At 43.1% G+C, this 57,671-nt stretch carries 46 protein-coding genes (1 of these 46 cut by a window edge); 17 read left to right on the top strand and 29 right to left on the bottom strand.

The window, feature by feature from the left end:
- A protein-coding gene (locus JFC10_RS05260) for a S1C family serine protease (protein ID WP_198331981.1) crosses the window boundary here: on the top strand, nucleotides 1-241 show its final stretch. It extends 1,088 nt beyond the left edge of the window; 241 of the gene's 1,329 nt are visible here — the last part of the coding sequence; its start codon lies off the left edge, out of view; its stop codon occupies nucleotides 239-241.
- Between the two features lie 105 nt (nucleotides 242-346).
- Here the strand turns inward: JFC10_RS05260 and yfaE are convergent, their stop codons facing one another.
- From yfaE to JFC10_RS05185, 15 genes are all read right to left on the bottom strand, one after another.
- Complete coding sequence (gene yfaE / locus JFC10_RS05255; protein ID WP_198331980.1) at nucleotides 347-613, bottom strand: class I ribonucleotide reductase maintenance protein YfaE; 267 nt, start codon at nucleotides 611-613, stop codon at nucleotides 347-349.
- A gap of 108 nt (nucleotides 614-721) precedes the next feature.
- Nucleotides 722-1,855: a class Ia ribonucleoside-diphosphate reductase subunit beta gene (gene nrdB / locus JFC10_RS05250; RefSeq protein ID WP_193011014.1), complete on the bottom strand. Its 1,134-nt coding sequence runs from the start codon at nucleotides 1,853-1,855 to the stop codon at nucleotides 722-724.
- A 97-nt stretch (nucleotides 1,856-1,952) separates the two neighbouring features.
- Nucleotides 1,953-2,324, bottom strand: coding sequence for a hypothetical protein (locus tag JFC10_RS05245; RefSeq protein ID WP_198331979.1), 372 nt, complete (start codon nucleotides 2,322-2,324; stop codon nucleotides 1,953-1,955).
- 37 nt (nucleotides 2,325-2,361) lie between these two features.
- Nucleotides 2,362-3,189, bottom strand: coding sequence for a DUF6602 domain-containing protein (locus JFC10_RS05240; RefSeq protein WP_198331978.1), 828 nt, complete (start codon nucleotides 3,187-3,189; stop codon nucleotides 2,362-2,364).
- Entirely contained in the window at nucleotides 3,182-3,646 is a 465-nt protein-coding gene (locus tag JFC10_RS05235) for a Mov34/MPN/PAD-1 family protein (RefSeq protein WP_227686003.1), read from the bottom strand. Before JFC10_RS05235 ends, JFC10_RS05240 begins: the two co-directional genes overlap by 8 nt.
- Entirely contained in the window at nucleotides 3,643-5,301 is a 1,659-nt protein-coding gene (locus tag JFC10_RS05230) for a ThiF family adenylyltransferase (RefSeq protein ID WP_198331977.1), read from the bottom strand. Before JFC10_RS05230 ends, JFC10_RS05235 begins: the two co-directional genes overlap by 4 nt.
- A gap of 2 nt (nucleotides 5,302-5,303) precedes the next feature.
- Nucleotides 5,304-6,245, bottom strand: a complete 942-nt coding sequence (locus JFC10_RS05225; protein WP_198331976.1) for a nucleotidyltransferase domain-containing protein — start codon at nucleotides 6,243-6,245, stop codon at nucleotides 5,304-5,306.
- A gap of 97 nt (nucleotides 6,246-6,342) precedes the next feature.
- Nucleotides 6,343-8,619 (bottom strand): class 1a ribonucleoside-diphosphate reductase subunit alpha, encoded by a 2,277-nt coding sequence (gene nrdA, locus JFC10_RS05220; protein WP_198331975.1) that lies wholly within the window; start codon nucleotides 8,617-8,619, stop codon nucleotides 6,343-6,345.
- Nucleotides 8,620-9,125: 506 nt separating this feature from the next.
- Complete coding sequence (locus JFC10_RS05215; RefSeq protein WP_320157979.1) at nucleotides 9,126-9,446, bottom strand: YbeD family protein; 321 nt, start codon at nucleotides 9,444-9,446, stop codon at nucleotides 9,126-9,128.
- Nucleotides 9,447-10,020: 574 nt separating this feature from the next.
- Nucleotides 10,021-10,947, bottom strand: coding sequence for a bestrophin family protein (locus JFC10_RS05210; protein WP_198331973.1), 927 nt, complete (start codon nucleotides 10,945-10,947; stop codon nucleotides 10,021-10,023).
- Nucleotides 10,948-11,128: 181 nt separating this feature from the next.
- Nucleotides 11,129-11,902 carry a type I methionyl aminopeptidase gene (map, locus tag JFC10_RS05205; RefSeq protein ID WP_198331972.1) on the bottom strand — a complete coding sequence of 258 codons (774 nt, stop codon included), beginning with the start codon at nucleotides 11,900-11,902 and terminating at the stop codon, nucleotides 11,129-11,131.
- On the bottom strand, nucleotides 11,895-12,101 hold the full coding sequence (locus JFC10_RS05200) for a ParD-like family protein (RefSeq protein WP_198331971.1): 207 nt from the start codon (nucleotides 12,099-12,101) through the stop codon (nucleotides 11,895-11,897). The genes map and JFC10_RS05200 overlap by 8 nt, the downstream gene beginning before the upstream one ends.
- A 178-nt stretch (nucleotides 12,102-12,279) precedes the next feature.
- Nucleotides 12,280-14,196, bottom strand: a complete 1,917-nt coding sequence (gene rpoD / locus JFC10_RS05195) for an RNA polymerase sigma factor RpoD (RefSeq protein ID WP_198331970.1) — start codon at nucleotides 14,194-14,196, stop codon at nucleotides 12,280-12,282.
- 531 nt (nucleotides 14,197-14,727) lie between these two features.
- Nucleotides 14,728-16,890 (bottom strand): DNA primase, encoded by a 2,163-nt coding sequence (locus JFC10_RS05190; RefSeq protein ID WP_198331969.1) that lies wholly within the window; start codon nucleotides 16,888-16,890, stop codon nucleotides 14,728-14,730.
- Between the two features lie 206 nt (nucleotides 16,891-17,096).
- A complete protein-coding gene (locus tag JFC10_RS05185; RefSeq protein ID WP_193011004.1) occupies nucleotides 17,097-18,296 on the bottom strand; it encodes an outer membrane protein assembly factor BamD in 1,200 nt (399 codons plus the stop codon).
- 785 nt (nucleotides 18,297-19,081) lie between these two features.
- On the opposite strand from JFC10_RS05185, the gene JFC10_RS05180 reads away from it, so the two are divergent.
- The 3 genes from JFC10_RS05180 to JFC10_RS05170 all read left to right on the top strand — a co-directional run bounded on the left by JFC10_RS05180 (nucleotide 19,082) and on the right by JFC10_RS05170 (nucleotide 22,102).
- Nucleotides 19,082-20,335, top strand: coding sequence for an RluA family pseudouridine synthase (locus JFC10_RS05180; RefSeq protein WP_198331968.1), 1,254 nt, complete (start codon nucleotides 19,082-19,084; stop codon nucleotides 20,333-20,335).
- Nucleotides 20,336-20,441: 106 nt separating this feature from the next.
- Nucleotides 20,442-21,407 (top strand): polyphenol oxidase family protein, encoded by a 966-nt coding sequence (locus tag JFC10_RS05175; RefSeq protein ID WP_198331967.1) that lies wholly within the window; start codon nucleotides 20,442-20,444, stop codon nucleotides 21,405-21,407.
- 86 nt (nucleotides 21,408-21,493) lie between these two features.
- Nucleotides 21,494-22,102 (top strand): flavodoxin family protein, encoded by a 609-nt coding sequence (locus tag JFC10_RS05170; protein ID WP_198331966.1) that lies wholly within the window; start codon nucleotides 21,494-21,496, stop codon nucleotides 22,100-22,102.
- Nucleotides 22,103-22,213: 111 nt separating this feature from the next.
- Here JFC10_RS05170 and JFC10_RS05165 read toward each other — a convergent pair whose 3' ends face one another.
- Nucleotides 22,214-22,399 (bottom strand): hypothetical protein, encoded by a 186-nt coding sequence (locus JFC10_RS05165; protein ID WP_198331965.1) that lies wholly within the window; start codon nucleotides 22,397-22,399, stop codon nucleotides 22,214-22,216.
- 640 nt (nucleotides 22,400-23,039) lie between these two features.
- Here JFC10_RS05165 and JFC10_RS05160 point away from each other — a divergent pair.
- From JFC10_RS05160 to JFC10_RS05150, 3 genes are all read left to right on the top strand, one after another.
- Complete coding sequence (locus JFC10_RS05160) at nucleotides 23,040-24,509, top strand: cytochrome c (RefSeq protein WP_198331964.1); 1,470 nt, start codon at nucleotides 23,040-23,042, stop codon at nucleotides 24,507-24,509.
- A gap of 216 nt (nucleotides 24,510-24,725) precedes the next feature.
- Nucleotides 24,726-26,327, top strand: a complete 1,602-nt coding sequence (locus tag JFC10_RS05155; RefSeq protein WP_198331963.1) for a flavin monoamine oxidase family protein — start codon at nucleotides 24,726-24,728, stop codon at nucleotides 26,325-26,327.
- A 134-nt stretch (nucleotides 26,328-26,461) separates the two neighbouring features.
- Nucleotides 26,462-27,094 carry a c-type cytochrome gene (locus JFC10_RS05150; protein WP_198331962.1) on the top strand — a complete coding sequence of 211 codons (633 nt, stop codon included), beginning with the start codon at nucleotides 26,462-26,464 and terminating at the stop codon, nucleotides 27,092-27,094.
- Between the two features lie 161 nt (nucleotides 27,095-27,255).
- On the opposite strand, the gene JFC10_RS05145 is transcribed toward JFC10_RS05150, so the two are convergent.
- The 4 genes from JFC10_RS05145 to tolQ all read right to left on the bottom strand — a co-directional run bounded on the left by JFC10_RS05145 (nucleotide 27,256) and on the right by tolQ (nucleotide 30,948).
- A complete protein-coding gene (locus tag JFC10_RS05145) occupies nucleotides 27,256-28,548 on the bottom strand; it encodes a PD40 domain-containing protein (RefSeq protein WP_198331961.1) in 1,293 nt (430 codons plus the stop codon).
- Between the two features lie 131 nt (nucleotides 28,549-28,679).
- Complete coding sequence (locus JFC10_RS05140) at nucleotides 28,680-29,669, bottom strand: cell envelope integrity protein TolA (protein WP_198331960.1); 990 nt, start codon at nucleotides 29,667-29,669, stop codon at nucleotides 28,680-28,682.
- A 75-nt stretch (nucleotides 29,670-29,744) separates the two neighbouring features.
- Nucleotides 29,745-30,203, bottom strand: coding sequence for a protein TolR (tolR, locus tag JFC10_RS05135; RefSeq protein WP_198331959.1), 459 nt, complete (start codon nucleotides 30,201-30,203; stop codon nucleotides 29,745-29,747).
- 4 nt (nucleotides 30,204-30,207) lie between these two features.
- Nucleotides 30,208-30,948, bottom strand: a complete 741-nt coding sequence (gene tolQ, locus JFC10_RS05130) for a protein TolQ (protein WP_198331958.1) — start codon at nucleotides 30,946-30,948, stop codon at nucleotides 30,208-30,210.
- Nucleotides 30,949-31,393: 445 nt separating this feature from the next.
- Here tolQ and JFC10_RS05125 point away from each other — a divergent pair, with 445 nt between their 5' ends.
- From JFC10_RS05125 to JFC10_RS05115, 3 genes are all read left to right on the top strand, one after another.
- Nucleotides 31,394-32,689 (top strand): NCS2 family permease, encoded by a 1,296-nt coding sequence (locus tag JFC10_RS05125; RefSeq protein WP_193012417.1) that lies wholly within the window; start codon nucleotides 31,394-31,396, stop codon nucleotides 32,687-32,689.
- Between the two features lie 709 nt (nucleotides 32,690-33,398).
- Complete coding sequence (putA, locus tag JFC10_RS05120) at nucleotides 33,399-36,653, top strand: bifunctional proline dehydrogenase/L-glutamate gamma-semialdehyde dehydrogenase PutA (RefSeq protein WP_198331957.1); 3,255 nt, start codon at nucleotides 33,399-33,401, stop codon at nucleotides 36,651-36,653.
- An 11-nt stretch (nucleotides 36,654-36,664) separates the two neighbouring features.
- Nucleotides 36,665-37,357, top strand: a complete 693-nt coding sequence (locus tag JFC10_RS05115; protein ID WP_198331956.1) for a 1-pyrroline-5-carboxylate dehydrogenase — start codon at nucleotides 36,665-36,667, stop codon at nucleotides 37,355-37,357.
- Nucleotides 37,358-37,531: 174 nt separating this feature from the next.
- Here JFC10_RS05115 and JFC10_RS05110 read toward each other — a convergent pair whose 3' ends face one another.
- Nucleotides 37,532-38,704: a cupin domain-containing protein gene (locus tag JFC10_RS05110; protein WP_198331955.1), complete on the bottom strand. Its 1,173-nt coding sequence runs from the start codon at nucleotides 38,702-38,704 to the stop codon at nucleotides 37,532-37,534.
- 165 nt (nucleotides 38,705-38,869) lie between these two features.
- Here JFC10_RS05110 and JFC10_RS05105 point away from each other — a divergent pair, with 165 nt between their 5' ends.
- On the top strand, nucleotides 38,870-39,055 hold the full coding sequence (locus JFC10_RS05105; protein WP_193012413.1) for an NF038104 family lipoprotein: 186 nt from the start codon (nucleotides 38,870-38,872) through the stop codon (nucleotides 39,053-39,055).
- 1 nt (nucleotide 39,056) lies between these two features.
- Here JFC10_RS05105 and JFC10_RS05100 read toward each other — a convergent pair whose 3' ends face one another.
- The 3 genes from JFC10_RS05100 to mnmA form a co-directional block, all read right to left on the bottom strand.
- Complete coding sequence (locus JFC10_RS05100) at nucleotides 39,057-39,695, bottom strand: DUF2238 domain-containing protein (protein ID WP_198331954.1); 639 nt, start codon at nucleotides 39,693-39,695, stop codon at nucleotides 39,057-39,059.
- A gap of 43 nt (nucleotides 39,696-39,738) precedes the next feature.
- Nucleotides 39,739-41,130, bottom strand: a complete 1,392-nt coding sequence (gene purB / locus JFC10_RS05095; RefSeq protein WP_198331953.1) for an adenylosuccinate lyase — start codon at nucleotides 41,128-41,130, stop codon at nucleotides 39,739-39,741.
- Nucleotides 41,131-41,343: 213 nt separating this feature from the next.
- Entirely contained in the window at nucleotides 41,344-42,570 is a 1,227-nt protein-coding gene (gene mnmA, locus JFC10_RS05090) for a tRNA 2-thiouridine(34) synthase MnmA (RefSeq protein ID WP_198332050.1), read from the bottom strand.
- A 264-nt stretch (nucleotides 42,571-42,834) separates the two neighbouring features.
- Here mnmA and ispF point away from each other — a divergent pair, with 264 nt between their 5' ends.
- The 6 genes from ispF (at nucleotide 42,835) to JFC10_RS05060 (ending at nucleotide 49,120) form a co-directional block, all read left to right on the top strand.
- On the top strand, nucleotides 42,835-43,335 hold the full coding sequence (gene ispF, locus JFC10_RS05085) for a 2-C-methyl-D-erythritol 2,4-cyclodiphosphate synthase (RefSeq protein WP_193012411.1): 501 nt from the start codon (nucleotides 42,835-42,837) through the stop codon (nucleotides 43,333-43,335).
- Nucleotides 43,336-43,524: 189 nt separating this feature from the next.
- Nucleotides 43,525-43,875 carry a Grx4 family monothiol glutaredoxin gene (grxD, locus tag JFC10_RS05080; RefSeq protein ID WP_193012410.1) on the top strand — a complete coding sequence of 117 codons (351 nt, stop codon included), beginning with the start codon at nucleotides 43,525-43,527 and terminating at the stop codon, nucleotides 43,873-43,875.
- A 227-nt stretch (nucleotides 43,876-44,102) separates the two neighbouring features.
- Nucleotides 44,103-44,633, top strand: a complete 531-nt coding sequence (locus JFC10_RS05075) for a hypothetical protein (protein ID WP_193012409.1) — start codon at nucleotides 44,103-44,105, stop codon at nucleotides 44,631-44,633.
- A gap of 255 nt (nucleotides 44,634-44,888) precedes the next feature.
- Nucleotides 44,889-46,784 carry a tRNA uridine-5-carboxymethylaminomethyl(34) synthesis enzyme MnmG gene (gene mnmG / locus JFC10_RS05070; RefSeq protein ID WP_198331952.1) on the top strand — a complete coding sequence of 632 codons (1,896 nt, stop codon included), beginning with the start codon at nucleotides 44,889-44,891 and terminating at the stop codon, nucleotides 46,782-46,784.
- Nucleotides 46,785-47,067: 283 nt separating this feature from the next.
- Nucleotides 47,068-48,027 carry an AEC family transporter gene (locus tag JFC10_RS05065; RefSeq protein ID WP_193012257.1) on the top strand — a complete coding sequence of 320 codons (960 nt, stop codon included), beginning with the start codon at nucleotides 47,068-47,070 and terminating at the stop codon, nucleotides 48,025-48,027.
- Nucleotides 48,028-48,088: 61 nt separating this feature from the next.
- Nucleotides 48,089-49,120, top strand: a complete 1,032-nt coding sequence (locus JFC10_RS05060; protein ID WP_198331951.1) for an ornithine cyclodeaminase family protein — start codon at nucleotides 48,089-48,091, stop codon at nucleotides 49,118-49,120.
- A gap of 142 nt (nucleotides 49,121-49,262) precedes the next feature.
- Here JFC10_RS05060 and JFC10_RS05055 read toward each other — a convergent pair whose 3' ends face one another.
- The 5 genes from JFC10_RS05055 to katG all read right to left on the bottom strand — a co-directional run bounded on the left by JFC10_RS05055 (nucleotide 49,263) and on the right by katG (nucleotide 56,942).
- Nucleotides 49,263-49,436, bottom strand: a complete 174-nt coding sequence (locus tag JFC10_RS05055; RefSeq protein ID WP_198331950.1) for a hypothetical protein — start codon at nucleotides 49,434-49,436, stop codon at nucleotides 49,263-49,265.
- Nucleotides 49,437-49,484: 48 nt separating this feature from the next.
- On the bottom strand, nucleotides 49,485-50,486 hold the full coding sequence (locus JFC10_RS05050) for an LLM class flavin-dependent oxidoreductase (protein ID WP_198331949.1): 1,002 nt from the start codon (nucleotides 50,484-50,486) through the stop codon (nucleotides 49,485-49,487).
- A 339-nt stretch (nucleotides 50,487-50,825) separates the two neighbouring features.
- Nucleotides 50,826-53,375, bottom strand: a complete 2,550-nt coding sequence (locus JFC10_RS05045; RefSeq protein ID WP_198331948.1) for a membrane-bound PQQ-dependent dehydrogenase, glucose/quinate/shikimate family — start codon at nucleotides 53,373-53,375, stop codon at nucleotides 50,826-50,828.
- 211 nt (nucleotides 53,376-53,586) lie between these two features.
- Nucleotides 53,587-54,516 (bottom strand): LysR substrate-binding domain-containing protein, encoded by a 930-nt coding sequence (locus JFC10_RS05040; protein WP_198331947.1) that lies wholly within the window; start codon nucleotides 54,514-54,516, stop codon nucleotides 53,587-53,589.
- A 248-nt stretch (nucleotides 54,517-54,764) separates the two neighbouring features.
- Nucleotides 54,765-56,942 (bottom strand): catalase/peroxidase HPI, encoded by a 2,178-nt coding sequence (katG, locus tag JFC10_RS05035; protein ID WP_198332049.1) that lies wholly within the window; start codon nucleotides 56,940-56,942, stop codon nucleotides 54,765-54,767.
- Nucleotides 56,943-57,671: the final 729 nt, after the last annotated feature.

The raw sequence follows: 57,671 nt of genomic DNA, 5'->3' as shown, positions 1-57,671 counted from the left end.
GCTTAATGCGCAAATATTACGCCGTGGCAAAAATGCCCAAGTCAAAATACTGCTAGAAGAACGTCCAGCGCAAGAGCCAATGGCGCGCCCTGTCGTGATTCACGATGAAACGCTTGGCAGTATGGAAGATCCAAGCCTACAAGGTGAAAGACAAGAAGTGCCGATGATGTCAGAAGCCGAGCGTGACCGTATGCGTGAAGAGCTGTTGCAGTTGTTTGAAAGAGATGGCGCACCTTTATAGCGCTAAGCTTAATCAAAATGGTTTTAACGGTTTATAGATAGTAAAAAAGCGCGTTATCTTAAAGATAACGCGCTTTTTGTTTCTTTAGCTCTACTCTTGCTAGTATTACTCTATAGTAGGCTCGTGATTGATGTAGATGACCCCTCGCACACGGCAACAGCAGGGTAGGATCTCGTCGTCCTCAATCATAGCGAGCGGGTCAAACGGATAGTCGACCGTATGTGAGCTGGCAATGCGCTTGACTCGGCAGCTACCACAGTAGCCCTCGCGGCATTGATAGTTCACATCATGCCCTGTGCGTAGCAGTCCATCCAGTAGACTCTCGTCATCATGTAGATAGAACTGCTTTTTACTGGTCATTACCCAAGTCATCGTTAATCCTATTGGGATATGGCTGTGCTATTGCTATCCCTGCTATTAGCCCACAAAACGATTACCGCTCAAAACATTTATAGCCCAAAATTTTATAAATCAAAGCCTTTACAGTTCAAAGTCATCAAAATCACTGTCTGAGAGATCAGAGTCAATCTGACCAACCAAATATGAGCTAATCTCGGTTTCTTGCGGCGCAACTTGCACGTTATCAGAGGACAACCACGTATTAATCCACGGAATCGGATTTGATTTTGATTTCGGGAATACTGCTGGCAAGCCGACTGCTTCCATACGCAAGTTGGTGATGTATTCGATATATTGGCAAAGGATGTCTTTGTTCAATCCAATCATCGAACCGTCTTTGAACAGATAGCCTGCCCATTCTTTTTCTTGTTCAGCAGCCTTGCGGAAGATTTCAACGCTTTCATCAAAACACTCTGCGGCAATTTCGACCATCTCTGGATCGTCACGACCATTACGCATGAGGTTAAGCATGTGCTGAGTACCAGTCAAATGCAGGGCTTCATCACGAGCGATTAGCTTGATAATTTTGGCATTACCTTCCATTAGTTTGCGCTCAGCAAACGCAAACGAGCAAGCAAATGATACGTAAAAACGAATGGCCTCTAGGACATTGACCGCCATGATGCATAGGTACATCTGCTTTTTCAATGATCTCAAATCAACGGTCACTTGCTCGCCATTGATGTTGTGCGTACCTGGACCGTACAAGCTATATAGTTGTGAGTTGCGATACAGCTCATCATAGTACTGGGCGATATCAGAGGCACGGCCTAAGATGTGCTCGTTTTGCATAATGTCATCAAAGATAATATTTGGGTCATTGACGATATTACGAATGATATGCGTATAGCTGCGCGAGTGGATAGTCTCAGAGAACGACCATGTCTCAATCCACGTCTCAAGCTCAGGGATAGACACCAGTGGCAGTAGTACCACGTTTGGACTACGACCTTGGATCGAGTCAAGTAGGGTCTGATACTTGAGGTTGCTCAAAAATATATGCTGCTCATGCGAGGACAGGTTACTAAAGTCGATACGGTCACGTGACACATCGACTTCTTCTGGACGCCAAAAGAACGATAGCTGCTTTTCAATCAATTGCTCAAAGATCGGGTGCTTTTGTTGGTCATAGCGCGCCACGTTGACTGGCTGACCAAAGAACATCGGCTCTTTTAGCGCATTGTTTGGCGTTTGAGAAAAAATCGAGTAAGTCATGGGACTGCCTTTATAATTGATACGGTTATTAATTTATATGGGTTTGACTGGTTTTGATTTGATGTTATTACACGTTTTCGGATTATAGCTTTTTAGCTTAGAGGTTCTCTAGTGATATCTGTGACGACTCTTGTCCATCGTTCATATAGGCTTTGAATATCTCGCTCAGCTCACTATCATCAAGCGCTTCTAATTCATCGAGTGCGCTTTTGCGTAGGGTACTCACATCAGACTCTTCTGCTGCTGTTTTCGTGTCTTTTTTAGCCGCTCTCGATGCTGGCTTTTTGGCTGCTTTTGCCACGGTTTTTTTGGTGACGGCTGCCTTTGGTGCTTCATCCACACCTAACTGCTGACGCACTGCTGCAATATCAACCTCGACTTGTACGATATGCGAGCCACCATCGTTTAGGTCTGAAAATACGTTTGGGATAAACAAACCACCGTCTTTGATGATTGCGGTATATTGCACATGACCTCCGTTTTTGGTGTTGGTTCTTTGATAGCGTTTAAAGCTCTTGATCTATTTCTTCACCTATTACATTGAGATAAGCTTGCAAATCAATAGCTGGAATAGTTCCTATCGCTTGCTGAAGATAGCGAGTTAATTGCATAAAGAAAGTAATTAATGAATTTTCAGCTTTGCTAAAATTCACATCATCAAATTGTCTAGACTCATAATAATCACTTATTCGCTTAGAGAAAACATCTTCTGTGATATCTTCTTCACCATTATAATCAACATAAAAACTGCCATAGTCCACAACACACCCTAAATCTATTCCCTTTAATCCATCTAATTTTTCAAGATGTTGCTTAATAGTATTGTTGTTCTTATGACTATAGGTATTTGTAGTGGCTAAAAATCCACCTAGTATTTTAGTCAATGGTCTAGGTGGAAACTTTTTCCCAGAGTTGATCATCGAAGTAGATGTTCGAGTTAATTGTCTAACGCTCTCTATTTTTTTACCTGCGTACTCTATGTAACTATCTGAACCAACATTACCTTTTATATCAGGCTTAACCTCAAAAATAGCATAAACACCTTCGGCAGGAACATAATGGAAACCATTTTGTGTAAAAATAAATGGAGTAAAGTAATTGTCATAAATAACTACATCGATTTGATGGCTTGTGTTTCCTAGGTGGTCAATGATAATTGCTTTATCTACGCTATAACGGTTAGGCAGGTAACTTCTCAACCATTCAATCCATGCATTCTCTAAAGAGTCACCTTTTGAACCAGGATGATGTATGAAAGCTCTATTAGTACTTAGTTGAGCAGACATTTGCTGTTGCATGCTTGCAAACAACTCTGGTAGTGCAATCTTATTCATATAGCTCTAACCTATTGTTATTAAGAACAAAGAAATTAAAATCCCTCAAACTATCGCTAGTAATACTCAGAATAAGCAAGATAGGATTGTCAATTTTCACATCTTTTTCATGAGCAATGCTAATCATTGCACTTAAATCTGTTGTGCTATACCATGCTTCACCATCTGGATGAGTATGCCACTCACCAATATAGTAGAGTCCTTTGTCTATAAATAATTTTTTAAACTCGGATTTCAGATAGTTAGACTCTCTAGTAAACTCAATTCGACTACTCTTAAAAATCTCTGCTGTGATTGCTTGTTCAATATATAAGGTTTTAAAATCATCAGAATATTTGCCAATTAAAAAGCCACCATACTCTTTAGGGTAGTGTCCACAGCTTGACTGATAAATACTTTTTAACAAGCTATCTTCGACTACTAATTTTAAATTCTTGTAGTGTTTGGTAATAGTCAAAACTTACTCACTTTCAAAGACTCATAATTATTATCTTGATTAATTACAAAGCTATTCAGCTGTTTGTTACTAACCATGATATTTATATGTTTTAGAGCAAAATGTGTAAGCGTGGAAACATCGTTATAAGAAGCCTTGAAAGTAGGACTCCAACAGCCTAAAGGATTATATAAATCTTCAACGTCATTTTCTAAAATATTATCAAACTGATATCTAACGAACTTATAAGTATTTGGTGATATACCACAGACAAGTGATTGTGCATGATTAGTAATAGATAAGTTGATAATAACAGCTGTGACATTAAGATTATCCAAAATATGCATCAAGTCATCGTCAGTGGAGCAATCAAATATGTAATCATAGTTCGATAATTCTTTTTCAAATTTATTAGAAAAAAGTTTAGCGTAAGGTTCAGATTTAAGGTGTTCAGTAATTAGGCTTCTAGTTGCTCCCACTTCTACAAACGGTGATATTCTATAAAGCAAGTCGCATAGCTCATCTACCTTATTAATATAAGGGTACATAAATTCATATTCTGAGCGACAAATGTTCTCAGGTTCCTTAATATCGTAATCGACCAGAAATATATTTTTACACCCACATCTTACTAATGTTTTAGCAACATTGCTGCCAACTGCACCAACGCCAATAATTAATATCTTCGAATTAGTCAATGCTTCATCAAATGCACCACGACCAAAAAAGTATGAATAAGACGAGTTATTCGTTATTGCCCAGTTTATTGCAGTATCTTCTAAAATATACTGTTTTTGTTCCTCGTCATTAGTCTTACTTTTAAAAAATAATTCATCTATTCTTACTAAAGCTACTTGCCAATGCACTTCATTATTTTGAGTGTGAAAACCTATAAAAATAGGCAGTGGTCTAGATGCATCGAAGCTACTGCTATTTAAAAAAATATACTTCCATAAATAGCTTAAAAAATCTTGACTAAATTTTCCATTAAACTGTGACCAGTTATTGAAAGAAAATCGTTGGTTAATCGCTGGCGCTTCTTCTAAAAAAATATATACACCTTGTTCGCTACTACTAGCTTTAAGATAGTGATGACTCCAGTCGCAATGTTTGACAGTAGGTTGAGCTGAGTCATTGAAGCTTTGAACCAAGTGATTGTTAATAGTGTACTTGCTATAGTTAGAATTAGACAATAGTTTGATAGAGACTGTACCAAACTCACCTTTGTTAAAATCTTCTTCTATATTAGTAAATTGATAAGAGTAAAAACTACCATCAAACTTACTATGATTGACTATTAAGTGCTCATAGTGACTATCTGTTTCTTCTTTAACTATATATTTATCAATCCAATTTTTAATTGCATCGAAGTCTTGTATTAGTTTCTGTTCAAAGTTAATACCATGTTGATTGTGAAAGCATACTGAGCCATTACTCATCACATGACTATATTTAATCAGATTAATATTTTTGAAAATTATTGTCTCAGAACCACTAAACTTGAATGGATATTGAGAATTGATAGTCACATCAAAAGTTATCTCCTCATTGAGACCTTCGAGATTAAAAACTATGCTAAAACTTACAAGATCTTTATCGAATTTAAGATCTTGTAAGTTTGAGATATAGCTTATGCTACTGATAGTATTTAGTAGTTCTTCTTCAGAAAATCTCATCTCTAACCAAAACGCTGTTTAGATGAAGGAGTAGAAACTGGAGTAGCTCCAGCAACACCATAGCTCAAACTATTATTAACAGCTTCTTCAGAAAATTCTTTATTTTTCTCAAAATAGTATTCAATTTGTTTTTCGTTGCCCTCAATTCTAGTGAGCATCAATTCAAAATCACTTTTTAATAATGTTTTTTGATATGAATCTAATGTACTCATTAAATCATTGTTGCTGTTACCCGGGTCAGGCAGTTTAAATGTAGAACTTTCAATATTATCTACAATATATTGGAGAACAGTCTTAAATTGTTCCCATAAATTACCTGTAGGTAAGGTACTGTCATAAGCTTTGATAACTAAAAGTTCAAAGAAAAATGACTTATATTTTTTAGATTTTTGAAATTTCCAGATCTTTAGCAATCTAATAATTTTTCGTTCATTGTCCTTACCACTTATATGATTAATCTGACTTTGAATATTAGTTTTTAAATACCCAGTCTCCGATGGATCTAAGGAGTTGATATGAAGATTTAGGTTTCTTGTTTCGGTATAGCCATCTACTCGTGTTTCTCGAGCAGGTACAATATCTATATCAATACCATCTTCTTCAAAGGCTAGTCCAATAGAAACACCTTGCTTTCGAACAGTAGTTCTATCATTAAATTTATCATTTAACTTGTCATAAATGTCACTGAACATATCTTCTAATGTATTGAAGCTTTTATATTTAAAAGGTACAACTGCATCTAAGTCAAACTTTGTATTAACAGCAGTATGTTTACTATAAGATCCTGAATCAAAAGGACTATAAATTCTGCTACCGTATTCGGCATTTAAGAAATCTTTAATTTCATTACGTCTATCTCTATATTTATCAAAAACATCTTTTATGTGCTTCATCTTATGTGTTTCAAGTACTTCTTGTAGGTGGTTACTTTTATAATCAGCCATTATCTTAGTCCTTTAAATAGTGTTTATAAATCCATCTGAATAAATTAATACTGGATAGCGGGATTTAACTAAAAAGCTAAGCCCGCCATCTATCAATCTAGATTTTACATGCCCCACCAGCACAATCATCTTCCATATCCGCTTGGGCATCGTTTGCACCATCACGAGTGTTATGGTAGTACAACGTCTTCACACCCATTTTATAAGCGTTTAGCAAGTCTTTTAGCAATATCTTCATCGGTACACGGCCGCCTGCATAACGAACTGGATCGTAGTTGGTATTGGCAGAGATACTTTGATCGACGAACTTCTGCATGATAGCGACCAGCTTTAGGTAACCGTCATTGTTTGGCATTTGCCATAGTAGCTCGTACTGATCTTTTAGCTTATCAATCTCAGGCACGACTTGCTTTAAGATGCCATCTTTTGACGCTTTGATAGAGACCAGACCACGTGGTGGCTCGATACCGTTGGTCGCGTTGGCGATCTGACTAGAGGTCTCAGACGGCATCAAGGCAGTTAGGGTAGAGTTGCGTAGACCGTGCTCAGTGATCTCGCCACGTAGCGTTTCCCAATCGAGATGTAGCGGCTCTTGGCAGATTTTGTCCAAGTCGGCTTTGTACGTATCAATCGGTAAGATACCTTGTGAGTACGTGGTCTCATTGAACGCAGGGCACGCGCCTTGCTCTTTTGCCAATTTGTTTGACGCTTTCAAGAGATAGAACTGCAACGCTTCAAACGTTTGATGGGTCAGACCAAGCGCGCTGTCGTCTGAATAGCGTACGCCATTCTTGGCTAAGTAATAAGCATAGTTAATCACGCCCACACCTAGTGTACGACGACGCATGCTGCCGTTTTGAGCCGCTTTGACTGGATAGTCTTGATAGTCGAGCAGGGCATCAAGCGCACGCACGATGAGCTCGGCTGGCTCTTCGATGTCGCTGACGTTTTCGACTTTACCCAAGTTGACCGCTGATAGCGTACAAAGGGCGATTTCACCTTCTTCGTCATTGATATTATCAAGTGGCTTGGTTGGTAGAGCGATTTCCATACATAGGTTTGACTGACGAATTGGCGCAACCGTTGGGTCAAATGGGCTATGGGTGTTGCAATGATCGACGTTTTGGATATAGATACGACCCGTACTGGCACGCTCTTGCATCATTAGGCTGAACAAGTCTGCTGCTGGGATTTGACGGCTACGAATAGCAGGATCATTTTCGTACTTGGTGTATAGCTCTTCGAATTTGTCTTGATCTTCAAAGAACGCATCATACAAGCCAGGCGTATCACCTGGTGAGAATAGCGAGATGTCTTGCCCTTTGATCAGGCGCGTGTACATCGTTTTGTTCAACTGTACGCCGTAATCCATATGACGGACACGGTTGTCTTCGACGCCGCGGTTATTTTTGAGTACCAGTAATGACTCAACTTCTAGATGCCATAGTGGGTAGAATAGGGTCGCAGCACCACCACGTACGCCGCCTTGTGAGCAGCATTTAACAGCAGTTTGGAACAATTTGTAGAATGGGATACATCCAGTATGCTGCGCTTCGCCGCCACGAATTGGGCTACCAAGGGCACGGATACGACCAGCGTTGATGCCGATACCAGCACGCTGTGATACATAGCGTACGATGGCGCTAGTTGTCGCGTTGATTGAGTCTAGGCTATCACCACATTCGATCAATACGCACGAGCTAAACTGGCGCGATGGCGTACGCACACCAGACATGATTGGTGTCGGTAGTGAGATTTTGAATTGTGAGGTGGCATCATAGAAGCGCTTCACATAGTTCATACGCTCTGACTTTTCGTAACGGCTAAACAAGCACATACCGACCAGCATGTACAAGAACTGCGGGCTTTCGTAGACAGTCTTGCTCACGCGATCTTGTACGAGGTATTTACCTGCCATTTGCTCAACAGCAGCATAAGCCAAGTTCATATCGCGCCAGTGATCGAGATACTCTTCTAACTCGTCAAATTCAGCACGGCTATAGTCCGCTAGGATATGCTCATCATATTTGCCAGCGTCTGTCAGTTTTTTGACATGATCATATAGGTGCGGCGGGGTGAATTTATTATAAGCAATCTTACGTAGATGGAAGATAGCCAAACGCGCAGCTAAATACTGATAGTCAGGGGTTGTTTCAGAAATCAGATCGGCAGCAGATTTGATGATAGTCTCATGAATGTCACGAGTTTTGATGCCTTCATAAAATTGGATGTGCGACTTTAGCTCAACTTGTGATACCGACACATTATCCAAATTGTGAGCTGCCCACTCGATTACCTTATGAATTTTGTCCAAATCAATAAGTTCTAATCGTCCGTCACGTTTGGTCACTTTGATTTTGTCGATATGTGTCATGCTGGCCTCTATTTTTGGTTGCTTATATTATTCGTGAAGCGGTAAAACCCGCTCAACGTTTTTTATCACACTATTTATCAAATCACGTTGAATGATGGCATTAGCTGCTCTTTTTTCAGGCAAAAAGCTACCACTACTCATAGTGACGATTAAATTCACTGAGTACTACATATAGCGTGTTTGTTAGTAGGTAGGCACAATATAGCGGGAAAATTTTGAAAATGCTATATTGATTTTAGGGTCAAACTATGTTGCTGTGAGGTTGTGCTGTGTCCAAATTTTGGCAAAGGACGATGGGGTAAGGGTTAGACGCGATTGACTCAAATAATAAATTTTTTGTAAAAATCTCACGAGCATTTGCTTTTTATTCGCGAGTAAATGACCCGCCAATAAGGGTGCAGGTGACAATAATAATAAGGGCGCAGATTGTACAGCAAACCATAAAAAATCGCCACCCGTTTGAGTGACGATTTGGATTAAAAAGGGGCTAAATTTTTCTGCGTCTTTTATAAAACAATGCGCACCGTTTTTGCATTGTCCAATGATGCATAAAGCTCATTCACTTGCTCAGCAGTGGTTAGATATAGATTGACGCGTGCTGAGTGAAAACGACCTGTTTTAGACGGCTTGACTTCTATAGATGCCAAATCAAAATCAGGGAACAGGCTACCCAAAATTAGCTTCACTTCATTCAGCAAACTCTCACGCTCGCCTTCATGACCGATGATGCTCAGTGGATAGTTCATCGGGAACTCCCAAAGCTCTGGGTTTTGAATGTCCGTCTTTTTGCCTACCAATGCGCCTTTATTGGGCGTCAAATCAGTCACTTTGACCGACCTTTCATTTGCTGATGCTTGGTCTTGGTTGCTATTTTGATTATCAGTATTTTGATTATTAGCGTCTTGATTAGTGTCTTTTGAATCATCACTCATGATGTGTGCCTCACTTTTGTAGGTAAATAGGTAAATAGGTAAATAGGTAAATAGGTAATAGTGGGTATAAAAAGTCAGTCAGTAAAATATTTGCCTTAACAACGCCAAAAATCCGAGACATGCTCAGTATGGTCATCAATTGTATTTTAATTGGTCGATCTATTAGGGCATAGAATATATATTGTTTATAGTGGTATATGGGTGATTATTCAAGTTATCTCTGTATTTAGGACATGTCCTCAATTCAATTAATGAACCTTTAAATGGGCTGACGATGGCTAAATTTTGTCAACCATCGTCAAATAGCTGGGTAATATCCTGATATTAACGGCGCTATTTTCCTTGTTTACCGGCAATTTATCTCATTTCTATCTCTATTTTGAAAATGAAGACACGCCCTAGTCGGTTCCATCGCTCTACTGCATTTCTATGACATCTCTATTTCATATCTAAAAGCTACGTGAAACCATTACGGTAAATAGCCATTGATAGGAGTGATATCAGGCGGAATATCTGCCTCTCCTAGTGCTTCTCGCAGATTGATTTCGATAGTACGCGACAATGCAGTCAGGGGTAGTTTGTTGGCTGCTAAGCCAAAAGGCTCTTCTAGCTCTTCACTGAGGGCATCCAAACCAAAAAAGGTATAAGCGATCACGGCACAAATCAGTGGGGTCACCCAACCGAGCGAGGCCACCAAGCCAAAAGGCAACATGATGCAGTACAGATAGGTCGTGCGATGGACCAACAGCATATAAGCAAACGGCAGCGGTGTATTATGAATGCGCTCACAGGCCGCCAGTACAATGGTCATAGACGTCAGGCGCTCGTCCATGTTCTGTATGACTTGCTCTGACACCAGTCCTTGACGCCGAATGTCACCGAGCTGCTTACCCATGAGGCGCATGATATAGTCAGGTAGGTTACGTGCTTGGCGCATACTGTCATGGTGTACTGATGCGACAAAAGGCTCGACATCCTGCCAAGGTGACGATCCGCGCAGGCGATGGCGTACAGCATGCGCAAAAGCAATGTTCAGGTAAACCATCGCTCGTTGAGTCTCGTGCCCAGTCTCGGCATCAGCATCTATAAAAGAAAGCACCTGACGGGTTAGGCTGCGCGAATCATATACCAGCTGACCCCAAAGTCCTCGAGCTTCCCACCAACGTTGATAACTGGCATTGTTGCGAAATCCGAGAAATAGCGACAACGCGATTCCTAGCAAGGTAAAAGGAGCCATACCATAATAAGGAAAAGAGTCAGGAAGCCAGTGTTGAATAATGGTTATAAGCGTGCTAAGAAGAGTGATCAGCAAAATTTGCGGATAGATTTTTGGAATGATGGAGCCGCGCAGGGTAAAAAATATCTTGAGGGCGTTTGGGTTTTGCCGGACAATCATGTCAGTTTCCTAGCAATGGCATGTGTAAAAAAGCGATGGCAGAGGTATCAATCAGCGTATACTCAGATCATCGCGACCTATGATATCAGTAGTTACCAATATGGCAATAATAAGATTATACTTAAATACTTGAATCACTCTTGTATTGCACAGCAGCATCAAGGGAAATTGTAAGCTCGCTTTAAAGCATTTCTTCTTCACGCAGTGTCAGCACTTCATAACCATCGGCAGTCACTGCGATGGTATGTTCCCATTGGGCAGAAAGCTTTTTGTCTGCAGTCACCACCGTCCAGCCGTCTTTTTTTATTTTTACTTTGGCTTTGCCTTGATTAATCATTGGTTCAATAGTAAAGGTCATGCCTTGTTCTAAAACTAAGCCCGCACCTGCGCGCCCATAATGTAAAACTTCAGGCTGTTCGTGCATTTCGCGACCGATACCATGCCCGCAGTATTCTCTAACGACAGAGTAACCGTACTGTTCGGCATGGCTTTGAATGGCATGCCCGACATCACCAAGCGTTGTGCCGGGCTTAACCACACGGATACCTGCCCACATGGCCTCATAAGTGTTATCTACGAGGCGTTTTGTTAAGGGCATAACATCGCCAATCATATACATTTTGCTAGAGTCGGCAATAAAGCCGCCTTTTTCTAAAGTAATGTCTACATTGATGATGTCGCCTGATTTTAGGACTTGATTGCTTGAGGGTACACCATGACAAACCACTTGATTGACAGACGTGTTGAGCACGTATTGGTAGCCGTATTGACCTTTGCTGGCAGGTCTTGACTGTAAAACATCCACAATATAGCGCTCGGCCAAATCATTGACAGTCATTGTGGAGATGCCAGCGACCATGTGCGTATCTAGGTAAGCAAAAACCGATGCCAATAAGCGTCCAGACTCACGCATGATGGTCAATTCTTCAGTAGTTTTTAGCGAGATTTTAGCCATCGATGAGTTTTCCCATATTAACATCTGCTCGTTTCAACTGCTCGCTGATGATATCGGTATAAGACCTGTGAGGATTGGCCTCGGCTAACATACCTATCTTTATCCAATACTCTGCCTGTGCGTTAATCGAACGTACCATTACCGCACTGGCTTTACGAAGCTCTTCGTGTAATGTGTCATCAATTTTAACAATACCCATTGCTTTGCCTAGTATATGAAATGTATGCGAATCATGTATATTGCATAGTGCCATTGCAAGCTTGTTCTTGTATTCCTTGATGCAGATATGTAGTTATAGCATTCGAGCCATCAAATCGATGACACAAAAAAGCCGAGATAAACTCGGCTTTTTTATTGGTGCTTAGTTTGCTTTATTATTAGTCATTTTCAAGGAAAGAGCGCAAGTGCTCAGAGCGTGACGGATGACGCAATTTACGCAGTGCTTTTGCCTCAATCTGACGAATACGTTCACGTGTTACGTCAAACTGCTTACCCACTTCTTCCAAGGTATGGTCGGTTGGCATGTCGATACCAAAGCGCATTTTTAGCACGCGTGCTTCACGCTCAGTCAGATTACCCAAGACATCACGAGTCGCTTCACGCAAACCTGCCGCTGTTGCATCATCAACAGGGCTTGAGATAGTACCATCTTCGATGAAATCGCCTAGATGCGAGTCTTCATCATCACCGATTGGTGTCTCCATAGAGATAGGTTCTTTGGCGATCTTCAGTACTTTACGGACTTTAACTTCGTCCATCTCTAAGCGTTCGCCTAATTCCTCAGGCGTTGGCTCGCGTCCCATTTCTTGTAGCAACTGACGAGAAACACGGTTGATTTTGTTAATGGTCTCGATCATGTGCACAGGAATACGGATGGTACGCGCTTGGTCAGCGATAGAGCGAGTAATTGCTTGACGAATCCACCATGTAGCATAAGTCGAGAACTTATAACCACGGCGGTATTCAAATTTATCAACCGCTTTCATCAGACCGATATTACCTTCTTGGATCAGATCCAAGAATTGTAGACCGCGGTTGGTATATTTCTTCGCGATAGAAATAACCAGACGTAGGTTAGCTTCGACCATTTCTTTTTTGGCGCGGCGAGCTTTTGCTTCACCGACTGCCATACGACGCGCTACGTCTTTCATATCGTGGATTTTCATATCGAGCTGTTGCTCGTAGTCACGAATGCGACGTTGCAATAAGATAACATCATCAGTGACTTTTTCTAGCGTACCAGCAAATGCAGGTTTGCCTTTTATGCGCTCAATCAGCCAATCGACGTTGGTTTCATTGCTAGGGAAGGTTTTACGGAACTCTTCGCGCGGCATACGACCACGACGAATGACTAAACGCATGATTTGACGTTCTTGCTTACGCACATCATCATAGACATCATGCATGATAGCCATCACTTGGTCTGACAATCGATTGTTCAACTTTAGCATCATAAAGCGTTCAGCAAGTAGGGCATAAGCGGCATCTGCTTCTGTGCTACCACGGCCATAATCTAGCAAGGCTTGTTTGGCTTTGATAAATAAGTGTTCGATTTCTTCTAGACGTAGACGTACTTCTTCAGGATCGATGCCGCTGGTTTCTTCTTCAGCTTCCTCTTCGACGTCGTCTTCATCCTCGTCATCATCATCAAGCGCCGCTGCTTTGGCTTTGGCTTTGATTACAGGTGGATTTTCTTTTTCTTCTTTGATGCGTTCACGTTCTTCTTTTGCCGCCTCTTTTGCTTCTTGGGCTGCGATTTTGTCTTCTTCGGTCTCAGGATCTAAAAAGCCAGTAATGACGTCAGAAAGCTTCTTCTCGCCATCTTGTACTTTTTGATATTCATCAAGGACGAACTGTACAGTGCCCGGCCAATAAGACATCGCATGCTGTACGTCACGAATACCTTCTTCGATACGCTTGGCAATAGCAATCTCACCTTCACGGGTCAAGAGATCAACCGTACCCATTTCACGCATATACATACGCACAGGGTCAGTGGTGCGACCCGGCTCAGTCTCAACAGAGGCTAATACCGCCGCTGCCTCATCCGCTGCCATGTCATCATCACTTGAATCGTCGTTCATCAAGATGTCATCGGCATCAGGGGCAGATTCAAAGATTTTGATACCAACGTCGGTCAGCATTTGCACAATATCTTCGATCTGATCGCTTTCGGTAATAGAGTCGGGCAGTTGGTCATTCACCTCAGCATAGGTGAGATACCCTTGCTCTTTACCCATTTGGATTAAGGTGGCCAGTTGAGATGTGGACTTAGAAACTGACTTATCGTTCATAAATACTCGCTTACTTGCATCGGACATTTTTATATTGTGACGCGCTATCGCTCGCTCAGTGCGTTGATATAATCAATCGATTCATCAAAATATGGCGTAAAGGTTGTCAGTAATATCAAAAATGAGTTGATATGAATAAAGGCTCAAAATACTACAATTACAATGCTAAAAAACTGCTAAAAATTAGTAACGCTAAAAAATCTTCAAAATAACATTCTCTAAAAAATAATATATAAAAATAACAGTACCTAAAAACGGATACTTAAAAATAATATCTAAAATTTGTGTTTAACGATGCCCGCTTATCATCATTTAGAAAGCAGTGCTGTCAATATACAGCGACATAGTTTAACACAGACCACCGTAATCAAGCACGAGGTAGTGATATCTACGACCGTTTTTTACTGATTATTTTCTATCAGCCAAATGATTAAATGGCAATACATGCTACTGGGTATAATCATTAGTAGTGGGGGCAGCCGCTATACTTTTAAAGGGTTCGAATTTTTTTAGCAAAAATAATGGCAAACGTTAAGATTGGACGGTAACCATTTGTGCTGACTGCTCAGCTTGCTGCGCGCGTAACCAATCATTTAATAATTGCGACTGCTTACGGACAATCGCCAGCTTGATATGATCAGGATTTTTTATCAGCTCTTGCATCTTTTTTTGCAGATGTAATTTGAGCAACTGCATCACTAAGTTTTCGATCAATTCATCCAAGCTCAAAATATTTCTGGCGGTTAATGTTTTATAAAATCCGCCCCAGCTACGGCTAAGTGTCTCTTGGGTGATTGGTTTGACATTAGATAATATAAAGTGTGCGGCGGCGTTGGCATCTTTGGGTAAATGCTTCAGACAGCGTTTGATGGTACTGACAATATCCAGCAAGGCGGTATCTTGCAAATCTTCCCAAGCAAGCGGACGCAAGATGTCAGGCGCGGCTCTTTGTTTGATGTGTGCTGGCAGCTGTAAATCATTAATACCTGCCTGTTGCCAAATGGCTTCGATAGAGTCTTCAATTAAGGCTCGTGGCTGAAACAAAAAACAAAGCTGCAATTGCTGACTGATGGTCATATCACCATCAAAATCTAGCAGCGCATCTTTTGCTTCGATATTTTGGCTACGCTTACCGCCCAGTTTTTGATAGACATCATTGTTAAGCAAATAGCGAAAGCTACTACCTTTGGGTAATGCAGTGGTCAAGGCGCGTACTTGCGACATCAGCTTGGCTTTACCTTCTGCCAAAGTTAAATCGTAGCGCTCGCTTAAATAGGCAAAAATATACTGTGATAGCGGCATGGCATTAGCGATTTGTTCACGCATGGCATCGCCGCCCTGACTCTTAATAAAAGTATCAGGGTCATGATTGTTGGGCAGGGTCAAAAACCGCAACTCTTTGTCATCGGCAAGTACCGGTAGGGCAACTTCAAGCGTACGCCATGCCGCTTTTTGTCCCGCGCTATCGCCATCAAAGCTCAACGTCAGGGTAGGATTCAATGTTAAAAGTCGCGAGATTTGGCTTTCATTGATCGCCGTACCCATGGAAGCAATAGCGCCATAGATACCCGCTTGGTAAAGGGCAATCACATCCATATAGCCTTCGACCACCAGCCAGCTGTCGGCACGTTGTTGGCGTGATTCGTAATAGCCATACAGCACATGCTGTTTATGAAACACTGGTGAGTCAGATGAGTTGATGTATTTAGGTTTGACTTCATCATCGAGCGCCCGCCCACCAAAACCAATGGTGCGTCCTTGATTGTCTCGAATCGGAAAAATAACCCGATCACGGAGTAAATCATAATCGCGTCCTGACTCTGATTGGCGCACCAAACCAAGCGCCTTTAATCCTTCAATATCTTGTGGAAACTGATGCTCAAGATGCTGCCAACCAAAGGGTGCATAGCCTAAGCCAAAGGTCTCAAAGATGTCTTCTGTGATACCACGCGATAAAAAATAGTGCTTGGCATGCGGATGAATGGTGAGATTGTGCTGATAAAACTGCTGGATTTGCTCTAACAGCTCATATAGGTTACCGTCTTTATCTGAAACGCTATGATCATCGTACAATGCAGCAGCGTCAGTATTGGCACCTGTCAACCATGCTGGCGGATAGCTATTATCATCTTGGTAGTCTGCGCCATAAGAATCTGCTGGATAAGGCGCAGAGTCGTAGGCATCTAACGGTGGATAATCATCGTAGCTGTTGCTACTGTCGTGATAGACGGGCTGCTCGATATCACCGTACTGGCTTTGTTGCTGAATAGTCGAAGCTGCGTTAATAGAAGTCGCGTCCACCGTTTGAGCGGAGATTTTAGCGTTGACAGCCGGACTAGGTATTGACGGTGGTGCAATCGGTTTGGGTGCACGGCGCTGGTAGCTGACGTTTTGTTGCTCTTCTTTTGGGACTTCGATGCCCGTCTGCTTTGATAGCTCATTAACCGCTTCAATGAAAGTTAAGTTTTCATAATCGCGTAAAAAGCTAATGGCATTACCGCCGACACTACAGCCAAAGCAGTGATAGATGTTTTTTTGTGGATTGACATAAAAAGAGGGCGACTTTTCGCCATGAAACGGACAGCAGCCTTTAAACTCACTACCAGCACGTTTAAGCGTTGTATGACGCCCAATGATACTGATTAAGTCAGCTTGGCTATTTAATTGGTCGAGAATATGATTTGGGATACTCATGCAAAAAACAGTTTACCATAGGTGCATTATCTTAAGCATAGACAATATTGGGCACAAACAATATTAGGCATAGATAATGGAACAGAAACAGAAAAAATAAGGCCAACTCTATCGTTGACCTTATTTTTCATGATGTGCGTTGATTTACTAAGAAGAAGAGACGTTCTCTGAATTAAAAGAGAGACGCTGCCTCAAATCTAGCGTATTTATTCATCATTCATATCGACATCTGCTGGCATGATATCAACACCTTGATTAGGTAGCGTGGTACGGCGCGTTTGGTTGATATTTTGTGGATCAACGTTCGCTTCTCGAGCGGTAGAGCCAGTGCTCGATTGGCTAGTAACTCGCTCAGTCGATGCTTCAGGTAGACCCAAGCCCACATTGATTCCACTACCACGCGTAGGAGCGGTGTTGGCTACTGGTGCATTGGCGGTGGCAGTGTTTTCACTAGGCAGTCTTAATTGGTTTGCATTACGAATGATTTGGGTTTTGGTGGCGCCGTTGTAATCGCCTGTCGCAACTGAAGTATCTTTGTTAAAACGACTCAGCTGTCCAAAAGTCAATTTATTAATGAAAGAACGCTCACGTTTGGTGTTGAGCTTAACGCGTCCATCAGCGCTTAACATGTTTGGATAATTAATCTGCAATAGGGTTTTGTATTCGTTTGCCAAATCAGACATACCCAATTTGTCATAGCTATAAGCTAAGACCGCGATGGCTTCTGGGATCGATTCACTAAGTGGATAGTATTGAAACACCCATTTAGCACGGTTAACAGCAGCGACATAAGCTTCGCGCTCGATATACCAATTGGCCGCACTCATCTCACTTTCAGCAAACTGATTGTAGATGAAGGTCATGCGCTGAGCGGCATCTGGTGCGTAAGGGCTGTTAGGGTACTTGTTAATAAGCTCTTGAAAGTTAGCAAAGGCAATACGTAAATAGGCGGTATCACGCTCAGCTTGATTTAGCTTAAACAGTTTCAAACCTTCTGATGAGCCTTGCATATTGGCCACACCGCGCACATAGTAAGCGTAGCTGACTTGCGGATTAGAAGGATATAGGCTAATAAATTGCTCAGCGCTGGCGGCTGCCATTTCATACTTACCACTGGCATATTGTGCGTACATCATGTCGAGTAATGCTTGCTCAGCGTACTGTCCAGTAGGATAAAAAGTGCGCAGATTGGTCAAATCTTCGATGGCTTGTGTATAGCGGCCTTTATCAATCTGGGTAATGGCATCGTTATAATAGTTCTGCTCTGATTTTTCGGCAGTTTCTACCGCATCGACGTCTTTACCGCCAGTCAGGTTTTTGAAAGTCTGACAGCCCACTAAGTTTACGCTTAGCGCAAGTAGGGTTATTGAGGACAGTTTGATAAACGTATTGCCAACAGCTTGCATACTTCTTCTCCGACACAAGACGTATAATAGCAGCGACGCTATCATACTAGATATTAGGTTAATGATAAAAAACGATGCATAGGCATCAATAGTGGTCTGCCATCTACTATGTCAATCATCGGACATACCAGTTATCGTTATTAAAAAACGCTTGATGGCATAGGGTTTATATCAAACCAAATGCTTTTAATAAAAAATTCGATAAGCATACAGTGGCATAGCATACAGCAAAATATGGCTATACTTTATAGAATAACGTTTGCTTCGTCTATTTTTTCGCCATCTATATTGTACTTAACCCAATTGTACTTATCGAATTTGAGTCAGTATCGTACAGTTATTAGTCTACTGCAACACAGGTGCGATATGCTGCTGCTCGCAATGAGCTGTACACCAGCGCATGTCAGTTTGGCATTTTAACATGAGCTGCTGTCACGAGCGATATCGAATGTCGCTGACACCGACAAATATACAGTAAATTACAGCAATGTCATATTTTAGAGAGTTAAGCACAGCCATATGGTGCATAGCGTTATAATCAAAAAATGACAGATAACGCACAGCTTCTATAGGGCTTAGGCGTTTGGCATGATACACTAGCACGGTATTGCCTCCGCTTTTTTCGACGACAATCGCTTTTATGATAAGCGATTGATAGCGAATGGCCTTTTTTTATAGCGTTACGCTTAAAACTTTACATTTTATTAGAAATTTTCTCAAAAGCTGCCTTTCAGAACCATGTCAGGGGCTTTGCCATATATAAATCTGCTATGAATAATAATGCTATGACTACCCATTTACCACCGAATCAATCACAACAGACTGATTCATCAGCACAAGAGTCACCGATGCCAAATGACGTTTTAAATAATAGTGAATTACCTGACGATAATCAGCCAGTCCTTGATGAGCAAAGCCATGGCGATAATATTTTAGAAGACGCTGTGTCAGAAAAAGCTATGTTAAAAGATAGTGATGTGCTTGACGACGATATGATAGATAGCAGCGATGAAGATGGTGACGACATTGATGATAGCGACGATGATGAAGCGTCAGTCGCCGGTCAAGTAGTGCCAGTAGTTATAGATATGACGCATACTGTTATAGAAGATGAAGCTGGTTTACGTATTGATAAACTGGCTTCAAAAATATTTACCGATTTCTCACGTGTCCAATTACAAGGTTGGATTAGTGATGGTAGCTTGCTGTATAACGGTAGCGTACAAAAACCAAAAATTCGTGTCAAAGCGGGTGATGTTCTGCAGTTATCGACGACATTAGAGCAGCATGGTGAAGATCAGCCAGAGGATATAGACATCGATGTGGTCTATGAAGATGATGAAGTGTTGGTCATCAATAAACCTGTTGGTATGGTGGTGCATCCTGGTGCGGGTAACCAAACTGGCACCTTGGTCAATGCACTACTGTATCACTATCCACAGCAGCACCATTTGCCGCGTGCAGGTCTGGTACATAGAATTGATAAAGACACCTCTGGACTGTTGCTGATTGGTAAGACCAAGCCAGCACAAATGGCGCTTATGGAGCAGCTAAAAGACAAGTCTGTGTATCGTCATTATCAGTGTGTGGTGGCAGGCGATGCAGCAAGCTTACTGCGTCACCGCCGTATTGACGCGCCAATCGGTCGTCACCGTAATCAGCGTACGAAAATGACGGTAATGACGGCAGGTCGTGAAGCAGTCACCCACTTATTAAATGTGACTGCCCTCAATGGTAATTATTGCTTGTTGGATGTGGGTCTTGAAACGGGACGCACGCACCAAATTCGGGTGCATTTAAGTCACATTACTTATCCGATAGTGGGTGATCGCGTTTATGGTGGTCGTCGTCAACTGCGCTCAGGACTGACAGAAGCGCAACGTCAAGCGATTAATAATTTTCCGCGTCAAGCCTTGCACGCTTATACACTGGGTTTCGTGCATCCAACGACAGGCGAAGACATTGAAGTTACCACACCACTGCCTGAAGACATGCAGAAATTAATGGCTGTGCTAAGTGACGGCTATGATGATGAATAGACCGCTCTGTGTAAATAGGAGTGTGAATACGCTTGTAAAAAACAGAGAGCCCAAGTAAATAGCGATCCGTGACGTAGAAACTACCCATTAAGACGGTAAATCAGCCATGACTCATAACTTTCCTATGACATTGCTTGCACAGATTGATGATGTGGCTGTTTTTCAAACAGCCGCCTTTGCGAGCGATGATGTTGACTCACCAGACCAACCCACAGAACAGATGGTACGACAGCAACGTCAAGCGAATTACGGTGAGCTAAATTTAGGTTTGCATGTCAATGACGATGCTGCAAAAGTGCTGAGCAATCGCATGCGCTTATTATCTGCCATCAATGAGCAGCTTGTACCCTTATCGTCGAAAGACCCTAAACATGTACCCATCAAACGCTTGCACTGGGTTAACCAAGTTCATGGCAAGCAAATTCATGATATTGATGGCACAGCGCTATGTATGACGCCAATGTCTGCTGACGCGATGGTCAGTCGGCAACAAGGCCTTGGGCTGGCGATAATGACGGCTGACTGTGTGCCGATAGTCTTATATCAGCCAGCTAGTGGTCAAATGGCAGCGATTCATGCTGGTTGGCAAGGTCTGGCTTGCGGGGTTATTCAAGCGACTGTTCAACGCTTTACGGAATCGGGACAAGTCAAAGCTTGGATTGGCGTTTGTATCAGTCAAGACAGCTATGAAGTTGGCGCTCAAGTCCGCAACCAATTACTAAAAGGTTGCACAGAAAATAAGTTATTGAATACAGCAAACATTGAACATTTTGATTCGTTATACGTCATAGATTCTGTGGCTGTTATTAAAGGCGATAGCAACACTCAGGATTTACATAATACGGTTGATAAACCGTCAAGCTGTGCTACAGTTGATTCGGGTAAGGTCAAGCTGAACTTACCAAAGTTGGCAGCGGATCAGCTAAACACTTTGGATGTTATAGTAGATGACACCTTATCTAGCAGCTGTAGTTATGCTGATGACTACTATTACTCTTATCGGCGTCAAACGCATCTGCAGCAGCCTGCTACAGGGCGGATGGCGTTGGTCATTGTACGTGGAACTGCGTAGGATTACGCTATTTGCTGTTGCGTGCGATTAACTGTTGAACTTATATTGTTTTTATCTAACCATTTATAGCCATTATTAGAGTTTGTATGAATACACCTGCCAAATCGTCTTTAACTACTGATAGCATACCGACTGTATCTATTGCCGTTATTTATCATAGCAATTACGGTCATACCAAGCGCGTCGCTGAAGCGATCGTCAAAGGGGCACGCCAGCAATTGCCAGAAGCACAGGCCAAAACCGTTGATGTCCACAAGGTTGACTGGGATTATTTAGATCAAGCTGATTTGCTGGTTTTCGGTAGTGCCGTATATATGGGTAGTGTCACTGCTGAATTTAAGACGTTTATGGATGAAACCTCAAAGCGCTGGTATCATCGTAAATGGGAAGGCAAGTGGGCAGCGGCTTTTGCCAACTCTGGTGGGCTGAGCGGTGATAAGCTGGCGGTATTGCAGCAGATTTCTTTATATGCGATGCAGCACGGTATGAACTGGATTGGATTACCGCTGATGCCGACAGGCCATGAAGCTCATGATTTAAACCGTCTATCTAGCTTTTTGGGCTTGATGACCCAGTCACTTGATGGTCCACCTGAGGAAACACCAGGAGCCGGAGATATTGATACGGCTATTTGGTTCGGCGATCATTTGGCCAAGACAATTATCAAGCATCAGCCAGCATCAGCACGCCGCTGAAATGAGTAGCTATTGAGTCATTAAAAGTTATTTATTAAATATTAAAGGCAGATATCAAACCGATATCTGCCTTTTTTTTATTTATTTTATGAGTGTGATGGTGTGATGGCACTAATTTTGATTTTTTGTACTGGTAGTATTTTGATTTTGTACAGTGGTGGTAGGCGCATTTTTGACCAGTATGCTATTGATAGGGGTGGCATTAACAGGAATAGGGCTGTCGACAAACTGAAACGATTGACAGCCTGTCAGTAATAGAGCTGATGTAAATATATAAGCGAGTATTGATAACTTCATAGTGGTGTCTCAGGCGGCGATCGGCAACGTGGAAATAGCGCCTATCATAAACAAAATATGATGCGGTGCAATAGCTTGTTTCATAGCATCATCACAATATGACGGGTAAAAAAAGCGAGTTCTGACTTAAGCCTATGTATCTATTATGTACCGCTAAAACCAGTGATGACAAAAAATGAAGCGCATTTGTGAAAGTTACTTACAATGACAGCTCTTTTATAAAAGGTATACGACCAAAAAATAGGGCTTTAATTGCTGATTTTAAAGATATTATTTAAATTGTCTATTATTATAATATAAAAAAATATACTACCTTATCAAAAAATGATAGCGATGAAGTGGTTCTTTAAGTTTTGTAAAAATTTGAGACCAATAAGTTACTCCATAAGTAATAGTAGCGAAATAGTCTTACATTAGTAGAGTGAGTAGACATTCTCTAGCAAGTATTTTTCTGGAGTTGTTTTTATCACCCTATTTTATTAAGCATTTACTGGATGATTTGCTACCTCATTTAATGGATTATCAGTTGAGTCTAACAATCAATCTGTCATAAAGACTTGCTCCATATCGAATGTCTCGTCTCAATAATTCGTCCTAATAATAATTACAACACCCTAGGTGCCAGCTATATGAGGATATTATGAAGCCACTTTCTGTGATGTTATCGATGCTCGTCATTGGTATGACCTCCAGCGCTGTGATGGCTGAAGGCGCAAGCGTCGTTAATACGAGCCTAGCCAATGCTAGTTTGCCTAATGCCAGTCTACCTAATATTAGTCCAGCCAATAGCGAGCTTGTCAACCGCGGTGCCTACATTGCCCGTGCTGCTGACTGTATGGCATGTCACGGCGAAGATTATACTGGCGGTACAGAGATCGAAACGCCGATGGGGGATATCTATTCAACCAACATTACCCCGTCTAAACGTTACGGTATCGGTAATTATACCGAAACGGATTTAAAGAACGCGTTGCAAAAAGGCCGTACGCCAAGCCATATGCTTTACCCTGCCATGCCATATCCTTCTTATGGTGGTATGAAAGAAGAAGATATCAGTGCGTTGTTTGCTTATCTGCAAACCGTACCTGCTGTCGATGAAGCCCCAAAATATAAAACTGACCTACCATTTCCCTTTAACATTCGCAGCTTAATGATTGGCTGGAATTTTCTCAATGTCCCGTCTACTGAAAACCGTGATGGTCTCACCGAGACGCAGCAACGTGGTGAATATATTGTCAATAACTTAGAGCACTGCGGTACTTGCCATACCCCGCGTAATAGCACCATGGGTTTTGATAAAAAAATGTATCTTTCAGGTGCTCAGCTTGGTCATTGGCATGCACCAAATATCACGCCTGACGAGTCGAGCGGTATCGGTAGTTGGAGTGAACAAGATATTGTCACTTATCTGCGTACTGGTGAGCTTGACCAGCGCGCCTATGCGGGTGGTCCTATGGGTGAGGCAGTTGCGCATAGTACGCGCTACCTAAAAAATGAAGATTTGACTGCCATTGCTTCTTATCTAAAAGCGGTACCTGCTATCCAAACAGATGATAAGGTCGCAGCCGTTGATGTCTCGCGTTTACCAACACCCATTAGCGAATCTATCACTCATGATTTACTGGCGCAAAAAGACTATTTAGCCCAAGCCAAAGAGCAGGTGAGTAATGGCAGCAATTCACCAGAATCGCTATATTTGGCAGCCTGTGGTAGTTGTCACGGCGTTGATGGTTATGGTCAGCCTGATGCGCGTTACGCCCCTATCGTTGGACTCAGCAGCATTCGCCGCGAAAAACCTGATGCGCTGGTCAATATGATCCTTCATGGGGTAGAGGGAGCGACTAATACGTCGCCCATCATGCCAGGGTTTTCAGACGAGCTAAATAGTGAGCAAATCGCTGGTATCACCAATTATGTACGTGTGAATTTTGGTGGTCTTACCAGTAGTGATGTGAGTGCTAGTGATGTTGATCGTATCGCAACGACGAGTGCTAACAAGCCCTTTTTAATCAAATATGCGGGCTTACTGGCAGTAATCGGCATCATCGTGGCTATTATTATCATTGTATTTATTATACGAGCAATCTTGCGGTCTAGGCGCCGTCGTTAATTTGAATGTTTATATTTAATAAGACAGTGCAGTAACGAACATTATAAATACATTTCACATGGTTATTATCAGACAAGGACGAAGGGCAGCAAGGTAGAGCGCTATAAATTGGCAAATATAGATAAAATTAAGCCAAGTAGATTAATGAAATTGAGTCGTTATTAATAAAAAAAGCACCTACCGTCTTGCACGAACGTCTACTTTAAGGACATTATTATGAAAGATATGCTTCAATCACCAACGCGGCGCCAACTGCTCTCGATGATTGGTAAAACAGCAGGCGCGACCGCGATGTATCAGGCGATGACGACATTAGGATTTGCGTCAGAGTCGAGTTTTAAAGAGACCATGGATCTTAAGGGTGCACCTCCGGGCGCTAGTATCGTCATTCTTGGTGCGGGTCTTGGCGGGCTGACCGCAGCTTATGAGTTACGTAAAGCGGGCTACGATGTCAAAGTGCTCGAATATCAAAATCGTGGCGGCGGTCGTAGCTGGACATTGAACAGCGGTGATAAATATACCGAGCTTGGCGGCGAAGAAGTCACCTGTGATTTTGAAGAGGGCAATTACTTTAATGGTGGACCGTGGCGTCTGCCAAGCCATCATTATGCCGTCTTCCATTATTGCAAACAGTTCGGTGTTGAAATGCAGCCCTTTATTCAAACCAATGATCGTGCTTATTTGCATCGAAGTACTCATTTCGACGGCGTACCGCAGCGTTTGGGCGATGTGAAAAACGATATCCAAGGTCATGTCGCGGAGCTGCTATCGAAATCAGTCAACGTCGGTGGTCTTGATCGCTCGATCAATACTGAGGATAAAGAAAAGCTATTAGAAGGTTTAAAAGGTTGGGGTGTGCTTGATAAAGATTATCGCTATCGCGCCAGTAATGAGACCAGTAAACATCGCGGTTTTAATGTGTTTCCGGGTGGTGGCTTGATGCCTGATGCGACACCATCAAAACCTTTGCCAATCAGTGAGATATTAGATTCGGGTATGTGGGCAGATATTTATGGCAACCATATGACTTATGCTCATCAACCGACGATGTTTCAGCCAGTAGGTGGTATGGGGAAAATCGGTGATGCGTTCACTCGTGAATGCCGTGATCTGATTGAGTTTAATGCTAAAGTCACTAAAATCCATCAAGATGACAGTGGCGTAACGGTCGATTATGTAGACAGCAACAGTCCAAATGGTGCCACCAAAACCATTCGTGCAGATTGGTGCGTGTGCAATATTCCGCTTACTGTACTGACGCAGCTTGATATCAATGTCTCAAAACCGATGAAGCAGGCGATGGCCGCTGTACCTTATGAAACTTCTTATAAAGTTGGTCTAGAGTTCAATCGCCGGTTTTGGGAAGAAGACGAGTGGATATTTGGTGGTCTGACTTATACCGATATGCCCATTGCGCAGATTGCCTATCCTTCACAAAATATGTTTAAAGATGGTACTGGCGTGCTACTTGGCGCTTATGGTTATGGTCCAACTTCTTATAAGTTTAATACCTTAACGCCGCAAGAACGTATTAATGTCGCGCTTGCTTATGGTAAATACATCCATCCTCAGTATCCAAAAGAATTCCGCGCAGGGACATCAGTTGTCTGGCACCGTATTCCATGGACGCTTGGCTGTTATGGTATTTGGAATGAGTCGACCCGTCGTCAGCATTACGACACCTTGTGCAGTATTGATAATCGTATTGTACTGGCGGGCGAGCATTGCTCACACATTCCGGCATGGCAAGAAGGTGCTATTTTATCTGGTATGGATGCCGCAAAGCGCCTACATAAAAAAGCAAAAATGCTTGCTTAATAACGCTTGGTTAATATGAATAACGATAAGATTCAGAGGCTATCATGGACAATGCAATCGTGAAGAAGGCAATCTTGAAGAAGGCAATCTTGAAGAAGGCAATCTTGAAGAAGGCAATCTTGAAGAAAAAAGTCATGAAAAACATGACACTCAAACTGCTGACGGTGATGCTGCTGAGTGGGATAAGTAGTACAGTACTGTTGGGCTGTAGTCAACAGTCAGATGATGAAGTGACGGTTTCCAGTGTACAAGATCAGGATTCCCTAACAACCAATGACTATCAAGCAAGCCGAAATACGGGTGCGTGGGGCGGCGTTTATATGAGCCGTGAAGAGCTTACAGCACCTGCTATCAATATTGTCGATGACAGCTCATTGCCCAATATGGAAGATGACCCAAGCATTACTGAGTGGGACGCAAAGTTTGAAGGCACAAATGCCTTTGTGACGACAGATGGCAAAAAGCTGTATCACGACTCTTGTGCGGCTTGCCACATGCATAAAGGCGAGGGTGCTTACGGGGCAGGCTATTATCCGCCACTGGCGAATAACAGTAAGATGCAATCAAAGTATTACATCATCGATATCTTGATTAATGGCTTTCGTGGTATGCCGTCATTCCATGGGATGATGAACGATGCGCAGATGGCTGCGGTTACTCAATATGTGGTCAGTGACCTAAATGGTTTTACCGATACCGTTACTGCTGAAGATGTGGCAAAACTGCGGCATCCAAATCCATCAGCGGGTGATCCGAGCGATGAATAACACTATTATTTAAATTTTTAGCTAATAGTTGTTTAAGCAAAATGGTTCGTACAAACATTGCTTAACCATTCCCCGCAAGGTAAAAAAGCGCCTAATAAATAATTAGGCGCTTTTTTAGAAGCAAGGCTTTATGAATTAAGAAAGATAATGATAAATATGGTTTATTTAGGACTAGATGACCAGACTGGTGAGCGAATAGTGCCTTGACCAGACTTACCAAATGACTCGCCACCATTCAATGATTTGATGGTTAATACGCCTTTGCCGCCTTGCTTTGAGGCGTAGACGACACGCTTACCATTAGGCGAAAAGCTCGGTGCTTCATCGATACCTGTATTGCCCAAATTAGCAGTGACCGCGCCGCCGCTATTCATGATCGCTGCTGAGCGACCACTTAAAAAGGCAATTTGTGAGCCATCGCTACTAAATTGCGGGCTAGTGGCATAACCGCTACTTGAGACCTTAGTAGTACGTCCTGAACCAAACTCATAACGATAAATCTGTGGTTTGTTAAACCCAGTTTTGTCTGATACAAAAACAAAGGATTTGCCATCAGGCGCATAACTTGGTTGCACTTCACTGCTTGGCCAATTGATCAGCCGTCTAGGTTGACCACCACTGGCACTCATCTCATAAATATCGGCACTGCCTTCAAAGCTGCTAGAAAATAATATCTTGCTGCCATCTGGTGAAAATGATGGACTGAGATTACTGCCAGGGAAGGGGGTTAACGGGGTTGCACCGCCACCGCTCACACTTTGTACATAAATAACGGGATAAGATTTATCGCGTTGTACGGAATAAGCGATGCGGTTGCCATCTGGCGACCATGTTGGAGAAAAGATAGAACCGGTTACTTCAGTAATGGTTTTGGCATTTTCGCCATCGGCATCCATCACTTTTAAACGTGAGACTTTTTCTTTACCAGCACCAATCTCTTCAATATAAGCAATACGCCCTGAAAAGTCACCTGGCGTACCAGTAATTAGCTCATATACTTTATCGGCGATGACGTGACCGGCATAGCGCATACTTTCTTTATTATTGTCCGCGGTTAAGCTTTGTTTGCCTTCGATTACTCTACCAGATTTAACGTCAATCACTTCGTAATCGGTTACTATTTTACCGCGATTGCTGCGGGTGCTGCCGACCACTAGATAAGGAATCCCCATGCTTTGCCATACCGGCAATGTGCCTGCCAGCTCGCTGCTACTGCGCGGCTGCTGTGGTAGATCCTTGCTAGTCACTTTTAGCTCTGTTTTGCTCAAATCATTTAGAATAATTGGCGATAACACTGAATCACCAGCAAACGGTACAAACGCGACTTGGTTTTGTTGAACAGGAATATCGTAATTCAATTCCAGAACGACAGGTGCAGCCAAAACACTAGGAGCAAGTATTAAGCTTGAAGTGCTAGCAAGTAAAGAGAGAAATAATTTTTTATGGGTACGCATGACCAAGTCAAACTCCTAAATTGGAATAGTAATTATTTTTTATAAGCGGCAAGTTAATTGTACGGTAAGATCGTAACAGGTATAAGTTGTCTAAGCTAAAGTTAGCAATAATATGGTTTTAGAGCAACTTATTAATTACTACCCTTAAACTGTATAGTAAAAGTAGGATATTTAGGATCATCAGCATCAATTGGAAAGCTACCTGTATCCCAAACAGCTTGTTCAGCTGCTTCATTGACTGTGCTATCAGGGCCTGAAGCTGAAACATTGGTTACAGTGCCGCTAGTATTGACAGTGATTGTTAGCGTAGTGTGCTGAGTTGAACCTTTAGCTGCTGTCGGCGGATTGTAGTTGCGTTTGATTAGGTTGATGATTTCACTGTTACTAGCACCGCGGCTACCGCTTGAGGTTGAACGACTGCTACCTTTTGCCGTACTTGAGGTTACTGTATCACTAGATAGGGTCGACTCGCCATCTTCTGATAAGCTAAGTTTTTTGTCTGAACCACCTGTATCAATTTTTAGGTTTCGATCGGTAGCAGTGGGGCGTGTAATCTTAGGCGGGTTATTTTGTTTATTACGGAAATCGCCTAGCTGTTTTTGTTCTTCTATTAGCTGTTCTTTTTTGTTTTGCTCCACCTGACTATGCTCTTCTGTCACCGACTCATCTAATTGTGCTGCCCACTCTGCCATTCGACGTTCGTAGTCTTGATTTTGCTCAAGTAAGCGTTGATGCTGCTCTTCACTCATCAGCATTGGTTGACTGGCAGGATCGTTAGAGCGCGTAAAGACAGGCACGCGCTGAGAGTTTGGCTGGCTGGTGCTATCGCTAAAACTTTCTGATGATGAGGTGCTCGATGCACTGCTTGCACCAGTTTCAGCTTGCATCGCGCTAGCTGCCGCTGCACGATTGGCAAGAATTTGACCTTGCATTGCAGCCAATTGCTCAGGTGAGACCATGACCGTCTCAATACTTTCCACAGTGTCGGTGTTAGTATGTTGATAAGTATAAACGAGTATCCCAATCACAAGCCCATGTGCCAGCACGCTAAGTAACGTAGGCAACGTTAGCCCATTGCCTTCAGGTTGGGTCGGTACATAAACGACAGGAGCTTTATGCATGGTAAAGATACTCAAGGACGAGGTTCATCAAATTATCTACTTTATTATAGCAAGCTGAGTGCTGAATAGGATTTATTATAATGATGGTGTGGGTAAGGGTGCGCCTGTTAATAATCCCACCTTTTGGATGCCTGCTTGTTGTAAGGTGGCCATGAGTGTCATGATAGCGCCATATTGATTGTTTTGATCGGCATTAATCATGACTTGTAAAGGCTGCGCCCCAGCATCGCTACTTTGATTTTGTAAATTGGATAGAGTGTCAATCAGCTCTGGTTCACTAATCGGCAGGTCGACATTGTTTTCATAACTGATAAAAATCTCGCCACTATCGGTCAAGGACACAATGACCGGTAGTTGGCTTTGGCTCATAGTATTGGTTTGCTCTTTTGGCAAGTCAACATCGACGCCCGTAATCAGCATGGGCGCTGTGACCATAAATATGACGAGCAGCACCAACATCACGTCGATATAAGGAACGACATTCATCTCCGCATTGAGCGCTTTTTTTTCACGGCGATAGGGACTTTGTTTCATGATTTCATAGTCCTTGTGCCTGAGTGGCAGTAGATGGCGTTTCTCTCGTAGCGATACTGTCTCTACCAACAGTGCTTTCTGCACTGGTCTCGCGCTGGAGCATGCCCGTCATTTCATCACAAAATAAAGCACGTGAATCATAAAGGCGGCTTGATTTGGCCGTAAAGTGGTTATACGCCAGTACGGCAGGAATCGCTGCAAACAAGCCCATAGCGGTTGCGATTAATGCTTCAGCAATCCCAGGTGCGACAGACGCTAGGGTCGCTTGTTCCGTTTGTGACAATCCTAAAAAGGCATTCATGATGCCCCAAACCGTACCGAACAATCCAATATAAGGCGCGACTGAGCCAATACTCGCTAGCGTGGGAAGCCCTGATTCTAATAGTTGCTGCTGACGCCCTAAACCGACTCGTAGCTTGCGCTCTACACCATCGATGATGTCATCTTTGGGTTGGCGCTTTTTATGCATTCTTAAGTATTCAGAAAATCCCACATAAAATATCTGCTCAAGTCCTTGGCGTTCAGGAGAACCTTGTACGCCTTGGTACAGCTTGGCTAGATCCTCACCTGACCAAAACCAAGTTTCGAACTGTTGATCGAAGTTTTTGGCCGTACCAAGCCGCGCGCTCATACGAAAGATAATTACCCAGCTGAGCAAAGACGCCAATAACAATAATGCCATCACAATCTGCACCAAGAGACTGGCTTGGGTAATAAGGTCGATAATATTTAATGATTCAGGCATGTATGGGACTCATGGGTAATTAATAATAGCTGGTATGGCGCGACACGCAGACCAGATAGGATCTTTAATAACTAAGATATGACAGTACAGTAATGTGGCATATTGCTATCAGCCGCCTAGTGTACTGTTAAATGTTAAAAAGGTCATTTGTTAAAATGTTAAATGCCAAATAATTAACAGCTGTCTATATGGTTCATAGTATAAGGTTAATTTGTATGCGTATGTCTGAAATATTGTCTGGCTATTATGACTCAATCAACTGAAAAGGTGGGTTTGTACCCGTAAGGCACTGGTAATGATTGAATTTGTACCGCAATTTCTCTAAAATGTTGCACCTTGTTACCGCTGTCTTTTGATGATGACGTCGCCATTTATTGGATGACGTCTTATTTATTTTAGGCATCAATAAATTTGTTCTTTCACTAGCAAGCTGGGCGCGACACTTATGAATGCAATTGAACGCTATTTTGGGATTAATGGTGAAAACACCACAGTCAAAACGGAAATCCTTGCCGGTATAACTACCTTTTTGACCATGGCTTACATCATCTTTGTAAACCCCAACGTATTGGCGGAAGCTGGTATGGACAAAGGGGCGGTATTTGTTGCCACTTGTTTAGCAGCGGCAATAGGCTGCTTTATTATGGGTATCTATGCCAGACTGCCGGTGGCACTTGCCCCAGGTATGGGTTTGAACGCCTTTTTTACTTATGGCGTCGTACTGGGTATGGGCTACGCTTGGCAAACTGCGCTAGGTGCTGTTTTCTTATCGGGTTGTTTGTTTATTATTTTGAGTTTGTTTAAGATTCGCGAATGGATTATCAATGCCATTCCAACCAGCCTTAAGCAAGGTATTGTGGCAGGTATTGGTGCTTTCTTAGCATTTATTGCGCTACAGAGCTCAGGTATTATTGTCGGTCGTGATTCGACATTGTTGATGCTTGGTGACATGACCTCATTTGCGCCTATGATGGCTGCTTTAGGTTTCTTTATTATTATTGGTTTGGTCTATAAAAAAGTCCCAGGCGCCGTGACGATTGGTATTTTAATTATCACCGTGATTAGCTTGTTGACGGGTAATACGCAGTTTACTGGTGTCATGTCTGCTCCTCCATCAATCGCACCAACGCTTCTGGAGCTTGATATTGCGGGTGCGTTCGACGTTGGTATGATCAGTGTTATTTTTGCTTTTTTATTCGTCGATTTATTTGATACGACAGGTAGCTTGGTTGGCATCGCCAATAAAGCGGGTTTAATCGATAAAGACGGCAATATTCCTAATATGGACAAAGCGCTATTGGCCGATTCTACCGCTACGGTCGCTGGTGCAATGTTGGGTACGTCATCGACCACCAGTTATATTGAGAGTGCTTCTGGAGTGGCATCAGGTGGCCGTACAGGTCTGATGGCAGTGACGGTTGGCGTATTGTTTGTACTGAGTATTTTCTTTGCACCATTGGCTGGTATGATTCCCGCTTACGCCACAGCTGGCGCGATTTTCTATGTGTCGGTACTGATGTTATTTACCCTAAAAGAAATCAACTGGGAAGATTTGACAGAAGCGGCTCCAGTAGCGGTCGTTCTGCTATTGACCCCGCTGACGTACTCTATCGCTGATGGTATTGCGCTTGGTTTTATCACCTTTACCGCGGTAAAACTGATGACGGGTAAGTTCTCTGAAATCACGATTCCAGTTTGGGTGTTGACGATTATTTTGCTGACCAAGTTGGTGGTGTTATAAGTGTTAATAGGATGCTGTGAGCGTCTGATATTACTTTGCCACTTTTGATTGCTGTTACTCTCAACTCCTCTTTATTCTCAAGCGATAAAGGGGAGTTTTTTTTGGTTTAAAAGTGCCCAAATTTTTCTTAATTTATTCAAGTGTTTGATTTAATAAAATAATTAATATGTAATAGTAAATAGGAAAGTATAACCAACGCGTCATGATGAATAAAGTGCTGTTAACTGATTGTTTTTTAGAAATATCTTAATTTGTGAAAATAAGCAATATCGTTAGTTTGAAATTTTTTTTCATGATATTATAGCCAAGCTAAGCGCATCACCTCAATCAACGCCGTAGAGGTTTTTCTTACAGTGAATTAGCACCACCCAAGATGGCAGGTTTTTTATTGCTAAAGCAGCGATATCTGATCATCACACTCCTTTCACTACAAACAAGAAGAAGGCACTAATGCCGCTTAGCTGTTCGTTGTTGCCTTTGTATTGTTAACGTAGCCCGTTTAACAGTCGAACGACCTACTTAACCGTTTCCAGCCCGTGCTGGATTTTCTCGTTTTGTGATGGCGCCGTTTGGTCTTTTGATTATTGCTGTAAGTATCCGTCGATAGCCATCATCTAAATGAATGATGGTGATAGGTAGTTATACAAGACGATCAGACTTCCTAAAGCACTATTTATGATGGTTTTTAAACGATAGTTATGGAGTTGTTATGAACCCAGTAGACCAGTTTACCCCGCAAGAGCCGATTTTGTTTAATCCTGTCGATTTGCTATCGCCAGACTACATTGCCCAGTCGTCAGAAACGCTGCACGCCCGTATTTCGCCGTTGTATAGCGTTGATGAAGAGCGCTGGTTGTCCACGTTATTGCCACTTGCTAAACCCAGCACAGAAGAACGTGACGCCGCTGCTGAGCAAACGCGCCAGCTGGTCGAACATGTACGTAATGATGGCAAAGCGGTCAAGATGGTTGACTCGTTATTGCTTGAGTATAGCCTTGATACCCAAGAAGGTATCTTGCTGATGAGCTTGGCAGAAGCCTTGATTCGAGTGCCAGACAATTATACTGCTGATGCATTGATTCATGACAAAATGAGTGTGGCTGATTGGAAAAAGCACATCAAAAATGACAACGGTTTTATGGTCAATGCCTCAACATGGGGCATGATGATGACAGGCCGTGTCGTCAGTATTGACAGTAGCACCACAGCGTCAGGCTTTTTGGATCGTATGACCAAAAAGATGGGTGAGCCTGTTATTCGTAGTGCCATGCAAAAAGCCATGCGTATCATGGGTCATCAGTTTGTATTGGGCGAGACCATCGAAGACGCCAATAAAAATAGCCAACCTTATCGTAATAAAGGCTATACCTATTCGTTTGATATGCTCGGCGAAGCGGCTATTGCTCATAAAGACGCTGAAAAATACTTCAATGACTACTTGCATGCGATCAGAGCCACTGCCAGTATCAAAGTCAAAGAAGGCATGCCTAAGCCGTCAGTGTCTATCAAACTGTCAGCATTGCATCCTCGCTATGAAGCCACACAAGAAGCTCAAGTCATGGGTCTATTGCGTCAACGTTGCTTGTTGCTTATTGAAGCGGCACGTGAAGTCAACGTTGATCTTAGTATCGATGCCGAAGAAGCCGACCGCCTTGAAATTTCTTTAAAACTATTTGAGTCTTTGTACCGTGATAACTTGACGGCTGGCTGGGATGGTTTAGGTATCGTCGTGCAAGGTTACTCTAAACGCGCTATCGCTGTATTAGCTTGGCTTGCTCGTTTGTCTACTGAAGTGGGAGACCGTATTCCAGTACGTCTGGTAAAAGGCGCCTATTGGGATACTGAGATCAAGCTTGCCCAGCAAAAAGGTCTGTCAGGCTATCCTGTTTGGACACGTAAAGAAGGCACAGATACCGCCTATCTTGCCTGTGCGCGTTTCTTATTATCAGATCATCTGCGCGGATTGATTTGGCCACAGTTTGCGACACACAATGCCCATACCCTAGCGTCAATTATGACCATGAGTAAGCATAGAGACTTTGAGTTTCAGCGTCTGCATGGCATGGGTGATGCTCTTTATGATCATATCTTACAAGCCTATCAAATTCCGGTACGTATCTATGCCCCAGTTGGCGCGCATAAAGATTTGCTGCCGTACTTGGTTCGCCGCTTGCTCGAAAATGGTGCCAACAGCTCGTTTGTCCATCAGCTATTAGACAAGTCTTATCCGATTGAGAAGCTGACAGTACATCCCTATGACAAGCTACTGTCTAATGCGACATTGCACAATCCAGAGATTCCGTTGCCGTTAGAGATTTATGGTGCGCGCCGTGCTAGTTTTGGACCTAATATCTTTGTAGAGTCACAATGGCTGCCCTTTAAATCTGCTATCGATAGCCATTTGGATAAAACTTGGTCGGCGACGTCCATCGTCAATGGCAAAGCAATTGATGAATATGAAGTAGATGGCGTAACGCATAAGCTTGAGACTCAAACCGTACGTGCACCTTGGAACCATGAAGTAAGTGCTGGCGAAGTGACCTATGCCAACGCTGAAGTGGCGCGCCAAGCAATTGATGTTGCTGTAGCAGGTCAAAGTGTCTGGCAAGCAGTATCAGCTGCTAAGCGTGCTGAAATATTGCGTAAGATAGCTGATCTCTATGAAGAAAACTACGCTGAGCTAATGGCGCTATGCCAAGTGGAAGCTGGTAAGACCATGCAAGATGGTATCGATGAGATCAAAGAAGCCGTTGATTTCTGCCGTTTTTATGCCGATGAAGCAGAGCGTCTAGACGATGTCATGCATGAATTCACCGATTTGGCTGGCAAGCAATCTCGTCAAGTTTATAAACCACGGGGCACCTTTGTCTGTATTAGCCCATGGAACTTTCCATTGGCTATCTATACTGGTCAAATCGTAGCGGCACTAGCAGCAGGCAATACGGTTGTGGCGAAACCTGCCGAACAAACCAGCTTGATTGCTCATTTTGGTGCCCAGCTAATGTATCAAGCAGGCGTACCAACAGAAGCCTTACAGTTAGTGATCGGTGCTGGCGATGTTGGTGGAGCACTAACAGCCGCTGATAATATCGCAGGTGTGATATTTACGGGGTCAACCCAAACCGCTCAACGTATTAACAAAAGCCTAAATGATCATGCGCAAGCCAGTGGTGAACTGCCCGTCTTCATCGCCGAAACAGGCGGTCAGAATGCTATGATTGTCGATTCAACAGCATTGCCAGAACAAGTGGTTAGAGATGCTGTACTATCTGCATTTGGTTCAGCAGGTCAGCGTTGCTCAGCTTGCCGAATATTGTGCGTGCAAGAAGAAATGGCTGATAATTTAATTGAGCTATTACAAGGTAATATGGCTGAGCTATCAGTAGGCAATCCATTATACGCTGCCACAGATGTGGGCCCAGTGATTGATGCGGATGCCAAGCACGGTCTGGAAGCGCATATTGAGCGTATGGATGCTGAGCCAACGGCGACTATCTTGGCACAGACACCAATGAGCTCAAGCTCAGTTGTCAGCCAAGAAAATTCTACCTTTGTATTGCCAACAGCGATCGAAGTGAAAAGTATCGACGTGATCGGTGGTGAGCATTTTGGCCCAATTTTGCATGTATTGCGCTATCAAGCACGTGATCTGAATAAGTTGATTGATGCCATCAACGCGACAGGCTTTGGCTTGACCTTGGGTATTCATAGCCGTATCGAAAATACTGCTGAGCACATCGAGCGCCGTGCTTTTGTAGGCAATACCTATATCAACCGTAACCAAATCGGTGCAGTCGTAAACGTACAACCATTCGGTGGTTGTGGTCTGTCTGGTACGGGTCCTAAAGCTGGTGGCCCGCATTATGTCGCACGTCTAATGCAGCTTAGCTCAGAGTCAAATAGCCGCAACCAGACAAATGCTAATACCACTACCCAAACCACCCCTCAAACAGAACTCGCATAAGGAGTAGCAACATGGCGACTGAATTCAAAAAAAATCATGCCCAGGTTTGTGAATCTTGGCGATTACTTGGCGCAGTGAATCGCGCAACATATCTGCAAGCGGCTATTCCGAAGTTGGCGCTGCTGACTGGTGATGCCAATAAAGCAAAGCGTTTGTTCAATCATCTATTGAGCGCCGCGCCTAGCTTGGATGAGGTGCATCGCATGACTGGTGCAACTGGTGAGTCTAACGATCTATATGTTACTGGTCGTGGTAAGACCATGGTTATTGGCGGTGAATCTGCTAGAGCCATGGCAGTATTAGGACAGCTCATAGCGGCACTATTGACAGGCAATGAAGTCATACTGCATTGCCCAAGCCAAGATGAGATGTGCAATGAAGCTGCCAAGATACTCTATGATGCAGGTATCAGCGATGATGTCTTGAGTGTTGCCAATGACTCGCAAACCGTCACGCTTTTATATATCGATCGTCTGGCGCAAGTGGCAGTCTCTGGTAGCGGAAGTGAAGTGCAGGCTATTAGTCAAGAGCTTGCCAATACCGATGGCATCTTAACTCAAGTGATTAGCGTTACCGATATGGAAGGCCTATCAGAGATGTTACCGCCTGATTATCTGCATCGTTTTGTCACTGAGCGCGTCAAAACAATCAATACCACAGCTATCGGTGGTAATGCTAGCTTGCTTGAGCTTGGTACAGAATAACCGTATTAATTACAAACCCGCTTAGCTCTTATATCCGTTTTGATAAGTGCTAAGCAGTGTTTGGTGTCGCTATTAATAGCAAATAAGATGTATAAGAAAAAACCGCTATCTGAGCAATTGTCAGATAGCGGTTTTTTTATTTGCGTTATTTGATTAATGTTTGATTAAGAGATGTTATTCAGCAATATCAATCCATACCCAACCGTTCTCTAGCCATTCGCTCAAATCATCTGTATCAACATCGGTGATATCTTGATTATTTAGGTGTTCGCCATTAGCCAGACGCACCAATACCGCTATTGCTGCCTCGTCAAGCCCGTCGATGCGCTGACCATTGGCATATAGTACGATGCCATCATTAGTCTGGCTATAGAGCAAACGATTGCTATAGTCCGCTTGTAATGTGGCACCTTCTGCTAGAGCTTGCATTAGCTCATCCGTATCCAGTGTATCCTCTGGCATCAGCGCATCATATTGGCGCTTGCTGACGACTTCAGAAACTGCTTGACGAATGATGTCATCACCACGCTCAGACTGTAGCATTTGTAATAGCTGATCTTTGATTGCATTGATGCTGCTCGTTTGCAAATTACCTGATGCTTGCAGCGCTTGTGGCAGCAGCATTGGGATAAATAAATCGCTGTCGTTGGTGGCGATATCAGCTAAGCTGTCGATGATTTGCATCAAGTTTGGACGACGACAGCCAAAAGAGAAAGTCAAACAGTCATCTTCTGCGACACCAAAGTGCGACAGCTTTGGCGGTACATAAAGGACGTCACCTGCCTCTAGTATCTCATCAAAGATAATCTCGCCCATATCATCAAACAATCGAATCGGCTCATCGGCGACAAACTCGGTATTTTTATCACAGAATTTGCCCAGTTGCCAACGTCTAGCCCCAAACCCTTGCGCTAAAAACACATCATAATCGTCATAGTGTTTGCCGACTGAACCACCTTTTGGCGCATAGGAAACCATGATGTCATCACGTTGCCATTGCGGAATAAAGTCAAAGGTTTGCCACAATTGACCAAGCTCAGGTGACCACTGTTCCATATTCTGCACCAGCACTGTCCACTGTTCTGGCAGGTTCTCAAAATCATTTTCGCTTAGTGGGCTCTTTTTGAGTTGCCACTGCGCTTGACCTTCTTTTTTATTTGCTGCTTGAGTGAGTAAACGCGCCGAGGCGTCTTCTTCTAAGGCTAGACCAAGCATGTCGTCGGGTTCAAACATGCCAATTAGCTGTGGCAAACCTTGTTTAATCAAGAGTGGCTTTTTTTGCCAGTATTCGCTTAAAAATTGCTCAGGAGTGATAGAGTCGGGTAAACAAAGAGGTGTAGAGGTCATGGGTAAATCCGTGTCTGTAAATAGGTGTGATATTAATGGAGTATGAGATTAAAAGTAAGGATTGCTTTATAGGACGGTTTTAATAGTTTATGATTATCACCTAACAGATGGCCATCACTTAAATGATGATTATCGTCAGCGCATTCAATTAATCGTAGGAAATTTATGAAAAAACTGCATTTTATCGTCATCATCGCTAGTGTGTTTTTACTACAAGCCTGTGTGCACAAGATAGTAACCGTACCAGCTAAAATTGCTTATAAAACGACCAAGGGTGTGGTCAAAGGCACCGTCGCTGTCGGTAAAGCAATCATACCGGGCGATAGTGATGATGACAAAAAAGAAGATTGATTTATAATTTGATCATAGATCGTTTACGGGTTTGAAAAAGAACCATCGCTGCTGCAATTAGCCCACCGAGTAATGCTAAAGCCATGTCTTTGTGGGCATCCCAAATATCACCTTGTTGACCATTATAAGCTTCAGCGGCTTCCGGTGACAACGTTGTCGCAATTCCCCATTCAATGAGCTCGTAAAGCAGACTTGATGACATATTCATCATGAGCGCAATGGCTATTAAAAGTTTGACTGATCGAATCTTAAAGATAAATTTTGCGCTTTCAACCATCGCATTGAATAGCAACAGTCCATAGCTAAAATGTACCAGCCTGTCATACATATTACGCTGCCAACCAAAAAATTCGCCCAGTTGTACGCCGAATAGCTGTTGTGTCCAATCATCGTAAGGTACATACGAATATAAATAGCGTGCGCCGATAATATGAATGAATAGAAATATGACAGCAAGCACATAAGAGCGCGAGCTGATATACCAATAGCGATAGGCAACGAGTATTAATGCTAAAAAAAGCAGTGTACCCAGTTGATGCAGCAGGTAACTTGACCAATCTAGAGGCGCAATGCTTGCCAGCACCATGACGATAAATACCGCCATAGTACTGACAATCACAGAGTTGACGTTTCGAGGCATTTGTACGCTTGTCTAATCATTAGTTATTATTAATAGCTAATGATTAAAGCTTAGCAATCCACTCTTTAATGGTACGTGCTTGCTCCGCCGCATTACCAGTGTAAGTAGCAGGCGTCAATGCGCGTAGACGTGCTTTATCAGCATCGCTAACAGCTGATAGCTCATCGCTTTCCACAAAAGTTAGCATGGCTTCACGAGTCATGGCATTACCACGGGTTAAGGCTTTTAGCTTCTCGTATGGGTTTTCAACACGGTAGCGACGCATGACGGTTTGAATTGGCTCTGCCAATACTTCTTGTGCATTGTCCAAATCGTCATTTAAGCGCTGCGCATTTAACTCAAGTTTGCTGACACCTTTTAGGCAAGCATCAAAAGCAATCATGCTTTGTGCCAGACCAACACCGATATTACGTAATACGGTAGAGTCTGACAAATCACGTTGCATACGTGAAATCGGTAGTTTTTCGCCCAAATGAGCCAGCATGGCATTGGCAACGCCCAAGTTACCTTCAGAGTTTTCAAAATCAATCGGGTTGACTTTATGAGGCATAGTAGAAGAGCCCACTTCACCATCTTTTAGGCGCTGTTTAAAATAGCCTAAGCTAATATATTGCCAAATGTCACGGTTAAAATCGATTAGGATGGTATTGAAACGTTTGACTGCATCAAATAGTTCAGCGATATAGTCATGCGGCTCAATCTGAGTCGTATAAGGGTTGAATGTTAGTGCTAAACGCTGGTCAATAAACTGCTCAGCATGAGTCTGCCAATCAACATCAGGATACGCTGAAAAATGGGCATTGTAGTTGCCAACCGCGCCATTGATTTTACCCAATAGCTCTACTTGATTTACTTGCTTAATTTGGCGAGCTAAGCGATAGGCGACGTTCGCCATTTCTTTACCAAGCGTCGTTGGGCTTGCCGTCTGACCATGGGTGCGTGATAGCATTGGCTGGTCAGCATGAGCAATTGCCAAATCAACGATGCTATCGGTCACTTGCTGCATTTTAGCAACCACAATCTCGCGGCTATCTTTTAGCATTAACGCATAAGACAAGTTATTGATGTCTTCACTAGTACAGGCAAAATGAATAAATTCTAGCGAGTCAATCAAAGCATCCTGACCGCGGAATTTGTCTTTGATAAAGTACTCAACGGCTTTCACATCGTGGTTGGTTGTCGCTTCAATATCTTTAATGGCTTGTGCGTCCGCTTCGCTGAAATCATCAACGATGCTATTTAAAAAGGCATTGGTGTCGGCATCAAATGCTGCTAATTCACCAATAGCACTGTTATCCGCCAATGATTGTAACCAGCGAATCTCGACGGTAACGCGGGCTTTAATTAGACCAAATTCAGATAAATAAGGACGCAAGCTATCAGCCTTTGATGCGTAACGACCATCAATTGGAGAGAGAGCGGTAAGTGGGGTCATGGTTATGCCTCAGTAGTTATGAAATAAAAAACTGCAAGAGTCTAGATAAAAAATTACCATATAAAAAACGACGTCGAAATCGTTGCGCGTAATATAGCAGAAATATGATATTAAAAAAGCGGTCTATTCAAATAAAGCGCTGTTGAAGCTCGTTAAAACTATGCTATTCACTGCATCAACATCTGTGTTTTAGATTGCAATTTTAGGAAGCACTTAAAATCTACATGGCGCATCAATAGAGGCGATGACGCCGCCGCCCAAACAAACCTCATCAATATAGAAGACTGCTGACTGACCTGGCGTTACTGCACGTTGCGGCGCATCAAATATCACTCTTACTTCCAATCCTTTATCATCAACAGCAAACACACGACAGGCTTGGTCTGGCTGACGATAGCGCGATTTTGCCATACAACGTAAGCCGTCTTCGCTAAATATATCGGCAGGGGGCAGACCGTCGATCCAATCGAGCTTATAAGCTTGCAACTCATTACTAAGCATCATGGGATGCTCGTGACCTTGTCCAACGATCAAACGGTTGTTGTCCAAGTCTTTTGCCAATACAAACCAAGGCTCTTCAGGACGGTCTTTGACACCACCAATACCAATACCGCCACGCTGACCTAACGTGTAATACATCAAGCCATCATGTTGACCGATGATATGACCATCGTCAGTGACGATATCGCCTTTTTGAGCGGGCAAGTACTGTTGCAAAAAGTCTTTAAAACGGCGCTCACCAATAAAGCAGATACCGGTTGAATCCTTTTTGTTGGCGGTAATCAAGTCATGTTCTTCAGCAATTTGACGTACAACAGGCTTTTCAAGCTCACCAACGGGGAACAGCGTCTTAGCGATTTTATCGCCGCCAACCGCATGTAAAAAGTAACTTTGGTCTTTATTGTTATCAAGCCCGCGTAATAGCTGCGCAACTTCAGCGCCGTTGTTATTTTTGTAATTTACGCTGCGGCGCGTATAGTGACCAGTGGCGATGTAATCTGCACCTAGCGTCAAAGCATAGTCTAAAAATGCTTTAAACTTGATTTCTTTGTTGCACAAGATATCAGGATTTGGCGTACGACCCGCTTTATATTCCGCTAAAAAATGCTCAAAAACGCGGTCCCAATATTCCATTGCGAAGTTAGCGGTGTGCAACTTGATACCGATTTTGTCACACACCGCTTGTGCGTCTGCTAGGTCATCCATAGCCGTACAGTATTCGGTGCCGTCATCTTCTTCCCAGTTTTTCATAAACAGACCTTCGACTTTAAAGCCTGCCTGCTGAAGTAAAACGGCTGATACAGAAGAATCGACCCCACCTGACATACCAACGATCACATGCTTAGTGCTAGGATTGTCAATATCCGCAAGGGTTAGAGGGCGATGAGCATTGAAAGACTCAGAAGTGGTGATGCTTGAGGTGTTTGGCATGGCTGACATAAAACGGCTCAACTATTTATACCTTTTCAAAAATTTAAAACGTCGATAAAAATCCGTGCACCGACTACGATTTATAGCCTCAGCAAGTTGATAGGGACAGTTTTTCTTTTGGATTGGGTATTATGATAAAATAAACGTCATATTATACCAGTTAATTGAAACTGGTGGCGACCGATGGTGTCTGGCTGCTAGTAAAATAGCTTTGAAAATACAGATAGTGGTTTTGAATTATTTTAATTACCTTTAACTTATCTTGGAATAATAATGATAAAAATTGGTCAAGGTATCGACGTTCACGCTTTTCATAATAATGGTCAGCAGCAGCAATATGTGATGCTAGCAGGGGTGCCGATTGAGCACACTCACAGTTTGCTCGCACACTCTGATGGAGATGTGGTGCTGCATGCACTTGCTGATGCACTGCTTGGTGCATTGGCGCTTGGAGATATCGGTCAGCATTTTCCTGATACGGATGCTGCCCATGCAGGCTTGGATTCTCGAGTCTTGCTACGTTATGTCTATAGTAAAGTGCAAGAGGCCGGTTACAGCCTAGGCAATGCCGATATCACTGTGATGTGTGAGCGTCCAAAGCTAGCACCGCACAATCAAGCGATGCGCGATAATATTGCTAGTGACTTACAAACGGCTATCAGTAATATCAGTGTAAAAGCCACCACCACTGAAAAATTGGGATTTACTGGTCGACAAGAGGGCATCATGGCCAATGCCGTGGTATTATTAGTGCCTAATGCTGTTCGTCCCTAATGCTGTTCGTCCCTAATGCTGTTCGTCCCTAATGATGGCGAACCTAGCAAGGTAGCGACTGGCTAAAACAGTATAAAATAATGCTTGTAATACAGGGGCAATCACCCCATGTATCAGCTATATATTCACATAATTATTTTGTAATACAAATAATCATTTTAATGAACCGCTTTATCAATAGGAGCTTTTATGAGTGAGCAAACCCCAAATACTGCTGCAAACGACGTTGAACAATTGATCCGTGATCAAATCCGCGATAATAAAGTTATTATTTACATGAAAGGTACGCCGCAATTTCCGCAGTGTGGGTTTTCAGCACGCTCTATTGAAGTGTTGACTCAGATTGGTCGTCCATTTGCCTTTGTGAATATTTTAGAAAATCCAGAAATCCGTGCAACGTTACCAAAAGTTGCTAACTGGCCAACGTTTCCACAATTATGGATCGATGGCGAGTTGATGGGTGGATCAGACATCATCTTGCAAATGTATCAATCAGGCGAGTTAAAGCCATTGGTTGAAGCAAACAGTCCTGCTGCTTAATACTTAAGAATGTTATTTGAATACTTTTGATATCCAAATAAATTTTGTAAGGTACAAGCACAGTAAACCCAAGTAGTCATTTAATGGCTGTTTGGGTTTTTTATTGTCTATATTATTGTCTATATTATTGTCTCTACGCGTCAGGGTATTTAGGCTTCATTGTTTTTGTAGGATTTACCCCCATATAGTGTCCAAGGTAATTATCATACATATAATAAGAGAAGCTTATGAATCATCAAGAAGTTGACCAGTCAGACGCGCAAAAAGAAGCTGCTGAGCAAGCAGCCATTGAAAAGCGCCGTGAGCGATTAAAAAACGAATCCACGCGTATTATTGAGATTGCAAGCAACGAAGCCAATTCAGCACTGAAGTGTATTCATCAGCTTAGTGTGGCAGGCGGTGCGACAGAAGCGACCTATATCGCTATTGAGCAGCGCATCGTCGCGGATCAAGATTCTGCGGGTGCTTACCATTTAGCATTATTGGCACAGAATACGCCAGATTTACCTATCGATGCGCGTCAACTTATTGAGTTGGTCGTTAATAAAGGCGACAACCAGCAGCGTCTGGCATTGCTTAAAAACTTGCTATTACCACCAGTGGACATGATTAAAGAGCAAATTTTGGCCAGTAATGATGGTGATGCCATTGGCTTGATGAATGCTTATTTACAGATTAATCCAGAAGGCTATGGCAGTCAGCATATGCTGAGCAGTGGTCAATCAGATCAAATTGTTCCGCTGAGCCCTGGTAACTAGATGCTAGTTATTAAGTTACTAGGTTTCTAGTGACTAAATTTAATGATGATGTTTAACATTTAATATGAATAGTTTTTACTCTGTCGTTTTTTAAGCATCAAAAAATTGTTATAATGATGGGTTAGCAATCCAATATCTAACGGCTTTTCTAAGTCGTTAACTTTTTAAATCCGACTGACGTTTATTTACCAATCACCATGCTATTTGATAATAGGTTTTGGCTAACGGTAGCGTTATGAGTCAAGTGAGGCGTATATGCAATACCCAAAAAATTACGACGTGGTAGTGATCGGTGGTGGTCATGCTGGCACAGAAGCTGCTTTGGCAGCCGCACGTATGGGTGCGCAGACCTTGCTGTTGACACATAATATTGAGACGCTCGGGCAGATGAGTTGTAATCCAGCGATTGGTGGCATCGGCAAGTCACACCTAGTACGTGAGATTGATGCGTTGGGTGGTGCGATGGCTCTAGCAACCGATAAAGCTGGTATTCAGTTTCGCGTATTGAATAGCCGTAAAGGTGCTGCAGTGCGTGCCACGCGTGCACAAGCAGATCGTATCCTTTATAAAGCAGCCATTCGTCATACGCTAGAAAATCAGCCAAACCTTGACTTATTTCAGCAAGCCGCTGATGATATCTTGGTGGAAAATGGTCGTGCAACGGCTGTTGTGACTTCTACAGGTATTGTTTTTAAGACTGAAACGGTTGTATTAACTTCAGGGACTTTTTTAGGTGGAGTTATTCATATCGGCCTAGAAAACTCAAATGGTGGACGTGCAGGGGATCAGCCTTCTATCAAGCTTGCTGACCGTTTGCGTGAGCTTAAGCTACCAGTGGGTCGTTTAAAAACAGGCACGCCAGCACGTATTGATGCGCGTACTGTCGACTTCAGTGTAATGACCGTACAGCCAGGTGATACTCCGCTACCAGTGATGAGCTATATGGGCGACGTCTCTATGCATCCTGAGCAGGTCAACTGCTATATCACTCATACCAATGCGCGTACCCACGATATTATCCGTGAAAACCTTGATCGCTCACCGATGTTCTCTGGAAAAATCGAAGGTGTAGGCCCACGTTATTGTCCGTCTATCGAAGATAAAATTCATCGTTTCGCGGATAAAGACAGCCATCAGATCTTTATCGAACCAGAAGGCTTGACCACGCATGAGTTATATCCGAATGGTATCTCAACCAGTTTGCCATTTGATGTGCAGTTAGACTTTATTCATAGTATGAAAGGCTTAGAAAACGCCCATATTACCCGTCCAGGTTATGCCATTGAGTATGATTACTTTGATCCGCAAAATCTAAAGCCAACGCTCGAAACCAAATCTATTGATCGTTTATACTTCGCTGGGCAAATCAATGGGACGACTGGCTATGAAGAAGCGGGTGTGCAGGGTCTACTAGCAGGTACTAATGCGGCACTTGTTACCACTAATAATAGTGAGTTTGAGACGTGGACACCGCGCCGTGATGAAGCGTATCTTGGTGTATTGGTTGATGATTTGATTACGCATGGTACGACCGAGCCATATCGTATGTTTACTAGCCGTGCAGAATATCGTTTATTACTACGCGAAGACAATGCGGATCAACGCTTGACTGAAACGGGTCGCAAGCTTGGTTTGGTTGACGATGTGCGCTGGCAAGCGTATCAAGAAAAAATGGAAGCCATCACTACGGAAACCTCACGTTTAAAAGATATGTGGGCAACCCCTGCCAATGCATTAGGCAAAAAAGTGACAGAGCAAACGGGCGAGGTGCTGTCGAAAGAGGCAACTGCTTTTGATTTACTGAAGCGTCCGCAGATCCACTTTGCGGATATTGCTGCTATCACTGACTCAACAGTTGATGCCCAAGTGGGTGAGCAGATAGAGATTTCTGTCAAATACGCGGGCTATATTGATCGTCAGCAAGAAGATATTGATCAGATGAAGCGTCTAGAAAATACGGCGCTGCCAATGGACTTTGATTATAGCGTGGTATCAGGCTTATCAAATGAGATTGTACAGAAATTGACGCAAGTACGTCCTGCGACACTTGCTCAAGCTGGACGAGTCAGTGGTGTGACGCCTGCGGCCATTCAATTATTAGCTATGACGGTGAAAAAACAGAAAAAAGCAAAGGCAGCCTTAGATTCATAATAGCAGCACAAAAAATATAAGTAGTATGCAAAAAGCCCGTAACGACATCTCGTTACGGGCTTTTTTATCATAAATAAAATAATGTAAATAAAACAATCATAAAAGAAAGCAGTTTATAACCTTGTTTTGCTTACTGCTTTGTCTCTATACTAGGTTCACAGATTGCCATAGTTAACGTATTTATAACTACACTGTGGCGACTATATTACCCTCCTTATTCATTATTAATTTATCTCGCTGATGTCCATATCATGATGGGCTTGTCACCGAACTGAGCCTATTTATGATTGATGCTATTGTCTTTGCTATTACCATTGTCTTGCCCAACCTTGCCTTAATGTGGCTGGGTTTTTTTATGCAGAGACGCGGTGAGGCGAGCCAGACTTTTATTGATCAGGCATCGAGCTTTGTCTTTAATTACTGTTTGCCATGTTTACTTTTCTTTAGCGTCGTCGACAGTGATGTTGATTACAGCAAACAAATCACGCTGATAGTGGCTGGTATTTTAGTGACATTCATCTTGTTTATAGGTGCAGAGATTTACGCCAAATATTTTGTGAGTAAGCCTGCTGATCAAGGGGTGTTTGTACAAGGGATATTTCGGAGTAACATGGCCATTATTGGACTGGCAACGGTTGCTAATGCCTACGGAGAACGGGGCTTAAGCATCGGCGCTGTCTATATGGGTGTGGTGACGATATTATTTAATATCTTAGCGGTTATTACCCTCAGCCGTGTGTCTAAAAGTGTGGATGATACATGGCTCAGTCGCAGTACTATGATTGTCAAAAAACTATTCACGAATCCATTGATCATCGCATTGGTAGCGGCATTTGCTTATAAAGCGTTACCGCTGCCGCCTATTACGGGTGTGATTCATACTACGGGTGACTTACTGGCCGCAGTGGCATTGCCATTAGCGCTGATTTGCGCTGGTGCGAGTATTGATTTAAAGTCGATGTTGCACCCTTCAGGCTTGTCCATGCAGGCCAGTATTGGTCGTATTATCGTTGCTCCATTGATCGCTATTGCGATTGGATTTGGTTTTGGGCTATCAGGTGTGCATATGGGTGTATTGTTTTTGATGGTAGCCTCACCAACAGCTGCCGCCAGCTACGTGATGGCAAAAGCCATGGGTGGCAATGATATATTAGCAGCCAATATCTTAGCTTTTACCACCGTTGTAGGCATGTTTGGAATGGCAATTGGTGCGGCAATACTACGCGGGTTAGGATTAATGTAATAGCCGTTTTAGCATGATAAAACACGCCCTAATAATAAACCCATGAATAGGAGTACTCAAATTGCAACTACTAAACCAAGCAGTCGTGACCGAACATCTCAGTATGCAAGCCGCCATTGGTGTGATAGAAGCACTGTTACATCAGCAGGCAGCACATCCCGATTGGATCAAAGCACCTGAACGTTTGGTCATTGAAACTTTTAGTGAAGATGACGCACGCAGTTCAGGTTCGCATTTATCAATGCCCGCAACGATTTATGATGGTAAAAACGAGTATACAGCCGTCAAGCTGGTCACCATTTGTCCTGACAATCCGAGCCGTAATCTACCAACTACAACGGCGATTATTACCGTATCAAATAATGATAATGGTGAGATATTGGCAATTATGGATGGGGTTTATATTACCCAAGTGCGTACGGCAGCATTGTCGGGTATTGCGACCAAATATATGGCAAGCCCTGATTGCCAAAGTGTGGCAGTTGTAGGTTGTGGCGGTATGGCTTATGAGCAATTACATGCGGTCTTGACAGTACGTCCTGAGATTAAAACAGTGTACTTATGGAATAGAAGTAGGGAAGGTGCTGAGACTTTTAAAGCGAAATTCACTCGTGATTATCCGCAATGGGACGTTACTCTAACTGTTTTCGAAGATATTAATGATGCTGTCCGTGATGCGGACGTTATCAACGTCGCAACCCGCGCGACTGAAGGTTTATTTGATCTCAGTCATATTAAATCTGATGTGCATATCAACGCAGTTGGCGCTTATCAGCCTTCGATGAAAGAGATAAGTAATGATGTTATCGCCAGCAGTCGTATGGTTATTGTCGATGATTGGGCTGGCAGTCGCCACGAAGCAGGTGATTTAATTCAAGCGCATAATAGCGCCGATTGTACGTGGACATGGGATGATCTCAGCGGTGACCTACAGGCGCTGGTCACAGGGGCGCTACAAGAAAAAGCCGCTAAGTCTGATTACGGTGTTACGTTATTTAAATCAGTTGGAGCTGCCAGCTTTGATGCAGCAGTCGCTCTATATGTCGCACAACAAGCCGAACAAAAAAATCTTGGCTCGTCAGTGGCATGGTAATAACATTTACAATGTTAATGCTTAAAAATGCTGGTGTTTTTATAAGCTAATAAACCAAAAAGCCCTCTTTCCGAATAAGGAAAGAGGGCTTTGATATTTTTAAAAAGTAAGTTAGTACACCCTAATCCTATGTTGATGACCATTATGAATTTGGGTTGTCTCTATTTTGCTTGTCTTCGCGTCGTTGCTTACGCTCTGAACTGGTACGGTATGTTAAATAACCACCGATAGCCATCACCGCAAGAAAAGCTAGAATGTACATAAATATTGACGAGCCAATAAGCAATGAGGCACCGATAATAGGAGTTGCGTCCATGTCAAACATCCAGCTAAGGTTCATCAATAATTATGCAAGTGTCTTATTTCATTGTAAAGTAAATAAGTTTAGCTCTGGTGTAAGTTCAAGTGAACGCAAGCGTGCTGCTTGATCATAGATATTAGCAGTCACAATCAGCTCGTCTGGCTGATATGTTGCCAAAAATGCAGCAAGCTTCGGTTTAACAGTTTCGACAGAACCGATGAATGACACCGACAATGCGCTATCTACCATCATTTTTTCTGTTTGACTCCAGATGCTGTCCATATCGTGAGTGGGCTTGGGCATTTGACCCGTTTCACCACGGCGCAAGCGTACAAAGCTCTGCTGTGCTGAGGTAAAGTGATAGTTTGCAGTCGCATCATCATCAGCGAGTAGTAAATTCGCCGCTAGCATCACATAAGGCTTATCTAAATAGGCAGAAGGTTTGAACTGTTCACGATAGGCATTGATTGCTTGCCCCATCATTTGCGGTGCAAAGTGTGAGGCAAACACATATGGAAGTCCTAAATGCGCGGCTAAAGTCGCGCCAAAAAGGGACGAGCCTAATATCCAAATAGGAATGCCTGATTTTGCGCCGGGGAATGCTTGTACAGGACTGCCATCTGTATCATTACCTAAAAAATACATCAGCTCTTGTACGTCTTGTGGAAAACGCTCAGCATCTTTCATCTGACGGCGCAATGCCTGAAAAGTAGCGCCATCAGTGCCAGGTGCGCGTCCTAAACCTAAGTCAACGCGGTCGCCATACAATGCTTGTAAGGTGCCGAATTGCTCAGCGATTATGAGAGGCGCATGATTCGGTAGCATCACACCACCAGCGCCGATACGTATGCGCTTGGTTTGACTACCGATATGCGATAGTAGTACGGAGGTTGCTGCACTGGCGATGCCCGGCATATTATGGTGCTCTGCCATCCAATAACGATTTAAGCCAGATTTTTCTGCCTGCTGCGCGGTTTCAACCGTTTGGGCAATGCCTTCAGCGATGGTTTTACCTTCAGGTACGGGTGCTAGATCTAAAAAAGATAAAGGGATTTTGTTGCTCATAAATTATCCAGTAATGTGTTAATTATTTTCTACTGATATGCTTATGGTCAGTGCCAGTTTCAAGTGGCTCTAGTCAGTATTAATGAATGATAACAAAGTAGGCTAACTCTGTATTTAAGTCCACTTAACAATTATCAATGTGTGTCTATAGATATAAAGGTGCGTTTATATTGGTTGTAATACATTATGAAGATACCACAACCCTTATTGCGGCATAACATTATGATACTAAAAAAGCAGGCAACCTGAGTTACCTGCTTTTTTTGATTGGCTATTAATGAAACGGTAATGAATCGGATCATTAATGCTTTGCCAACATGACGTTATTTGGCTGAGTGGCTATTTAGATTGGTCACTAAGCTTATAGGCCATGACGTAATCGCCAATTTTTGTGCCAACTGAACCATGTCCACCAGCAACCAGTACTACCATCTGCTCACCTTTAGAGTTCAAGTAAGTCATTGGCGTGGCTTGACCACCTGCTGGAATACGAACATTCCAGAGTACATCACCATTCTTAAGGTCATAAGCTCGGAAGTTGTTTTCCGTTGCTGCTGACAAGAAGGCGACGCCGCCTTTAGTGATGATAGGTCCACCGATACCAGGTACACCTAGCTCCAATTTAATTGGGATAGGAGACAAGTCCTGTACGGTACCATTTTTGCGTTGATAAGCAATCTCGCCTGTAGCCAGATCAGCACCTGCTATTGTACCCCATGGTGGCTGCTGACAAGGTACGCCGAGCGGTGATAAAAATGGTCCCATTTCTACCGCATAATCTGCACCTTCATTGGCATTCACACCTTGTTCACCTTTATTGGTTTCAACATCCCCAAGTGTGTCTTTAGGAATGAGTTTTGAGGTAAAGGCAAGGTACGTTGGCATACCAAACATCACGCCATTTTCCGGATCAACAGCAAGTCCGCCCCAGTTGAAGGTACCAAAGTTACCAGGATAGACCAAAGTACCATTGGTTGATGGCGGTGTATAGCGACCGTCGTAATTGAGTTGATTGAACTCAATACGGCACATCATTTGATCGATGAGGCTGGCGCCCCACATGTCTTTCTCAGTCAATTTTTCAGGCTCAAAGCTCAAACCAGAGTAAGGTTGAGTGGGTGCTGCATGTTCGCCTGCGATCAGGTAACCCTGCGGTGCATCGCGCTCTTTGATAGGCACAATAGGCTCACCTGTTGCACGGTTCAAGACATATACATCACCTTGTTTGGTCGGTACAACCAAAGCAGGTTGGACCCCATCAGCCGTATCTAAGTCAAGTAACGTTGGCTGAGCAGGCGTATCCATATCCCAAAGATCATGATGGACAAACTGCTGGACCCAACGTGCTTCACCAGTTTTAAGGTCTAGCGCGACCACAGAAGTTGCATATTTTTCTTCAGCGGCATTTCGATAGCTACCTAGCTGATCAGGCGTACGATTGCCCATCGGGAAGTATGCCAATCCAAGCTCTTCATCGGCAGTGGCAACTGACCATGAATTTGGCGAGCTGGTTTTATACGTTTGGGTTGGATCATTGACATCAAAAGGTGCTGTGTTGTCAGGATCACCTGAATCCCAGTTCCACATCAGCTCACCAGTATTGACGTCATAAGCGCGAATGACACCTGATGGCGAATTGACATCATAGTTGTCATTAACAGCACCAGCCACAATAATCACACCGCCAGCTACAACTGGTGGCGACGTCGAGTAGTAGTAACCTGCTTGATTAAATGGCATGTTGTGCATCAAATCTAACGCACCATCTTCACCAAAATCTTGACAGCGTTGCCCAGTATTTGGATCGAGTGCATATAGTTTGGCATCAGAAGTTGGGATAAATATCTTGGCATCGCATTGCTTAGATGCATTTTCAAAAGTGTTACCAGCAATTTTCTGAACCATTGCATTACTGGTCGTAGTCGCTTTATTGGCAACAGCTACATCATTAGCACTATTACTGCTTGCCTGAACATTCACTGCTGGAGGAGTACTATCCGTGCCTGCTTGACCAGCATAGTAAGACACACCTCGACAGGTTTGATGTTGACGTTGTAGGTTTTTTTCTACTTTTGGATCAAACTTCCATAGTGTCTCACCAGAGTCAGCATCTAGTGCCATTACCCAGTTATGAGGCGTACATAGGTACAGCGCATTGCCAATTTTTAGCGGCGTTGCTTGATAAGTGGTCTCGCCGACATCGTCAGGACCTTTAACATCACCTGTTTGGATTTGCCAAGCCAACTCTAAATCTTTGACATTATCAGTGTTGATTTGAGTCAAAGGAGAGTAGCGTTGCCCATAGTTAGTACCACCATACGCGCTCCACTCGCCTTCGGGTGTTTGCTGACCATTTGATAATGGGTCACCAAGATTGGCAGAAGTGTCGTCTTTATTAGAGGCAGTTAAATCAAGTTCACCTAACTTGTCAGTAGCATTGTTTGCTAAGCTCCCAAAAGAGAGCAATGCACCTACAACCACACTAGCGAGCAACCCCCAATAATAAAGAGGGCTTTTCTTAACTGCATGTGTGGTTGATGTAGGATTAGCAGAGCTCGTCGATACCTGAGCCTTATCCCCACGCATCTTATCAGAGACCCACGGCAATAGCATGAGCAAACCAAATATGAGCGGGAAGCCAACACGAGGCGCTAGCGCCCACCAATAAAAACCAGATTCCCAAAGTGCCCAAACAATGGTTGCTACTATAAAGATAGCGTAGAGTCCGTAAGCGCTCCAATGTTTTTTGAACAATAAAAATGCTGTCGTTAGCATGGCAATGCCAGCAAAAAGATAGTACGGACTACCGCCTAGAGAGAGCAAGTAAGCACCGCCGACAAGCAAAGGGACGGCAAAAACTGCCATAATGATCGCTACGAATTTTTCCATGAGCGGTATAACCTGTTTACATAAGATCAAATGGACATGCAGTGATCGACACCCAGTAACAGTCATTAATAATGAGATGTCTAGGCGTCCAGCAATACATGCATAAATAAAAAATAGAACGTTGAATAACGTTCTAGACTGTATTTTATCACTTATGCATAAGATCGGTAAAGGTGGAGCAAGATAAGAGTGTCTGTTTAGCAGGATTGTTTTAGTTGTTGAATTGTTTCTGACACAGCTCCATAAAGGCACGACCGTATTGGCGAATTTCCGCATCGTCGCGTACTGCCATCCAACTGGTAAAGCGTCCAAAATGATCCACTGGTATGGCAGTTAGGTTTTGATAATGGCTTGGCTCAAACGCCATTTCTGCGATAATACCAATGCCTAGGCCAAGACCTACATAAGTACTAATCACGTCAGCATCGAGCGCCGCTAGGACGATATCTGGCTCTAAACCTGCCTCTTCGAAAGTTTTGTCAATCGCGCCGCGTCCTGTGAAGCCGCCGTGATAGGTCACAATTGGATAGCTAGCAAGGGTAGGTAAATCGATAGATTCTTGATTGGCAAGTTCATGATCGCTGGGTACGATGACGCGATGTGTCCAGTCATAATAACGGTAGCATCTGAGATAGTTATTATGCAGTAACGACTCGGTTGCAATGCCAATGTCTGCCTGCCCGCGAATGACCATCTGCGCGATGGTCTCCGGATCTGCCTGTTGTAAGATTAGATTTACTTTAGGAAAGCGATCCTTAAACTCTTTAACCACTTGCGGCAATACATAACGTGCTTGCGTGTGAGTCGTAGCAATCGTTAATGTGCCCATATTTGGGTTATTAAAATCAAGACTCAGGTTTTCAATGGTACGGATCTCGGCGAAGATAGATTCGATATGCGGCATCAGTGCTGTGCCCATGGTCGTAAGGCCCGTTAGGCGTTTGCCTTGACGAACGAATACTTCAGTTTTGAGCTGATTTTCAAGTGCCGCAATATGTTTTGATAGGCTAGATTGACTGGTGTGTAGTACGGTCGCCGCTTGACTTAAGTTATAGCCATTAATCACCGTATGCCATACTGTTTCCAACTGTTTGAGCTGAATCTGTAAATGCCGCTGATTGACCACTACGTCGATTGCCATAACTAAATCCTATTGAATAAATATACAAACCCTGTCTGTATACAAAAGTGAAAATGTACAAATATGCAGTAAGCAGGTAGTGTAAAACAAAGCTATTATTCTTGTATATACTTAATGGTTATCTATTTATATTTATTTGGAATATAGAATGAGTGGTTTGTCCGTTGCTAGAAGTAAACCATTACAATAAAAAACCCTCCATTAAAGAGGGTTTTTTAAGATAAAGGCGTATCGATTTCAGTGGATTTTTAGCTAAAACGATCGGCATTCATCACTTTATTCCACGCATTTACAAAGTCATGAACGAATTTTTCTAGATTGTCGTCTTGTGCGTAGAGCTCAGCGTAAGCACGCAAGATAGAGTTTGAGCCAAATACTAGATCTACACGGCTGGCTTGCCATTTTACATTGCCAGTAGCACGCTCACGTACTTCATAGAGGGCAGGGGCATCATTGTTATCTGTCTTAACGGGATGCCAAGAATAGCTCATGTCTGTCAAATTCACAAAGAAGTCATTGCTAAGCGTGCCAGCACGTTCAGTAAAGACACCTTGTTGGCTCTGAGCATAGTTGGTATCAAGGACACGCATACCACCGATTAAAACGACCATTTCGGGTGCAGTCAAGCCCATCAGCTGAGTACGATCTAATAACAGCTCTTCAGGAGAAACAGCGTAGTCTTCTTTGACCCAGTTACGGTAGCCATCATGTAGTGGCTCTAAATCAGAGAAGCTCTCTATTTCAGTCATCTCATCGCTAGCATCACCGCGACCTGCGGTAAACGGTACAGTAACCTTTACACCCGCATCGTTTGCTGCTTGTTCAATAGCCGCATTACCAGCCAACACAATAAGATCAGCCAAACTCACATCTTTGTCAAACTCAGCTTGAATGCTTGTCAATGTCTCAAGCACACGTCGTAGTTGTTCTGGCTCATTACCTAGCCAGTCTTTTTGCGGGGCTAAACGAATGCGTGCACCATTGGCACCGCCGCGATAGTCTGAAGCACGGAACGTACGAGCGCTGTCCCAAGCAGTAATAATGAATTCGCGATGATCGATACCACTGTCTAGTATCTGTGCTTTTAAGATCGCAATATCATCAGCGCTCAGATTAACATTGACCTGTGGAATTGGATCCTGCCATATGAAATCTTCACTTGGCACATCCGCACCTAAATAGCGAGATTTTGGCCCCAAATCACGATGGGTAAGCTTAAACCAAGCTTTTGCAAATACTTCATCGAAATATTCTGGATTTTGATGAAAGTGCTCTGAAATTTTACGGTAAGCAGGGTCTTTAATCATTGCCATATCAGCGTCGGTCATGATTGGGTTGCGGCGTACACTTGGATCATGTGCATCCAAAGGACGATCTTCTTCCTTGATATCGATAGGCTCCCACTGCCAAGCACCAGCAGGACTCTTAGTCAGTGCCCACTCATGATTTAACAGTAATTCAAAATACTCATGATCCCATTGGGTCGGATGCGTGGTCCATGCACCCTCGATACCACTTGAGACGGTGTCGCCAGCATTGCCCGTACCTTTAGGATTGCGCCAACCTAGACCTTGTTCTTTGATATCAGCAGCTTCTGGCTCATCTTCTAATAAGGTGGCATCACCATTACCATGACATTTACCAACTGTGTGACCACCAGCAGTCAAGGCAACCGTTTCTTCATCATTCATTGACATACGAGCAAAAGTGGTACGAATATCTTGCGCTGTTTTGATTGGGTCAGGATTACCATCGACACCTTCTGGGTTGACGTAGATCAATCCCATCTGTACTGCTGCTAAAGGGTTCTCTAGCGATTCACGCTTATTATCATCTTCATAACGATTTTTGGTTGCAGCAAGCCATTCACGCTCAGAACCCCAATAGATATCTTTTTCTGGATGCCAAATATCAGCGCGTCCACCAGCAAAACCTAAAGTCTTAAAGCCCATAGATTCATAAGCCATATTACCCGCTAGGATCATCAAATCTGCCCAAGAAAGTTTATTACCATACTTTTTCTTGATCGGCCATAATAGACGACGTGCTTTGTCCAAGTTGACATTGTCCGGCCAGCTGTTCAATGGAGCGAAGCGTTGATTGCCAGTGTTAGAACCACCACGGCCGTCAGAGCGCCGATAAGTACCGGCAGAGTGCCAAGCCATACGAATCATCAACCCACCATAATGACCCCAATCTGCTGGCCACCATGCTTGTGACTCAGTCATTAGGTTTTTTAAATCAGTTTTAACCGCTTCTATATCAAGTTGTTTAAAAGCCTCAGCATAGTCAAAGTCTGCACCCATTGGATTGGTTTTTTTATCTTGCTGATGCAAGATATCTAAATTTAAAGCATTGGGCCACCAGTCGGTTGCTGCCGACGCGTTCGTAGTATGTGCTTGGTGCATGACAGGACAGCCGCCCATACTATGACGCTGCGGTGCGTGCGTCTGATCGACGTTTTCACTGTGAATCGTCGGGCCTTGGTCGTCACCTTGATCATACGTTGTGTTGGTTGATACATCCTTGTTGCTACCTTCGTGATTTACGGGGCAACCAGCGGTATCTTGCGCTGTATTTTTGTCAGTTGGGGTGTTGGTTGAATCAGACATAGTAAAACTCCTAGGCTATGATAATAAAAAGAACGAATAGTTAATCGAGATAATCATTGTCTATACAAAGAGCATAACGAAGCACTGTATATTTATAAAACTAATATATAAGAATTATAAGTTTTAAATTATTAATCATGGAATCTTTGTGTGGTAACTCATTCAGCTTGCTATTAACGCCACTGTTCGTATTACTGGGTAAGATGGTGATAAGCCAATCAAGCTTGTGATGACTCTACCTCTATCTATATATTACCTATAAATAAAAGCATTGTCAGACATCTTTAATGAGAGAAATTGGTAAGAAAACTTATGGATAACCTAACATTAGGGAAAGATTGATATAACCTGTGTTACTACTTCGAAATATAAGCCACCGTGCAAGCGCCACAATCAGTCAGTTAGTGCAAAAACATCTAGTCAACGTAGAGGTTCTCAAGTACCATAATTCAATTTTGTTGTAATGGCTGTATTTGTGCAACGTTAAGCAATTTTTATCGATCCCGTTTGTCAGTGCTATTTATCAGTGTCAGTTACCGATAG

It is taken from the genome of Psychrobacter aquimaris (assembly GCF_016107525.1).
Lineage (GTDB): Bacteria > Pseudomonadota > Gammaproteobacteria > Pseudomonadales > Moraxellaceae > Psychrobacter > Psychrobacter aquimaris.
Note: the sequence above shows the minus strand (reverse complement) of the source record. Positions and strands in the feature narration are given on the sequence as shown.

Excerpts from the sequence above, each read along its gene's own strand:
- rpoD (WP_198331970.1), bottom strand. The coding sequence starts at position 14,196 with ATGAACGATAAGTCAGTTTCTAAGTCCACATCTCAACTGGCCACCTTA.
- JFC10_RS05075 (WP_193012409.1), top strand. The coding sequence starts at position 44,103 with ATGAATCATCAAGAAGTTGACCAGTCAGACGCGCAAAAAGAAGCTGCT.
- JFC10_RS05045 (WP_198331948.1), bottom strand. The coding sequence starts at position 53,375 with ATGGAAAAATTCGTAGCGATCATTATGGCAGTTTTTGCCGTCCCTTTG.
- JFC10_RS05145 (WP_198331961.1), bottom strand. The coding sequence starts at position 28,548 with ATGCGTACCCATAAAAAATTATTTCTCTCTTTACTTGCTAGCACTTCA.
- JFC10_RS05180 (WP_198331968.1), top strand. The coding sequence starts at position 19,082 with ATGACTACCCATTTACCACCGAATCAATCACAACAGACTGATTCATCA.
- nrdB (WP_193011014.1), bottom strand. The coding sequence starts at position 1,855 with ATGACTTACTCGATTTTTTCTCAAACGCCAAACAATGCGCTAAAAGAG.
- JFC10_RS05140 (WP_198331960.1), bottom strand. The coding sequence starts at position 29,669 with ATGCATAAAGCTCCTGTCGTTTATGTACCGACCCAACCTGAAGGCAAT.
- mnmG (WP_198331952.1), top strand. The coding sequence starts at position 44,889 with ATGCAATACCCAAAAAATTACGACGTGGTAGTGATCGGTGGTGGTCAT.
- JFC10_RS05040 (WP_198331947.1), bottom strand. The coding sequence starts at position 54,516 with ATGGCAATCGACGTAGTGGTCAATCAGCGGCATTTACAGATTCAGCTC.
- JFC10_RS05190 (WP_198331969.1), bottom strand. The coding sequence starts at position 16,890 with ATGAGTATCCCAAATCATATTCTCGACCAATTAAATAGCCAAGCTGAC.
- JFC10_RS05055 (WP_198331950.1), bottom strand. The coding sequence starts at position 49,436 with ATGGACGCAACTCCTATTATCGGTGCCTCATTGCTTATTGGCTCGTCA.
- JFC10_RS05170 (WP_198331966.1), top strand. The coding sequence starts at position 21,494 with ATGAATACACCTGCCAAATCGTCTTTAACTACTGATAGCATACCGACT.
- tolR (WP_198331959.1), bottom strand. The coding sequence starts at position 30,203 with ATGAAACAAAGTCCCTATCGCCGTGAAAAAAAAGCGCTCAATGCGGAG.
- JFC10_RS05110 (WP_198331955.1), bottom strand. The coding sequence starts at position 38,704 with ATGACCTCTACACCTCTTTGTTTACCCGACTCTATCACTCCTGAGCAA.
- JFC10_RS05165 (WP_198331965.1), bottom strand. The coding sequence starts at position 22,399 with ATGAAGTTATCAATACTCGCTTATATATTTACATCAGCTCTATTACTG.
- JFC10_RS05175 (WP_198331967.1), top strand. The coding sequence starts at position 20,442 with ATGACTCATAACTTTCCTATGACATTGCTTGCACAGATTGATGATGTG.
- JFC10_RS05065 (WP_193012257.1), top strand. The coding sequence starts at position 47,068 with ATGATTGATGCTATTGTCTTTGCTATTACCATTGTCTTGCCCAACCTT.
- grxD (WP_193012410.1), top strand. The coding sequence starts at position 43,525 with ATGAGTGAGCAAACCCCAAATACTGCTGCAAACGACGTTGAACAATTG.
- putA (WP_198331957.1), top strand. The coding sequence starts at position 33,399 with ATGAACCCAGTAGACCAGTTTACCCCGCAAGAGCCGATTTTGTTTAAT.
- JFC10_RS05150 (WP_198331962.1), top strand. The coding sequence starts at position 26,462 with ATGAAAAACATGACACTCAAACTGCTGACGGTGATGCTGCTGAGTGGG.
- tolQ (WP_198331958.1), bottom strand. The coding sequence starts at position 30,948 with ATGCCTGAATCATTAAATATTATCGACCTTATTACCCAAGCCAGTCTC.
- mnmA (WP_198332050.1), bottom strand. The coding sequence starts at position 42,570 with ATGTCAGCCATGCCAAACACCTCAAGCATCACCACTTCTGAGTCTTTC.
- JFC10_RS05155 (WP_198331963.1), top strand. The coding sequence starts at position 24,726 with ATGAAAGATATGCTTCAATCACCAACGCGGCGCCAACTGCTCTCGATG.
- JFC10_RS05225 (WP_198331976.1), bottom strand. The coding sequence starts at position 6,245 with ATGGCTGATTATAAAAGTAACCACCTACAAGAAGTACTTGAAACACAT.
- JFC10_RS05230 (WP_198331977.1), bottom strand. The coding sequence starts at position 5,301 with ATGAGATTTTCTGAAGAAGAACTACTAAATACTATCAGTAGCATAAGC.
- JFC10_RS05100 (WP_198331954.1), bottom strand. The coding sequence starts at position 39,695 with ATGCCTCGAAACGTCAACTCTGTGATTGTCAGTACTATGGCGGTATTT.
- purB (WP_198331953.1), bottom strand. The coding sequence starts at position 41,130 with ATGACCCCACTTACCGCTCTCTCTCCAATTGATGGTCGTTACGCATCA.
- ispF (WP_193012411.1), top strand. The coding sequence starts at position 42,835 with ATGATAAAAATTGGTCAAGGTATCGACGTTCACGCTTTTCATAATAAT.
- JFC10_RS05050 (WP_198331949.1), bottom strand. The coding sequence starts at position 50,486 with ATGAGCAACAAAATCCCTTTATCTTTTTTAGATCTAGCACCCGTACCT.
- nrdA (WP_198331975.1), bottom strand. The coding sequence starts at position 8,619 with ATGACACATATCGACAAAATCAAAGTGACCAAACGTGACGGACGATTA.
- JFC10_RS05160 (WP_198331964.1), top strand. The coding sequence starts at position 23,040 with ATGAAGCCACTTTCTGTGATGTTATCGATGCTCGTCATTGGTATGACC.
- JFC10_RS05185 (WP_193011004.1), bottom strand. The coding sequence starts at position 18,296 with ATGCAAGCTGTTGGCAATACGTTTATCAAACTGTCCTCAATAACCCTA.
- JFC10_RS05210 (WP_198331973.1), bottom strand. The coding sequence starts at position 10,947 with ATGATTGTCCGGCAAAACCCAAACGCCCTCAAGATATTTTTTACCCTG.
- JFC10_RS05115 (WP_198331956.1), top strand. The coding sequence starts at position 36,665 with ATGGCGACTGAATTCAAAAAAAATCATGCCCAGGTTTGTGAATCTTGG.
- yfaE (WP_198331980.1), bottom strand. The coding sequence starts at position 613 with ATGACTTGGGTAATGACCAGTAAAAAGCAGTTCTATCTACATGATGAC.
- JFC10_RS05200 (WP_198331971.1), bottom strand. The coding sequence starts at position 12,101 with ATGGGTATTGTTAAAATTGATGACACATTACACGAAGAGCTTCGTAAA.
- map (WP_198331972.1), bottom strand. The coding sequence starts at position 11,902 with ATGGCTAAAATCTCGCTAAAAACTACTGAAGAATTGACCATCATGCGT.
- JFC10_RS05125 (WP_193012417.1), top strand. The coding sequence starts at position 31,394 with ATGAATGCAATTGAACGCTATTTTGGGATTAATGGTGAAAACACCACA.
- katG (WP_198332049.1), bottom strand. The coding sequence starts at position 56,942 with ATGGGCGGCTGTCCTGTCATGCACCAAGCACATACTACGAACGCGTCG.
- JFC10_RS05240 (WP_198331978.1), bottom strand. The coding sequence starts at position 3,189 with ATGAATAAGATTGCACTACCAGAGTTGTTTGCAAGCATGCAACAGCAA.
- JFC10_RS05105 (WP_193012413.1), top strand. The coding sequence starts at position 38,870 with ATGAAAAAACTGCATTTTATCGTCATCATCGCTAGTGTGTTTTTACTA.